Source organism: Bacillus sp. FSL K6-0042, assembly GCF_038006685.1.
Taxonomy (GTDB): Bacteria; Bacillota; Bacilli; order Bacillales; family Bacillaceae_G; genus Bacillus_A; species Bacillus_A pseudomycoides.
In genome coordinates, this window is the sequence record NZ_JBBOVS010000001.1 from 3,719,043 (window position 1) to 3,775,370 (window position 56,328).

The 56,328-nt window shown below is 36.7% G+C and carries 65 protein-coding genes and 1 pseudogene (1 of these 66 cut by a window edge); 33 read left to right on the top strand and 33 right to left on the bottom strand.

Annotated elements, in window-relative coordinates; all coding sequences use genetic code 11:
• Nucleotides 1-421: the 5' portion of a M23 family metallopeptidase gene (locus tag MHH45_RS18970; protein WP_003208964.1), read on the bottom strand. The gene continues 578 nt to the left of window position 1, outside the view; only the first 421 of its 999 coding nucleotides appear in the window; it begins with the start codon at nt 419-421; its stop codon lies off the left edge, out of view.
• 190 nt (nt 422-611) lie between these two features.
• Here MHH45_RS18970 and lipA point away from each other — a divergent pair, with 190 nt between their 5' ends.
• Nucleotides 612-1,508 carry a lipoyl synthase gene (gene lipA, locus MHH45_RS18975; RefSeq protein ID WP_003201659.1) on the top strand — a complete coding sequence of 299 codons (897 nt, stop codon included), beginning with the start codon at nt 612-614 and terminating at the stop codon, nt 1,506-1,508.
• 108 nt (nt 1,509-1,616) lie between these two features.
• Here lipA and MHH45_RS18980 read toward each other — a convergent pair whose 3' ends face one another.
• From MHH45_RS18980 to MHH45_RS18995, 4 genes are all read right to left on the bottom strand, one after another.
• Nucleotides 1,617-2,093, bottom strand: coding sequence for a YbaK/EbsC family protein (locus MHH45_RS18980; RefSeq protein ID WP_016132179.1), 477 nt, complete (start codon nt 2,091-2,093; stop codon nt 1,617-1,619).
• 19 nt (nt 2,094-2,112) lie between these two features.
• Nucleotides 2,113-2,823: an N-acetyltransferase gene (locus MHH45_RS18985; RefSeq protein WP_088094273.1), complete on the bottom strand. Its 711-nt coding sequence runs from the start codon at nt 2,821-2,823 to the stop codon at nt 2,113-2,115.
• A gap of 28 nt (nt 2,824-2,851) precedes the next feature.
• Complete coding sequence (locus tag MHH45_RS18990; RefSeq protein ID WP_016132177.1) at nt 2,852-3,421, bottom strand: histidine phosphatase family protein; 570 nt, start codon at nt 3,419-3,421, stop codon at nt 2,852-2,854.
• Nucleotides 3,422-3,510: 89 nt separating this feature from the next.
• The gene (locus MHH45_RS18995; RefSeq protein WP_016132176.1) at nt 3,511-4,290 is read right to left on the bottom strand and encodes a YhfC family intramembrane metalloprotease; all 780 of its coding nucleotides are present in this window, start codon (nt 4,288-4,290) and stop codon (nt 3,511-3,513) included.
• A gap of 167 nt (nt 4,291-4,457) precedes the next feature.
• Between MHH45_RS18995 and MHH45_RS19000 the strand changes: the two genes are divergently transcribed.
• Nucleotides 4,458-5,192: a MerR family transcriptional regulator gene (locus tag MHH45_RS19000; protein ID WP_016112383.1), complete on the top strand. Its 735-nt coding sequence runs from the start codon at nt 4,458-4,460 to the stop codon at nt 5,190-5,192.
• A 39-nt stretch (nt 5,193-5,231) separates the two neighbouring features.
• On the opposite strand, the gene MHH45_RS19005 is transcribed toward MHH45_RS19000, so the two are convergent.
• Nucleotides 5,232-5,810, bottom strand: a complete 579-nt coding sequence (locus MHH45_RS19005; protein ID WP_016112382.1) for a YhcN/YlaJ family sporulation lipoprotein — start codon at nt 5,808-5,810, stop codon at nt 5,232-5,234.
• Between the two features lie 148 nt (nt 5,811-5,958).
• Here MHH45_RS19005 and MHH45_RS19010 point away from each other — a divergent pair, with 148 nt between their 5' ends.
• Nucleotides 5,959-6,231, top strand: a complete 273-nt coding sequence (locus tag MHH45_RS19010; protein WP_371388589.1) for a YutD family protein — start codon at nt 5,959-5,961, stop codon at nt 6,229-6,231.
• A gap of 112 nt (nt 6,232-6,343) precedes the next feature.
• On the opposite strand, the gene MHH45_RS19015 is transcribed toward MHH45_RS19010, so the two are convergent.
• The 3 genes from MHH45_RS19015 to glpX form a co-directional block, all read right to left on the bottom strand.
• Nucleotides 6,344-6,844, bottom strand: coding sequence for a hypothetical protein (locus MHH45_RS19015; RefSeq protein WP_016132175.1), 501 nt, complete (start codon nt 6,842-6,844; stop codon nt 6,344-6,346).
• Between the two features lie 375 nt (nt 6,845-7,219).
• Nucleotides 7,220-7,486: a DUF3055 domain-containing protein gene (locus MHH45_RS19020; protein WP_003208880.1), complete on the bottom strand. Its 267-nt coding sequence runs from the start codon at nt 7,484-7,486 to the stop codon at nt 7,220-7,222.
• Between the two features lie 18 nt (nt 7,487-7,504).
• Nucleotides 7,505-8,476 (bottom strand): class II fructose-bisphosphatase, encoded by a 972-nt coding sequence (gene glpX / locus MHH45_RS19025; RefSeq protein WP_016112379.1) that lies wholly within the window; start codon nt 8,474-8,476, stop codon nt 7,505-7,507.
• A gap of 147 nt (nt 8,477-8,623) precedes the next feature.
• Between glpX and MHH45_RS19030 the strand changes: the two genes are divergently transcribed.
• The 3 genes from MHH45_RS19030 (at nt 8,624) to MHH45_RS19040 (ending at nt 10,674) form a co-directional block, all read left to right on the top strand.
• The gene (locus MHH45_RS19030) at nt 8,624-9,064 is read left to right on the top strand and encodes a DUF86 domain-containing protein (protein ID WP_003201498.1); all 441 of its coding nucleotides are present in this window, start codon (nt 8,624-8,626) and stop codon (nt 9,062-9,064) included.
• A gap of 81 nt (nt 9,065-9,145) precedes the next feature.
• A complete protein-coding gene (locus tag MHH45_RS19035) occupies nt 9,146-9,811 on the top strand; it encodes a helix-turn-helix transcriptional regulator (protein WP_088094270.1) in 666 nt (221 codons plus the stop codon).
• A 98-nt stretch (nt 9,812-9,909) separates the two neighbouring features.
• Nucleotides 9,910-10,674, top strand: coding sequence for a TIGR01457 family HAD-type hydrolase (locus tag MHH45_RS19040; RefSeq protein ID WP_003208886.1), 765 nt, complete (start codon nt 9,910-9,912; stop codon nt 10,672-10,674).
• 602 nt (nt 10,675-11,276) lie between these two features.
• On the opposite strand, the pseudogene MHH45_RS19045 reads toward MHH45_RS19040, so the two are convergent.
• A pseudogene (locus MHH45_RS19045) lies at nt 11,277-11,363 on the bottom strand (NAD(P)H-dependent oxidoreductase); the annotation flags it as partial.
• 259 nt (nt 11,364-11,622) lie between these two features.
• Here MHH45_RS19045 and MHH45_RS19050 point away from each other — a divergent pair.
• The 4 genes from MHH45_RS19050 to MHH45_RS19065 all read left to right on the top strand — a co-directional run bounded on the left by MHH45_RS19050 (nt 11,623) and on the right by MHH45_RS19065 (nt 15,961).
• Nucleotides 11,623-12,411, top strand: coding sequence for an ABC transporter ATP-binding protein (locus MHH45_RS19050; RefSeq protein WP_016132172.1), 789 nt, complete (start codon nt 11,623-11,625; stop codon nt 12,409-12,411).
• On the top strand, nt 12,395-14,968 hold the full coding sequence (locus MHH45_RS19055; RefSeq protein WP_016132171.1) for an FtsX-like permease family protein: 2,574 nt from the start codon (nt 12,395-12,397) through the stop codon (nt 14,966-14,968). Before MHH45_RS19050 ends, MHH45_RS19055 begins: the two co-directional genes overlap by 17 nt.
• A gap of 165 nt (nt 14,969-15,133) precedes the next feature.
• The gene (locus MHH45_RS19060; RefSeq protein WP_016132170.1) at nt 15,134-15,679 is read left to right on the top strand and encodes a hypothetical protein; all 546 of its coding nucleotides are present in this window, start codon (nt 15,134-15,136) and stop codon (nt 15,677-15,679) included.
• A gap of 18 nt (nt 15,680-15,697) precedes the next feature.
• Nucleotides 15,698-15,961, top strand: a complete 264-nt coding sequence (locus tag MHH45_RS19065; protein ID WP_016132169.1) for a response regulator transcription factor — start codon at nt 15,698-15,700, stop codon at nt 15,959-15,961.
• A 49-nt stretch (nt 15,962-16,010) separates the two neighbouring features.
• On the opposite strand, the gene MHH45_RS19070 is transcribed toward MHH45_RS19065, so the two are convergent.
• Genes MHH45_RS19070 through MHH45_RS19100 form a run of 7 tightly spaced genes read right to left on the bottom strand, consistent with a single transcriptional unit; the run spans nt 16,011 to nt 23,754 of the window.
• Complete coding sequence (locus MHH45_RS19070; RefSeq protein ID WP_088094269.1) at nt 16,011-17,306, bottom strand: helix-turn-helix domain-containing protein; 1,296 nt, start codon at nt 17,304-17,306, stop codon at nt 16,011-16,013.
• The gene (locus tag MHH45_RS19075; RefSeq protein WP_016132167.1) at nt 17,303-17,971 is read right to left on the bottom strand and encodes a vWA domain-containing protein; all 669 of its coding nucleotides are present in this window, start codon (nt 17,969-17,971) and stop codon (nt 17,303-17,305) included. The genes MHH45_RS19070 and MHH45_RS19075 overlap by 4 nt, the downstream gene beginning before the upstream one ends.
• A 60-nt stretch (nt 17,972-18,031) precedes the next feature.
• Nucleotides 18,032-18,844 (bottom strand): HAD family hydrolase, encoded by an 813-nt coding sequence (locus MHH45_RS19080; RefSeq protein WP_016132166.1) that lies wholly within the window; start codon nt 18,842-18,844, stop codon nt 18,032-18,034.
• A complete protein-coding gene (locus MHH45_RS19085) occupies nt 18,841-19,959 on the bottom strand; it encodes a cysteine protease StiP family protein (RefSeq protein WP_088094268.1) in 1,119 nt (372 codons plus the stop codon). The genes MHH45_RS19080 and MHH45_RS19085 overlap by 4 nt, the downstream gene beginning before the upstream one ends.
• Entirely contained in the window at nt 19,956-21,344 is a 1,389-nt protein-coding gene (locus MHH45_RS19090; RefSeq protein WP_033670850.1) for a phosphoribosyltransferase family protein, read from the bottom strand. Before MHH45_RS19090 ends, MHH45_RS19085 begins: the two co-directional genes overlap by 4 nt.
• Nucleotides 21,271-22,485 (bottom strand): HpcH/HpaI aldolase/citrate lyase family protein, encoded by a 1,215-nt coding sequence (locus tag MHH45_RS19095; protein ID WP_016112366.1) that lies wholly within the window; start codon nt 22,483-22,485, stop codon nt 21,271-21,273. The genes MHH45_RS19090 and MHH45_RS19095 overlap by 74 nt, the downstream gene beginning before the upstream one ends.
• Nucleotides 22,486-22,497: 12 nt before the next feature.
• Entirely contained in the window at nt 22,498-23,754 is a 1,257-nt protein-coding gene (locus tag MHH45_RS19100; protein ID WP_016112365.1) for a TerD family protein, read from the bottom strand.
• 165 nt (nt 23,755-23,919) lie between these two features.
• Here MHH45_RS19100 and MHH45_RS19105 point away from each other — a divergent pair, with 165 nt between their 5' ends.
• A complete protein-coding gene (locus MHH45_RS19105; RefSeq protein WP_016112364.1) occupies nt 23,920-24,405 on the top strand; it encodes a GNAT family N-acetyltransferase in 486 nt (161 codons plus the stop codon).
• Nucleotides 24,406-24,562: 157 nt separating this feature from the next.
• On the opposite strand, the gene MHH45_RS19110 is transcribed toward MHH45_RS19105, so the two are convergent.
• Nucleotides 24,563-24,838, bottom strand: a complete 276-nt coding sequence (locus tag MHH45_RS19110) for a stage V sporulation protein S (RefSeq protein ID WP_003201532.1) — start codon at nt 24,836-24,838, stop codon at nt 24,563-24,565.
• 296 nt (nt 24,839-25,134) lie between these two features.
• Nucleotides 25,135-25,626 (bottom strand): phosphatidylglycerophosphatase A family protein, encoded by a 492-nt coding sequence (locus tag MHH45_RS19115; RefSeq protein WP_016112363.1) that lies wholly within the window; start codon nt 25,624-25,626, stop codon nt 25,135-25,137.
• 119 nt (nt 25,627-25,745) lie between these two features.
• Between MHH45_RS19115 and yutH the strand changes: the two genes are divergently transcribed.
• The gene (yutH, locus tag MHH45_RS19120; RefSeq protein WP_033670849.1) at nt 25,746-26,747 is read left to right on the top strand and encodes a spore coat putative kinase YutH; all 1,002 of its coding nucleotides are present in this window, start codon (nt 25,746-25,748) and stop codon (nt 26,745-26,747) included.
• A gap of 91 nt (nt 26,748-26,838) precedes the next feature.
• Here yutH and MHH45_RS19125 read toward each other — a convergent pair whose 3' ends face one another.
• Complete coding sequence (locus tag MHH45_RS19125) at nt 26,839-27,075, bottom strand: NifU family protein (RefSeq protein ID WP_000431179.1); 237 nt, start codon at nt 27,073-27,075, stop codon at nt 26,839-26,841.
• Between the two features lie 208 nt (nt 27,076-27,283).
• Here MHH45_RS19125 and MHH45_RS19130 point away from each other — a divergent pair, with 208 nt between their 5' ends.
• Complete coding sequence (locus MHH45_RS19130) at nt 27,284-27,592, top strand: YuzD family protein (protein ID WP_016112361.1); 309 nt, start codon at nt 27,284-27,286, stop codon at nt 27,590-27,592.
• A gap of 87 nt (nt 27,593-27,679) precedes the next feature.
• Complete coding sequence (locus tag MHH45_RS19135; protein ID WP_077295368.1) at nt 27,680-28,486, top strand: nucleotidyltransferase domain-containing protein; 807 nt, start codon at nt 27,680-27,682, stop codon at nt 28,484-28,486.
• 93 nt (nt 28,487-28,579) lie between these two features.
• On the opposite strand, the gene MHH45_RS19140 is transcribed toward MHH45_RS19135, so the two are convergent.
• Nucleotides 28,580-28,738 carry a YqbF domain-containing protein gene (locus MHH45_RS19140; RefSeq protein WP_016112359.1) on the bottom strand — a complete coding sequence of 53 codons (159 nt, stop codon included), beginning with the start codon at nt 28,736-28,738 and terminating at the stop codon, nt 28,580-28,582.
• A 354-nt stretch (nt 28,739-29,092) separates the two neighbouring features.
• Nucleotides 29,093-30,163: an NAD(P)/FAD-dependent oxidoreductase gene (locus MHH45_RS19145; protein ID WP_016112358.1), complete on the bottom strand. Its 1,071-nt coding sequence runs from the start codon at nt 30,161-30,163 to the stop codon at nt 29,093-29,095.
• Between the two features lie 505 nt (nt 30,164-30,668).
• Between MHH45_RS19145 and MHH45_RS19150 the strand changes: the two genes are divergently transcribed.
• The 6 genes from MHH45_RS19150 to MHH45_RS19175 all read left to right on the top strand — a co-directional run bounded on the left by MHH45_RS19150 (nt 30,669) and on the right by MHH45_RS19175 (nt 34,695).
• The gene (locus MHH45_RS19150) at nt 30,669-30,908 is read left to right on the top strand and encodes a YuzB family protein (RefSeq protein ID WP_000595023.1); all 240 of its coding nucleotides are present in this window, start codon (nt 30,669-30,671) and stop codon (nt 30,906-30,908) included.
• Between the two features lie 155 nt (nt 30,909-31,063).
• Nucleotides 31,064-32,290 (top strand): NupC/NupG family nucleoside CNT transporter, encoded by a 1,227-nt coding sequence (locus MHH45_RS19155; protein WP_016112357.1) that lies wholly within the window; start codon nt 31,064-31,066, stop codon nt 32,288-32,290.
• A 178-nt stretch (nt 32,291-32,468) separates the two neighbouring features.
• Nucleotides 32,469-33,335 (top strand): diaminopimelate epimerase, encoded by an 867-nt coding sequence (gene dapF / locus MHH45_RS19160; protein WP_016132163.1) that lies wholly within the window; start codon nt 32,469-32,471, stop codon nt 33,333-33,335.
• A 41-nt stretch (nt 33,336-33,376) separates the two neighbouring features.
• Nucleotides 33,377-33,730 (top strand): HesB/IscA family protein, encoded by a 354-nt coding sequence (locus MHH45_RS19165; RefSeq protein ID WP_016112355.1) that lies wholly within the window; start codon nt 33,377-33,379, stop codon nt 33,728-33,730.
• 264 nt (nt 33,731-33,994) lie between these two features.
• Complete coding sequence (locus tag MHH45_RS19170; RefSeq protein WP_077295370.1) at nt 33,995-34,150, top strand: FbpB family small basic protein; 156 nt, start codon at nt 33,995-33,997, stop codon at nt 34,148-34,150.
• 191 nt (nt 34,151-34,341) lie between these two features.
• Nucleotides 34,342-34,695 carry a YxeA family protein gene (locus MHH45_RS19175; RefSeq protein ID WP_016112353.1) on the top strand — a complete coding sequence of 118 codons (354 nt, stop codon included), beginning with the start codon at nt 34,342-34,344 and terminating at the stop codon, nt 34,693-34,695.
• 32 nt (nt 34,696-34,727) lie between these two features.
• Here the strand turns inward: MHH45_RS19175 and MHH45_RS19180 are convergent, their stop codons facing one another.
• Nucleotides 34,728-35,180, bottom strand: coding sequence for a DUF523 domain-containing protein (locus MHH45_RS19180; RefSeq protein ID WP_016132162.1), 453 nt, complete (start codon nt 35,178-35,180; stop codon nt 34,728-34,730).
• Nucleotides 35,181-35,388: 208 nt separating this feature from the next.
• On the opposite strand from MHH45_RS19180, the gene MHH45_RS19185 reads away from it, so the two are divergent.
• The 3 genes from MHH45_RS19185 (at nt 35,389) to MHH45_RS19195 (ending at nt 37,917) form a co-directional block, all read left to right on the top strand.
• Nucleotides 35,389-35,640, top strand: coding sequence for a hypothetical protein (locus tag MHH45_RS19185; RefSeq protein WP_229170364.1), 252 nt, complete (start codon nt 35,389-35,391; stop codon nt 35,638-35,640).
• Nucleotides 35,641-35,948: 308 nt separating this feature from the next.
• Entirely contained in the window at nt 35,949-36,881 is a 933-nt protein-coding gene (locus MHH45_RS19190; protein WP_016112350.1) for an N-acetylmuramoyl-L-alanine amidase family protein, read from the top strand.
• Nucleotides 36,882-37,026: 145 nt separating this feature from the next.
• Nucleotides 37,027-37,917 carry a helix-turn-helix domain-containing protein gene (locus MHH45_RS19195; protein ID WP_033670847.1) on the top strand — a complete coding sequence of 297 codons (891 nt, stop codon included), beginning with the start codon at nt 37,027-37,029 and terminating at the stop codon, nt 37,915-37,917.
• A 17-nt stretch (nt 37,918-37,934) separates the two neighbouring features.
• Here the strand turns inward: MHH45_RS19195 and MHH45_RS19200 are convergent, their stop codons facing one another.
• From MHH45_RS19200 to MHH45_RS19215, 4 genes are all read right to left on the bottom strand, one after another.
• Nucleotides 37,935-39,182 carry an MFS transporter gene (locus tag MHH45_RS19200; RefSeq protein ID WP_016132159.1) on the bottom strand — a complete coding sequence of 416 codons (1,248 nt, stop codon included), beginning with the start codon at nt 39,180-39,182 and terminating at the stop codon, nt 37,935-37,937.
• Between the two features lie 182 nt (nt 39,183-39,364).
• On the bottom strand, nt 39,365-39,844 hold the full coding sequence (locus tag MHH45_RS19205) for a GyrI-like domain-containing protein (RefSeq protein WP_016132158.1): 480 nt from the start codon (nt 39,842-39,844) through the stop codon (nt 39,365-39,367).
• A gap of 89 nt (nt 39,845-39,933) precedes the next feature.
• Entirely contained in the window at nt 39,934-40,200 is a 267-nt protein-coding gene (locus MHH45_RS19210) for a hypothetical protein (RefSeq protein ID WP_016132157.1), read from the bottom strand.
• Between the two features lie 188 nt (nt 40,201-40,388).
• Nucleotides 40,389-41,378 carry an NAD(P)/FAD-dependent oxidoreductase gene (locus tag MHH45_RS19215; RefSeq protein ID WP_088094266.1) on the bottom strand — a complete coding sequence of 330 codons (990 nt, stop codon included), beginning with the start codon at nt 41,376-41,378 and terminating at the stop codon, nt 40,389-40,391.
• A gap of 468 nt (nt 41,379-41,846) precedes the next feature.
• On the opposite strand from MHH45_RS19215, the gene MHH45_RS19220 reads away from it, so the two are divergent.
• Complete coding sequence (locus tag MHH45_RS19220) at nt 41,847-43,055, top strand: NAD(P)/FAD-dependent oxidoreductase (RefSeq protein ID WP_016132155.1); 1,209 nt, start codon at nt 41,847-41,849, stop codon at nt 43,053-43,055.
• A 143-nt stretch (nt 43,056-43,198) separates the two neighbouring features.
• On the opposite strand, the gene MHH45_RS19225 is transcribed toward MHH45_RS19220, so the two are convergent.
• Nucleotides 43,199-43,534: a DUF5391 family protein gene (locus MHH45_RS19225; RefSeq protein ID WP_229161394.1), complete on the bottom strand. Its 336-nt coding sequence runs from the start codon at nt 43,532-43,534 to the stop codon at nt 43,199-43,201.
• A gap of 152 nt (nt 43,535-43,686) precedes the next feature.
• Between MHH45_RS19225 and MHH45_RS19230 the strand changes: the two genes are divergently transcribed.
• From MHH45_RS19230 to MHH45_RS19250, 5 genes are all read left to right on the top strand, one after another.
• A complete protein-coding gene (locus MHH45_RS19230; RefSeq protein WP_016112342.1) occupies nt 43,687-44,193 on the top strand; it encodes an NUDIX domain-containing protein in 507 nt (168 codons plus the stop codon).
• Entirely contained in the window at nt 44,190-44,507 is a 318-nt protein-coding gene (locus tag MHH45_RS19235; RefSeq protein WP_016112341.1) for a YuiB family protein, read from the top strand. Before MHH45_RS19230 ends, MHH45_RS19235 begins: the two co-directional genes overlap by 4 nt.
• Nucleotides 44,508-44,592: 85 nt before the next feature.
• On the top strand, nt 44,593-45,219 hold the full coding sequence (locus MHH45_RS19240; RefSeq protein WP_016112340.1) for a 3D domain-containing protein: 627 nt from the start codon (nt 44,593-44,595) through the stop codon (nt 45,217-45,219).
• 69 nt (nt 45,220-45,288) lie between these two features.
• Nucleotides 45,289-45,663, top strand: coding sequence for a DUF309 domain-containing protein (locus MHH45_RS19245; RefSeq protein ID WP_016112339.1), 375 nt, complete (start codon nt 45,289-45,291; stop codon nt 45,661-45,663).
• Nucleotides 45,664-45,738: 75 nt separating this feature from the next.
• A complete protein-coding gene (locus MHH45_RS19250) occupies nt 45,739-47,223 on the top strand; it encodes a leucyl aminopeptidase (RefSeq protein WP_016132154.1) in 1,485 nt (494 codons plus the stop codon).
• 38 nt (nt 47,224-47,261) lie between these two features.
• On the opposite strand, the gene cdaS is transcribed toward MHH45_RS19250, so the two are convergent.
• Nucleotides 47,262-47,867 (bottom strand): sporulation-specific diadenylate cyclase CdaS, encoded by a 606-nt coding sequence (gene cdaS / locus MHH45_RS19255; RefSeq protein WP_016132153.1) that lies wholly within the window; start codon nt 47,865-47,867, stop codon nt 47,262-47,264.
• A 143-nt stretch (nt 47,868-48,010) separates the two neighbouring features.
• Between cdaS and MHH45_RS19260 the strand changes: the two genes are divergently transcribed.
• Complete coding sequence (locus MHH45_RS19260) at nt 48,011-49,735, top strand: phospho-sugar mutase (RefSeq protein WP_016132152.1); 1,725 nt, start codon at nt 48,011-48,013, stop codon at nt 49,733-49,735.
• 191 nt (nt 49,736-49,926) lie between these two features.
• Entirely contained in the window at nt 49,927-50,814 is an 888-nt protein-coding gene (gene galU / locus MHH45_RS19265; protein WP_016112335.1) for a UTP--glucose-1-phosphate uridylyltransferase GalU, read from the top strand.
• A 47-nt stretch (nt 50,815-50,861) separates the two neighbouring features.
• Here the strand turns inward: galU and MHH45_RS19270 are convergent, their stop codons facing one another.
• On the bottom strand, nt 50,862-51,452 hold the full coding sequence (locus tag MHH45_RS19270; RefSeq protein ID WP_016132151.1) for a biotin transporter BioY: 591 nt from the start codon (nt 51,450-51,452) through the stop codon (nt 50,862-50,864).
• Between the two features lie 50 nt (nt 51,453-51,502).
• Nucleotides 51,503-52,246, bottom strand: a complete 744-nt coding sequence (locus tag MHH45_RS19275) for a DUF3298 and DUF4163 domain-containing protein (protein WP_016112333.1) — start codon at nt 52,244-52,246, stop codon at nt 51,503-51,505.
• A gap of 93 nt (nt 52,247-52,339) precedes the next feature.
• Between MHH45_RS19275 and MHH45_RS19280 the strand changes: the two genes are divergently transcribed.
• On the top strand, nt 52,340-52,723 hold the full coding sequence (locus tag MHH45_RS19280; RefSeq protein WP_016112332.1) for a hotdog fold thioesterase: 384 nt from the start codon (nt 52,340-52,342) through the stop codon (nt 52,721-52,723).
• Nucleotides 52,724-52,754: 31 nt separating this feature from the next.
• Here MHH45_RS19280 and MHH45_RS19285 read toward each other — a convergent pair whose 3' ends face one another.
• Nucleotides 52,755-54,131 (bottom strand): glycine--tRNA ligase, encoded by a 1,377-nt coding sequence (locus MHH45_RS19285; RefSeq protein ID WP_016112331.1) that lies wholly within the window; start codon nt 54,129-54,131, stop codon nt 52,755-52,757.
• 882 nt (nt 54,132-55,013) lie between these two features.
• Nucleotides 55,014-55,706, bottom strand: coding sequence for a DNA alkylation repair protein (locus MHH45_RS19290; protein WP_016132150.1), 693 nt, complete (start codon nt 55,704-55,706; stop codon nt 55,014-55,016).
• Between the two features lie 98 nt (nt 55,707-55,804).
• On the opposite strand from MHH45_RS19290, the gene MHH45_RS19295 reads away from it, so the two are divergent.
• The gene (locus MHH45_RS19295; RefSeq protein ID WP_003208937.1) at nt 55,805-56,266 is read left to right on the top strand and encodes a hypothetical protein; all 462 of its coding nucleotides are present in this window, start codon (nt 55,805-55,807) and stop codon (nt 56,264-56,266) included.
• The last annotated feature ends 62 nt before the right edge of the window (nt 56,267-56,328 follow it).

A 56,328-nucleotide genomic window follows, 5' to 3' on the forward strand; every position in this document is an offset into this window, starting at 1 on the left:
CTTCTGAAGTCCCTTGCTTTTTTATAATAGTTGCCATTGTATGCAAAAGATCTCGGTCGTTATTTGCATTTGCAATTCCGTCTTTATCGCCATCTAAACCAATCCCTCCAAACAGAGAAATCGTATGGGGAAGAGTATCGTTAGTAGAACCATTGGCAGGTCCAGCCCACATTTCTGGTTTAAAGTAAATTGATATGATAGCATCGGGCTTTTTCGGAATATCTTTTCTTACGCTCCGTATATTGCGTTCATATTGATCAATTGCGGCTAAATAATACCATGGAATATTAGCATCTTTTTCAGTTTCTTTATATAGTGTCATGCGCTTTTCGTATATTTGATTTTGATTCACTTCACCATAGGCAATGCCTTGCCCAAGAAGAAAACAAATAGAAAGCAATAAGGCAATCTTTCGAAGCATAAAAATAAACTCCTTTCACAACATCACTCTTTTTAGTGTGGGATATACGAGATATTTCATTATAGTAAATCATTGGTAAAAATTCTTGGAATCTTCATTTGAGCAAATCGCTTTCATACGTTAGAATAGATATGTTACATTGAAAGAAGCGAACACGGTAAACTATTTCATATTGTGCGGAGTTGATAACATGACAAAACAAACAGAATATAAGCGCAAGCCCGAATGGTTGAAAATTAAGTTAAATACAAATGAAAACTATACAGGCTTAAAGAAAATGATGCGTTCTAAGCAGTTACATACCGTTTGTGAAGAGGCGAAATGTCCGAACATTCACGAATGCTGGGCTGTAAGAAAAACAGCAACGTTTATGATTTTAGGTGCGGTTTGTACACGTGCTTGTCGTTTTTGTGCGGTTAAAACAGGCTTACCAACGGAGCTTGATTTACAAGAGCCAGAACGCGTAGCAGATTCTGTAGTACACATGGGCTTAAAACACGTTGTTATAACAGCGGTTGCACGTGATGATTTGAAAGATGGCGGAGCTGCTGTTTTTGCTGAAACAGTGCGCGCTGTTCGTCGCAAAAATCCATTCACGTCTATTGAAGTACTGCCATCTGATATGGGCGGGGTAGAAGAAAATTTAAAAATGTTAATGGATGCAAAACCGGATATTTTAAACCATAACATTGAAACAGTACGTCGATTATCTGACCGAGTTCGCGCTAGAGCAAAATATGATCGTTCATTAGAGTTTTTACGTCGTGCAAAAGAAATGCAACCTGATATTCCAACTAAATCTAGCATTATGGTGGGACTGGGTGAAACAAGAGAAGATTTAATTGAAGCAATGGACGACTTACGTGCGAACAATGTGGATATTTTAACACTTGGACAATACCTACAACCATCTAAAAAGCATTTACCAGTTATTAAATACTACACACCAGCTGAATTTGCAGAGTTAAAAGAAATTGCTCTTAGCAAAGGATTTAGCCACTGTGAAGCTGGCCCGCTTGTTCGTTCTTCTTACCATGCAGATGAGCAAGTACGTTCTGCAAAAGAAAATACAGCACAAGCAAAATAATAGTAAAAAATCCTTCTTAGCGTGAAAACTAAGAAGGATTTTTTACTTCAAACACAACTAAATAGGAAAGAATAAAGTAAACAATGAAGGAAGTTTTACCGCGGTTTTTCAATTTGTTTTTCTATATTCTAAAACGGTATTTTGACATATGGATAAAATCTTTTTCAATTCTTCTGTGGATAATTCAATTGTAAATTCCGGAACACCCGGTGTAATTAAAATTTTGTCATAGGCATAGACGGAACTATCCACAATAATTGTTACATTCTGTGAATAACCAAAAGGAGCGACGCATCCCGGAATACATCCTGTTTGTTCTCTTAGTTCATCAGGTGAACAAATTGATAAGCGCTGCCCCGTGATTTCCTTCATTTCGTTTTTCTCGAGACGAGTTCCTTCCAATGTGAAGAAAACGTAATAGGATCCAGATTTTGATTTTAAAAATAAGCTTTTACTTGGAGCACCCTGCAAGCCAAGGCGTTCACGAACAACACGATCTGTTTCATAATCGAGAACTGGTTCGTGTTCAAATTTTTCATAAGAAACATTTGTCTTATGTAATAAAGAGATTACTTCTTCGTACATATTTTTGTAATGCCCCTTTCTATATTTGTTGCATGTTCAACATGACTTTTTCAAATTTTTTTGCACTTAAAATTTCATGTGTTAAAAATTCTCCGTTATAAAAAGCTCCGTATGTCGTGAAGGCACAAGGAGCATGTTGCGCATCTTCTCGCGATGTCAACTGAATGCATTCGAAAGGGATATGATATTGCTGAGTGATATTGGCTAATTCTTGATGAATGTAATAATCAGTATAAGGACACTGATTTGTATAATAGACAACCAAGCCGTTTTGATTCGGAGTCTTCATGTCTTTGGCGCTTGCTGTGAAATGTGGTGAAGGAGCATTTGGATCAAGTTTGTATACAAGTAATTCAAAATAAGGCGGTGCTGTATCACATACTTGAAACCCTTTTTTCTTTAAGTAGCTGCCATCTGATAAATAGGGGCGTTTTTTCTTGCTTGAAATAACAACGATTCCATGCTTTCCTTTCGCTTTAGAATCTTGCATACATTCTTCTAAGAGCTGTGCACCATAGCCTTTCCCTTTAAAACGCCCCGATACCCAAAAGCAATTGATGAATGTGTATCCTGGTGCAGAGATAGGCACCCATGCATACTCAGCTGGAATGTGTTCAATGAACACCTTTCCTTTTACATCTAGCTTTTTAAACATAAGTCCTTCTTCAAATCGATCTTTTAGCCACTCTTTTTTTAGCTCGACACCACGTTTCACTTTTTTGTCTGACATTGCACAGCAGATATGTTCTTGTTCAATATTATCTCGTGTAACAATTTTCAACGGTCTTCCCCCACAATCTGTGGATTGTCGTTTGTTCATCAAGTGTAATTTCGTAAATATCAGGATTGCTTAAGTTTTTCCATTCTAGAAAACCAATCCGATTATCAAAGTACTTTAAAATGAGCGTTAATAAATTTCCATGTGTAACAAGTAATGTTACTTGGTGTTCTTGTTGTAAAATGTCTTGAATAAGCGATGCGACGCGGTCCATCGCTTGTTTTGTTGACTCTCCGCCTAAAAAGGCAATATCTATATTTGTAAAAGTATATTCTAGTTTTTGTAGCCAATCTTCCATTGGATTATTGCTTAATATGCGTTCCTCTAGGCGCTCATCTTCGCCTACGGGTAGATTGGTTCGTAATGCAAATGGTGCAATGGATTGAATGGCTCGAGTAAAAGGGCTTGAAATAATGGACTCTATTTGCAGGTTATTCTGTATGAGAAAATTAGCAAGAAAGTGTGCTTGTTTTTCCCCTGCAATTGTTAGTGCTGCATCTCGTTCTTGTCCAGTTGCTGAACAGTGACGTACTACGATAAGTTTTTTCAAAATCCATCCCTCATTTTTCAAGTTGACCATACATACTTCGACAAATAGGAAAAAAATCCTCTATAGAAAAAAGCTAAGCTCACGTGGGCTTAGCTTTTTTCTGATTCAATTGTTAATTTGTCTTTCATTTTACGAATAAGAATGAAAGCGCAAATTGTAAAAATAAGCGTGATTCCTTCTGCAACAAATATGTTGATAACTTGCTTTTGATAAAGAGCTGCAAAGAAGTCTATAAATGCATGGAACAAGCCGGCATATATAACAAAAATATATTTCTTATGTTTTACGCCGTATAATACAAGCATTGAGAAGGCGATTTGTAAGACCAAAGCTAAGATTCTTTCTAAGCTACCAAGTAGGTAGAGATAGGAAGGAGTGCTAAGTAATAAATCTTGCACTTGACTGAGCTGAGGGGCTTTTTCAATAAGTTTTGAAAAACTTCCATTATTGATTGAAATAGCAAAGTATAGAGTTTGAAGACTAGCTAGAGCCCCAATTGAAATAGATTCAATCCCTCCGTGTCCAATTCCATATGCTAAACCATCTTTATATTCTTGATATTTCTTAAGTAAATAGAAGAAGGCTATGAATCGACCTGCTTCTTCAAAGATAGCGGCAGTAAGTCCACCATAGATGGCATAAAGAAATGGGTTTTTCAATATTTCCGATGTTGTTGGATTGCCCAGCATAAATACGTGAAAAGGTGTTTCGAGAATTTGTGAAAATCCAATAAAGATAAGAACCCCAACACCAACAACTTTCCAGTTTATATGATATTTTTTTCGAAAATAAACAAGTACAATAATTGGAACTAGAACCGAAATCGCTAGTTGCACAATCATACTGGTAATTACAGCATTTGAAACCATATTTTTCACCGCTTTCTAATATATGTACATATATATTATGCCTGAATTTTAAGGGAATGTGGAGTGGAGGAGCTTTTAGTCATAAAAAACACATAATTTAATAATCATTTTTTATTGACTCTCACGTTACGTAATATTTTATTGTATGTATTAAGGGAGGCGAAACAATGACAATGAGGGTAAAAGAAGTAGCTGATTTAGTTGGTATTAGTGTGCGCACACTGCATCATTATGATGAAATTGGGTTGTTAACCCCAGATGAGACGACAGAGTCAGGGTATCGTCTGTATTCCAATGAAAATTTAGAGACATTGCAGCAAATTTTATTTTTTAAAGAGCTTGGCTTCCCTTTAAAGAAGATTAAGGAAATTATCATGAGTCCTTCATTTGACCGGGAAGAAGCGCTTCAATTGCATAAGAAAATGCTGCTCGAGAAGCGAGCTAGACTGGATAAGGTGATTGCGACAATTGATAAGACAATTAAGCATACAAAAGGAGAGATTCAAATGACGAATAAAGAAAAATTTGAAGGATTTGATTTCAGTCAAAACCCATATGAGCAAGAAGCACGTGAGAGATGGGGAGACGAAGCTGTGGATAAAGCGAATAAGACAGCAGCTGGCATGCCTAAAGAAAAGCAAGAAGAGTTTAATGGTATTTATAGAAAGCTGGCTACACTTCGAAATGGCGCGCCTGATTCTAAAGAAGCACAAGAAGCAATTCAAGAATGGTACGATTACTTGCAAAACTTCGGTCAATATTCATTAGAGGCATTCAAAGGATTAGGTCAAATGTATGTAGATGATGAACGTTTTACAAAAAATATTGACCAATTTGGAGAAGGTTTAGCACAGTTTATGTGCGATGCAATGGCGGTATACGCAGATAACCGTAAAAAATAAAAAGATGGGGCTGTCTCAAGTGGGCAGCCGCCATCTTTTTTATTTTTTAAGCATGTCATTTAATGTTTGATTCTGCGTATTATTCAAATGCGGATTTTTCCCCATTTCACGTTTTAGCATATCAAGGCTTTGTTCATATTCTTTATTGTTTAATGTACCAGATTGCAGGCCTTGAATTTGCGTGATCAATTTTTGGTCTGTTGATACATATGCTTTATAATAACGGGGAACGATGGATAAAGCCGTTTTATATACTTGATCTGTTACAAGAGCAGGATCGTTTGTTTTTGCTTTGTATACAACAAATACTTCGTCATCGGTCACAAGTGTAGCAGCATTTGTGACATCCGGAAGATTTACTGTCATACTTGTAATCATTTCAGCTACCTTCTCGCGGTTAATGGCACCCACTTGTTTGTTAGATACTTCATGTTTTTGTTTAGAGGAGTATCCGACTCTTGTAAGCTTTGTATTTGTATTTTCTGTATGATACATGTCGTTTTTATTGGAGACAAGAACGCGGCTGCCTTTTTCATGTTCCATTTCCGCTTTATTTGTCGAGTAGCAACCTACAAATAAAGAGAGCGTGAGAAGAGAGAGTATCATTTGTTTTTTCAAGATGTATCACCTCCTTCTCCATAGCATTTACTACTTTTCAATTTTTTGTATTTGAAATTGTTGGTTGTTAGGCTTTGTGATACGATAAAAAGAAGAATGCTTAGAAAGGAAGTTAATGATGGAGCAAAAGCAGGAGATTCATGCTACAATGAGCATTAATAATGTTCAATACGAAGTAATTAAAGACTATCGTAACGGTTTTCGTGAAGAAGCATTTAAAGAACGCTATGCAGAAATTTTAAATAAATATGATTATATCGTTGGTGACTGGGGGTACGATCAACTCAGATTGCGCGGCTTCTTTGATGATAGTAACCAACGTGCGACATATGATACGAAAATTAGTACACTATCGGAGTACTTATACGAGTACTGTAATTTTGGTTGTGCACACTTTGTATTACGAAAAGTGAAGAAGTAAAAAGAATTCCTCTTACGATAGGCGTAAGAGGAATTTTTTTTACTCAAGTATAGGGCTTTGGTTTACTTGAAAAATAAAACAGCGCCGCGGCAAATATAATCATTTATCCCCTTTACAAGCAAATTGAAATAAGATCACCTTCTGAAAGGGTTGTATTTGGTTTCATCTGTTGTCCGTTCAACTGAATGTGTCCGTTTTTCATTCTGTCTACAATCGTGGTGCGGCTCCAATCTGAAATATACGCAGCGAGTGCTTTATCCATGCGATGAGAGCCCAAAACTGTTTCTAATACAATGGTTAATTCTGTAGTGCCAGCTTCTTTATATTGCATAATCGAGATAGTAGTGATCATCTCACCTTGTTCTTTTTGAAACACATCGATCGTTTCAACATGATCAGAAAAAGACTTATAAATGTGAAGTTTCTTGTTCCACGTATGTCCTTTTGAGCATTTATAAATGGCAAAGCGGTAAATGTTCTTTCCATTTGCGTTATGCCTACGAACGTTTATGTCAGTAAAAAGGGTGGTATGCCCGCAATTTTTACAATGTTTTTCGACTGTCGTTTCAAATTCATTTTCATATAAATTCCAAGAAAGTTGTACTTTCTGCATTTTCCTTCACCTCGTATATATTGGGTAAAGGAACGTAATACAGCTATTTGGATGTCTTGCAGTATGAATAGGGAAGAAATAGACAAAAATAAAAGGAGGGTCCCTTAAGAGGAACCTCCGTAAACATCATACTACAGATGCGTTACGTTCCTTTGTAATGGGAAATGAACAGACTACTCCCTTGATAAAGCACACAGCTTTTTTGAGAGTAATGCTATTCAATTGCTGATCCATTACAAAGTAAATGTTGGCATACGTAGTAGACGTCCTTTCTTCCAAATAGATTTGCTCATAAGTATAACATAAAAGATTGAAAATTCGAAAATTTGTTATGTATAAAAAACACCAGCTATCGAGGTAGCTGGTGCCATAATATTATATAAGTTCAAATAAGAATGAGCGAAGTTCTTCTGCAATCTCTTCAGAGACAGAAAAAGCGTGCTCTAAGTAGCCGGGTTCGTTTAAATCGTCAGTGCCGATGATTGCAAATTTATTACGCTGCATATCAAGGACAATTGTTTTACCGTAATGGCGATCGGAATATAAAAGCGCTAAATCGTGGCGCTCATTTTCTCCCATAAAGCTAACGAAACGCGTTTTTGTATCGACTGTATCGTCGTAAAGAAAGAAACGTTCTTCCATACTACACAGGCTCCTTTTTTAAATATCTAAGTTTAAGTGAGGCTTATGATCTAAATGGTGATGCGTTTTAATAAAGCGTACCGTTCTTGTTTTGTAGCGCATAACGATAGAATATGTTTCTGCTAAGTCTCCGCCAAGGAATTTCACACCATCTAATAACTCGCCAGCAGATACGCCTGTTGCTGAGAAGATTGCGTCGTCACCAGATACTAAGTCATCTAACATAAGAAGTTGACGAGGATCTTCTAATCCCATTTTACGGCAACGTGCTTCTTCTTCTTCGTTCATTGGAACTAAGCGTGCTTGCATTTCGCCTTCAAGACATTTTAGTGCTGCTGCAGAGATAACGCCTTCTGGAGCGCCGCCAATACCAACGAATAAGTCAATACCTGTTCCTGGAAGAGCTGTTGCGATTGACGCACCAACATCTCCATCACCGAATAGTTTTACACGTGCACCTTTTGCGCGAACACGGTTAATAATATCTTGATGACGTTCACGTTCTTGGACGATAACCGTTAAGTCACGAATTTTCTTATTGTTTGCTTCTGCTACAATATCAATTGTTTTTTCAATTGGATCATCTAAGCTAATTTTACCAGCTGCTTTTGGACCAACCGCGATTTTTTCCATGTACATATCCGGAGCATGAAGAAGGTTTCCTTTATCTGCGACTGCAATAACTGCCATTGCATTTGCAAGACCTTTTGCAACGATGTTTGTCCCTTCTAATGGATCAACGGCGATATCTACTTCTGGACCGTTACCTGTTCCTAGTTCCTCACCAATATATAACATTGGTGCTTCATCAAGTTCTCCTTCACCAATTACAACAGTACCTGCCATGTTTACTGAATCAAACATATCACGCATAGCGGTAGTTGCTGCATCATCTGCTTCGTTTTTCTTTCCGCGGCCCATCCATTGTGCGGATGCTAAGGCTGCTGCTTCTGTTACACGGACAATTTCTAATGCGAGTTCACGTTCCAAGGTAACATTCCTCCAATTTCAAAAATCATACAGTTATAACTATAACAAATAACGCGTGAAAGGTGAATTCGAAAAATTGTCGATTTTTTCAGAAGAAACGGTTACAATTAAAATGTAAATGCTTTAATTTCCAGGTAGGTGACATTCATGTACTTTGTAGACAGAAAAAAAATAGAGCAAATGTTAGCATGTTTAGAACAAGTAGTAGATACATTTCAAGAGAAGCAAGAATATGAAACGGATTTTGAATATTACGCATTAGAGCGTATGTCGCATCTCATCATTGATTGCATACTAGATGTTGGAAATGCAATGATTGATGGATTTATTATGCGTGATCCAGGGAGTTATGAAGATATTATTGATATTTTAATGGACGAAAAAGTCATAAGTGAGGAAGAAGGAAAAGGGATAAAAGAAGTGATTGTTCTTCGGAAAATGCTTATGCAAGATTATATTCAAATGAACCATGAAGAATTATATACAACGATTCAAAAACAAATTGCCGTGGTACAAAAATACCCTGCGAATATTCGCCGTTACTTAGAAAAGGAATTAGGGCCTGTATCTGCATTTGTAGCAGAATAAGCGCATGGATAAGATCCCCATTAACCTTTTTGGGGGTCTTTTTTGTCTATGGGAACGGCTCAAAAGAGAGAAGGATGAGAAATGGGGGAAGCACGTACAACGAAGGAAGAAATTGTACAGCTTTTAAAAATAAATGGTGAACAAACAGTTGCATCGTTAGCTGAATCTTTAGAGATTACGGAGATGGCAGTACGTCGTCATTTAAGTAAGCTTGAGAAAGAAGAAATCATTCAGTCGAAAATGGTGCGTCAACATGTGGGAAGGCCAACATATTTATACGGCCTAAGTCAAAAAGGAGAAGATTCGTTTCCGAAAGATTATAAGCAATTTGCTTTAGAAGTGTTAGAGGATTTAGAGTCAATCGGTGATGAAACACTTGTTAATGCTATTTTAAAGGCGAGAACGAATCGGATGGAGGAGCAATTACAAAAGCGAATGAGCAGCCAAGATAATGTATTACAAAAGCGAATGAGCAGCCAAGATAATGTATTACAAAAGCTCCGGGAAGTTGCCGCTATTCAAGAGAAAAACGGATATATGGTACAGGTGAAGCAAGAGGGAGAAAACTCATACATATTACAAAAACAAAATTGTCCATTAAAGGCTGTTGCTGAAAAATATCCACAGCTTTGTTTGGAGGAAGAAAACATGTATAAGCGGTTGTTTTCTGATAAAAATGTGAAAGTGTTATCAAATATGTGCAATGGTGACTGTCACTGTTCGTATCACATACAAGAGAAAAAATGAACGTTATGGGACGCTTTTAGACGAAGCGTTTTTTTCTTTGGAAAAAGCGGTTAATATAAGAAGGGTATGAACGCTAGACAAAAAGGAGAGACAGATGGATGTATAAAGGCTATTTAATCGACTTAGATGGTACAATGTATCGCGGTGAAGAACAAATTGAAGAAGCAAGCGACTTTGTAAAAGCACTACAGGAGCGCGGCATTCCCTATTTGTTTGTAACGAATAACTCAACGCGTAAGCCAGAGCAAGTGGCAGAAAAGCTTGTTCGTTTCGATATTCCAGCTAAACCAGAGCAAGTATTTACAACAAGCATGGCAACAGCAAACTTTATTTATGAGCGTAAACAAGATGCGTCTGTGTATATGATTGGTGAAGAAGGATTGCATGACGCACTTGTAGAAAAAGGATTCAAGCTTGTGGATGAAAATCCTGACTTTGTCGTTGTTGGATTAGATCGCGAAATTACATATGAAAAGCTAGCGAAAGCATGTCTTGCAGTACGTAATGGTGCGACATTTATTTCAACAAATGGAGATATTGCCATTCCAACTGAGCGTGGTTTATTACCTGGAAACGGTTCCTTAACATCTGTTGTTACAGTATCAACAGGTGTAGAGCCAATCTTTATCGGAAAACCAGAATCCATTATTATGGAACAAGCACTAAAAGTACTTGGCATGGCGAAAGAAGAAGCGCTAATGGTTGGGGATAACTATGATACTGACATTTTAGCGGGGATAAATGCTGGTATGCATACACTTCTTGTCCACACTGGAGTCACAACTGTGGAGAAGTTAACAGAGTATGACGTGCAGCCAACACAAGTTGTGCATAACTTGACAGAGTGGATTGAGAAGATGTAATAGTGGACAGGCAATCTTTTAGATTGCCTGTTTTTTGCTGAATGAAGGCTGTAATTCGATTTAAGTAGGGATGGGCGTAAGTGTATATTAAAATTACATTCATTGTTTAAATTATAGAAAAAGACCTGCTCACTCATCGTTAATCAACATACAGTAATGTAAATCCGTCAAAATATCCACAGCTTACTGTTTTGAGCACTTACTAAAGTAGGGATTATACAGCTGTTGGGAAGGTGGATTTAGCTGCTAAAAAACACTCACTTGAGTGTCTTTTTACTTTAATAATATTTTTTATAAATGGATTTGCGAGAAGGGGAAGGGATATGGATCATACGATTACATTCAATTTTGGAATATCCATAGTAATTATTCTATTCGTTTTGTTTGTACTAGCTATATGCGGATGTTAAAAAGACACCCTTTCGAGTGTCTTTTTTTGACTTGAAAACCACATATGTATTAGGACTCTCATCCTATTTACTATTTTACCATGTTCGGTCATATCCGTTATTGAGAAAATTAAATCAGCATGTCACTCTGCGTTAACCTCACTGATGGAAGTTTTCATTTTACCCTAATAAACGATTCACTACTTCTTTTACTTCTTCAAGTTCACTTTTTACCGTTTCTAAAATCGCATGATTGAAGCTTTGTGGATTTGGGTGTGCATAAACGATTAGATGCTTCATCATTGTTCCTCCTATTTGTGGATATGTTGATAGCTTTTTCTTAAAAAGAAAACATTATTGTAACTATTATGGTTACGAATTGAGGGGGAGTCAAGAAATTCAAATTCTTATTAGAAAATGTAAGATGTGCTATTTTGCGAAGTGTGTTTCAAAATATATTTATATTACAATAAAAGTACAGTGTGATAGGAAGCTTGGTCTCGCAGCAGAATATATATTTAATATAAAGATAATTAAATAAAAAAAAGGGGTATAAAAAATGAATATCATTGAAATTGAAGGGGTAGAAAAGTCATTTGATATTGGTGATAGTAAGGTAAAGATATTAAAGGGGATTAATCTTCAAATCCAAAAAGGTGATTTCGTTTGTATTATGGGAGCGAGTGGGTCGGGGAAAACCACTCTTTTACAGTTGCTTGGAGGATTAGATATTCCGACGACGGGAAGCATTCGAGTAGGCTGTACTGAAATTTCATCATTAAAAGAAAAAGAACTCGCGTTGTTTCGGAGGCATAAAATAGGTTTTATTTTTCAGCAGTTTAATTTAATACCAGTATTTAATGCGGAAGAAAATGTGGGATTACCGTTACTGTTAGATAATGTCCCGCAGAAGAAGGCGACAACAGCAGCAAAGCGTTTATTAGAGCTTGTTGGTTTAAAAGGGAAAGAACAGCACTTACCATCGCAATTATCAGGTGGCCAGCAGCAAAGGGTTGCCATTGCGAGAGCATTTGCCAATGAACCAGCTATTATATTAGCAGATGAACCGACAGGAGCGTTGGATTCTGAAAATAGCAAAAATATCATTGCGGCTCTTCGTAATGCTTGTGATGAATTAGGGCAAACGGCAGTTGTTGTAACGCATGACCCGTTTGTAGCCGCTCATGCAGATAAAGTTGTTTTCTTACTAGATGGTGAAGTAATTCATGAACATGCCGAAAGTAAAGGATGGAAATTCCGGCATATTCCGCAGCAAGTTACGCACATTCAAGAGGTTATGAATCGGCACTTTAAGGTAGGTGATAAGAACGATGTCTTGGATAATTAAATATGCGGCCAAGTCTATTAGACAGAATTGGCTAAGGAACATGTTAATCGCTCTTGGGGCTGCTTTAGGTGTCATGTTAGCAACAATGTTACTACTAGGAAATCAGTCTGTAGAACAACGTGTTAAAGAGCAGGTTGTGAGTCGTTATGGTGATTATGATTTGCAATTTGGTTATATTAAAAATGATGTGTATTTAAAAGATGAAAAATTAAAAGAACTGAACGGTCTTGAAAGTGCGGAAAAAATATCAAAAGTACTTATTCCTTATCCGTTACCAAATTATAAAGAGCTTTCTGGCAAACCATCGTATTGGGGCGTGGAACAAGATTCTCCCGATATGCGTTCTTATAAAATTACAGAAGGGCGATATCCGAAAGAAGGGGCGGAAGTAGCACTTACGAAAGGGTATACAGATCGAGAAAATATAAAAGTAGGAGATATGATTCGTCTGCCTTTTCCACCGCACGGTGAAAAAAATTTGAGAGTTGTAGGGATTTTGAATCCACCATTGATGGCAGCAATGGGACATAGCGCATATTTTCCAATTACTTGGATGCAACAGGAATTAAACTTACAAGGTCAATTTAACCTTGTTCAAGTGAAAACATCTGATGTCAATGTGAAGAGAATGATTGCTATTGATGCGAATAAAAAATTTGAAAATATTAAAATAGATCAGCGTACATATGTAGATAAAGCATTAGAAAGATTAAATGTGATGAAGCCATTAGTCTTTAGTTTAGGCGGAATTGCTTTATTTGTTGTAGCGCTTTTAATTATGGGAAGCTTCTTCTTATCTGTAAGAAGTCGCTTTAAACAATGGGCTTTATTACGTGCGATTGGTAGTAATCCAAATCAAGTAATTTTCGTTGTTTTATTAGAAGCATTATGTATTGGAACGATTGGTTCGTTAGTAGGAGTTGTACTTGGTGCTAGCACACATCAGCTCGCAGCTTCTTTTATTAACAAGTGGGTGAATGTAGAAAGTACAGGGCAAGAATCATTTTCTATTTCAGTTGAGATTTTATTCATTACATTTTTACTAGGGATTATCATGTCAGTAATAGGCGCGATTATACCAGCATTTATGGTAAGAAAAATTCCTCCTGTTGAAGCATTAAGACCAGGAGTTCTAAGCAATCAAAAGAAAGAACGGAAATGGAGCATTTTCAGTCTCGTTATTTTAATAGTGGGTGCTGTAATTGGTTTAAGTGGTGTGTTTGCTGAGAGGTATATTGGTTTTAATCCAAGTGCGATAGGAGCACTGTTATTTGCAGTAGGTTTGTTGTTTGCAATTCCGTTATGTATTCGTGTTATTACCCCAGTTATTGTAAAACCATTTCAAATGATATTTCGCATTGAGACAACAATTAGTAGCCGAAATGTCATTCGTTATCGTAAAAAGGCAGCTGTTTCAGTCGCAATTCTAGCATTTGGATTTATGTTATCGCTAGTTGGAACGATGTATGTGAATGCGATGTATGAAGGAATGAAGCAAGGATTACAAAAGAATTTACCAGCAGATTTAGTCATTCGTGTTTCAATGGAGTCACAAGGAATTGAAAATATCCCATTTAATTGGCTAGGAAAGATACAAGACGTTGAAGGGATAAAAGAAATTGTCGGAGCAGCCTCTGATTCCACATCTAAACTCGTAAATTATGACTTTAAAGAAGCAAATCAAGAATGGTACGAATTTATGAAGAAAAATAAATATAATTATGATGCGATGGAAGTTGTGGGTACTGATATTACAGCGTTTCAAAAGGTGACCAAGATGAAAGTTATTTCTGGTCAAAACTTGAGTACTCCATTAAAAGATGGAGAAGGAGTAATTACAAAAGAAACAGCAAAAAATTTAGGGATTAAGCTACATGATACGATTGAAGTGCAAGGGAAAGGGAAGCAAAAACAGTCTATTAAAGTCGTTTCTATTATCGAGAAAAACTTGAGAATGCAAAGTACTTACGTCTTCGTAAATGAACAATGGGCGCGAAATATGTTTCATGTACAAGGATATGAATCGATTCAAATTATGACGGACTCTAAGGTACCTTTTGAAACAATTAAGAAGAAAGTAACAAAGATAACAAATGGTAAAAATAATATAGAGGTTATAAATAGTACCGATTTGTTAAAAGAGCAAGAGCAGCTATTATCTCAAATGGTTATGTTAATTCGTTTATTGGTAGTCATTATTTTTGTTATTTCAGGTATTGGCTTAATGAACGCGATTGTTGCAAGCTTACATGAAAGACGTGCTGAGATTAGTATGATTCGTGCCATAGGAGCTATCCCTAAGCAAATGCGAAGAATTGTGTGGTTAGAAGGTACATTACTTGGTGCGATAGCTGGAATCATAGGTATTGGAGGCGGAGTGATTTTCAGTTATATTGTCTTATCAAGTTTAGAATTAACGCTTATTACAATTCCGTATAATCAAGTGCTATTACTAGCTGCAGCGAGTGTTATACTCGGAACAAGTGCAGCAATGATCGCTTCATTCCAGTTAAGGGATTTTAAATTAAGTGATACGCTTAAAGAGTTGTCAGCGTAAGGAAGGCCGTTTTTATAACGGTCTTTTTCTTTTGAATATGGTTAACTTTTTTTAGTAAATGATAAAAAATCCTCTCTGTTTTTTCGTTATTGTTAACTACTATAAATTAACTAACCTCGCGTTATAAAGTAATAGTAAGGACTTGAAAGTGGAGGTGATCCATTCATGATTCATAACGAATTATTCATTAGAAACGAACAGACGGTTAGATTGTATCAGCGTATTATTTCAGACAAACTTTTTTCATTGCATGATAAAGGTGATGGAAAGGTATTGAATGTCCATATTAATATTTTGGCTCAGTTGTTGTATGAAGCATTTAAAGAAATCGATTTAACCAATTCTCCTGTTGTTCCCGTTCTTATTATTTCTAACCCTGTAGCAGTTCAAAGTATTTATGTTCCAGGGATATATACAATGAATTTTGTTTGTGATGAGTTCATGTATATTTGTGATGTTGATCGTCTTCAAAATGAGGTTGCAACATTAGCAATCGGCTATACAATCCAGCATAGTAGACTTGAGCGATTATTAGATGAAGAGGTAGAAAAAGTGCTTATGTATATGGTTAAGAGAATAAATAAATTTTTGGATATTCACGGTGAGTTAACATGTTCTTTTGAAATTGCTGTTAAGGAAGATGTTTTATTATATGAGAACAATCTATCTCCCGTTTTTTTATGTCAATGGATTGTAAATCGAGAGGAATAGAGGAAGGAGAATGAAAAAATGAGTGTCAGATTAAGTGCAAAAGAAAAAGAAGTAGCCATTCTTGTATCAAAAGGAATGAAAGATAAAGAAATTGCTCAAACGCTGTATATTAGTCGGCGCAGGGTAGGAGAGCTAGTTGCTTCAATTAAGGAAAAGTGGAACATTCATCATCGTGTAGAAATTGGAATCCGGGCCTATTATTATGGGTTAATTACGGTAGAAATAGCTCCTAGGGAAGAGAATTGTTTGCAGAGGGTGAAACAGAAGAGTGTTGTTTTTTAATTATAATTTTCGCCCTCTTTGATTGTATGCAAAGAGGGGAATTGTCATTTTAGAAGTTGTTTTGAAAATCTTCTATATCAAGGTCGCATTGTAAGGCGATTTTAAAATATTTTGCTCCTAATTTATAAGCACGCAATCCATAAAAATGATCCCCTAATTCAGTAGCTAGTTTTTTTACCTGTATATATTGTCTATTATCCATTCCAAAATCAATAATTCTTTGCATTTCTTTCTCGTAGCTATAAGAGTCACCTTGAATTTTATAGAGATGCGCTTTATATACATGAATTTCGATGTACACAGAAGGCATATCGTAAGCTTCTAAGATTTTGATGGCTTCCGGCATGACTTTATTGATTTGCTCCCATTCTTTTAAGTGTAAGTAAATTTCAATGAGACTTCGCAATGCGTAAATATTTGACTCTTGCTGATTGATTGCTACATTTATTTTCAAGGAACGGTTGAGGTGTTGAATTGCTGTATCGAATTTTTCTAATCCTTGATACACTCTTCCGTAATTGTAATAAATCATTGCAAAATACATAGCAGGATTGTGAAGTTCTTTTACATATCCTTCAGCTTCTTTTAAGTATTGTAAGGATTCTTCGTATCTTTCATCGAGATGGTATTGTACAGCAATTGTAATAAGCGTACTTGATATGAAAACTTTGTTATTTAACTTGCTATATATTTCATATGCTTTTTTTGAATACTTCCGGCTCACACTCTGGTTTTTAATGAGACGTTGTTTAACTAGGCTCATATTATAGTATAAATTAGCCCTTTGTAAGTTCTCTTCCATAGTTAATAATTGATTTGCCTGCTCGTAGTATTCATTTGTTTTAATAAAATCTTGTTTCATATAAAAATAATTACCACATGCTATATAATAATAGGAAAAATCTTCAGCAAATAATTGATTTGGCCGATTAGGTATTAAATTTATTGCTTGTTGATAAATGGAATCACCTTTTTTTGGTGAGCTAGTACGAGCGTAATAATGGAGTAGTACACCGAAAATCTGTAAAAGAATTGGGAGTGGATGCATTTCCCGAGTATGTAACTCTAAAAAAGAGATTTCACTTTCAGTTAATACATTCGCTTTTTTATATTTGGTAGTAATTGTTGTTATATCTTTCTCAAAATTAGTGCTATTTTGCTCCATGAGATAATCAAGGCTCATATTAAGTTTGGCTGAAACCTTCTCTAAAAAAGAATGAGAAGGTTTTGCCGTTCCATTTTCAACTCGACTTAAATATGGAATAGAACAAATTCCATTTACTAATTCCCCTTGTGTCATTTCGCGATGTATCCGGATTTGACGTATCTTTTCTCCTATTTTCAAAGTATCACCTTTTTCTCCTTCGCTTCTTTTATCCACATCGGAAGTTCATTCAACAAATTGTTATACAACGTTTCATCTGTTGTTTTTTCGATATCGCGAATGTAGAAGAAGTTTGCATTATCAATGAAACGCCCTTCCATTTCGTCTAGCTTTCTAAGAACGTCGAATTTGCCGTTTCCAATTCCAACAAACTGCCAAAAAATCGGTTGGTTAGAAGAGAATACAACCGGTTTTTGGATTCCTTTTTTACAGCCTCCATCGTTAATAAAAATAATAAAGGCAGGCTCTGCGCTTTTTTCTTCAACCGTATATTTTTTTATGATATCTTCCATTACTTGTGGCTCATCATTTCGGCCAAATTTATGAATGGAAGTGTTATTTAAAATATGTTTTTCAACATAACCAGCAAAATCTTTTTCGGTAACGGCTGGTAATCTTGAAAACTCATTATCGTACACCCAAATATCTAATGAATCATCATCATCGAATTGGCTTGCTACAGCAAGAACACGTTCAACAACTTCTTGGACAGTACCGTTTTTATAAAGTGTTCGCATAGACCCAGAAATGTCTAATACGAGCGCAACTTTTGCGACAACGCCTGTTAATTTCTTTTTCTCTAATACAACGCGTACTGCTTCTTTTCTTAAAGTAATTGTACTCAAGTATAATCGCTCCTTTTTTTATCATGTAACAAAGATGCCGGTTCTTGAAGTATGTATAGATTACGCAGTAGGAAGAGAACTATGGACCATTTGAAGTGCTTTACTGACAATTTCCTCCGCTGCATATATACCAATTTCATTTGTTCTTACAATATGGGGTAATAAACTCCCTTGTTTTGTTTCAAGTTCACCATGAAGAGGTGCGATTGCATGATTTGCTCCTTCAAGCATGCATAAATCAAGCAAGGAGTCTCCTGCTGTAATGATGGTTGTTGCCTGGACTTTTTCTTGTACATACTGAACAGCATCCCATTTGTTCACAGGCTTTGGCACAAAATATAATTTTCTGCCTTGCAATGAATGAGTCCATCCTTGTTTATCGAGCCAAGTGGTGAATGAGTGTAATTCGTCGTATGGAATATTGTCACGCTTAATGATGCAGTAGTGAAATAAATCATCAGCTGTTTTTTGTGAAATGACCCATTCTTCATGAGAAATATTTTGAAATTCTGTTAGAACATCTTCTTTTTCCATGCATGCTACTAAGCGCTTTGTTTGTATGTTTTTCCAAGTGCTATCTTGTTTGCCATTGTGAAGAATATTGCCGCCGTTGCTCGTAATCGCATATTCCGGAATGACTTCTGTTTGAAATAACGTAATACGCTGAAACTGCTCAATGGTTCGTGTTGTAACTGGGACGAATTTTGCTTGTAATTGTAGTTCTTTTAATAAAGAGATGGTTTTGTGTGTAATAAAAGAGATCTCTTTCCCATCTAACGTCTCGATAAGCTGAATGTGTTCATCGTCTATAGAAGCGCGAAATGATTTCCGAGAATAAATGAGCGTTTGATCAAGATCACTTGCAAAAATCATGAAGTTTTCCTCCCGAGGGGTTTGATGAGTCCGCAGCACGAATACGTCATATCTTTATAGATTTCTACTGGAACATTTTTTTCTTTTGCTAAAAGTAAAATGTGCTTTAAATCTGGATTGTTTTCACCCTGGATTAAAATTTTCCATGGTACTCGTCTTAGTAAAACACGCGTTGTTTCTCCAACTCCTGGTTTAATTAAGTTTATATTTTCTATTCCAAAATGCTTTTGAATAGAGGCGATGTCTTGCATACCTTGCCAAGATGGTTCTGTATAGGTAGCAATAATGTGTTCTAGTTGCGTTGTTACGTCAGCGCTAATGGAAGGGAATAACGCTGTGATTTTTTCAATAAAGAAGTTAGATAAATCTTCTGTTTCTAGTTCTCGATAATATTTGGCGCCGTGGAAATCATTTGGACCAATATAAGTTTCATTTAAAACAGTGCGGCTGATTAACCCTGATACGGTCGCGTTTAAACAAGCGCTTGGAATGAGAAAATCTTCTCGTGTTCCATATATAGAAGTACAATGGCCCGGATCAGCAAGAACTGCCATGCAGTCTGAAATATATTCATGATTCTTTTCATTAAATGTATGCACAGATTGGCGTAGTTCTTTTTTTATCGCACCTTTTCCAGTCCAGCCATCAATGAACTGAATCGTTTGATTTGGATGGTGCTTCAAAATATAATGAAGGGCATTTTCATCAATGCCGCGCCCCCGAATAATAGAAACGCAATAATGCGGCAAGTCAAGATTATATTGATAACGAATATATCGTTTTATTAAAACACCTATTGGTGTACCGGCCCTCGCTAGTGAAACAAGAACAAGATTCTTTCCTTTCGTTTTTATAATTTGCTCGGCTACTACACCGGCCGCAATGGCTAGCTTACGTTTGTATTGCTCGAGTGAAGCGAAAAATAAATCCATATAAGGTTTAGATGGTTTATATTCAATTGGAAGCATTTCAGAGTAATGTGTGCCCGATTGAATTGCTCGTTCTCTTTCTTCTGTTACGCTTTCTTCTATGACATCACTAATATCTTTTAATAGAAAAATAGCATCCTCTTTCGCATAACTACCGATAAGCTGTAATATTTTGGGCTCGGTCATATTTCTTCACCCTCACTTTCTACTAAACCTTTAAATGAAACGATATGAATGAGCGGAATAACTGTTTGTAATTGTGTAAGAAGGGGATGGAAAGCATCTTCCTGTAAATCACGCTCTATAAAAAGAAAGACTTCATCGTAGTCCCCAGGCTGGATATTATAAAAATAACTTGTAACTGCTTTATCTTCAGGGCTTTCATAGGGAAAATGACTGTGAATAGCGTATTGTACATCACCCGCGTAAGGATGAATAGGACTTCGTGTTGTTGATTGATAGGAAATGTTTTCTCCCATTTCAGCTGCGATTCGCATTGGAAGATACATAAACTCGCCAGTTCCTAAGCAGAGTGTCTGTTGACCTTTTCGATTTTTCTTTAAATCATGACCAATCTTTTTAGCAAAAGAGTGGATACACTTTTGATCATCGGATGAAATGCCAAAACGTCCTGTGTAGTTTATGTAACTGACATCATGGTTTATAGATGTATAAGGTAAAATAGGACATGAAATCATATGTTTTTCTATCTTAGACTCTATTGATTTATAGGATGTTTCATCATGTGAAGAAGAAGTAGTAACAGGACTACCAATTACGTCGATTGAACCGCTTAATAGAGAAATCACATGAATCGTAATATCAAGTTCTTGCTCGAGTTCTGTAAATTGTTTTCGATGCGCATCTGAGCGCCAATCTAATAAAGAAGCAATAATATATTCTTTTCTTGGAAACTTTTCTTGAATAGATCGAATGATATTAAGTGCGGTTTTTCCTGTTGTCATTTCATCATCCACAAGGACGATGGGCTGTTCATTTTGAAAATAGCTTTTGTCCACATAGCAACGATGTGATGTTGCGTGAGAATGTTCCTCTTCGAATGTAATGATAGGATCGATTTGTGAGATCATCTCCCTTGTTGTATGAACATATTTTGCATTTTGAAAACATTGAAACATCGAGTGGCCTAATGCGGTAGCTGTTTCTGCAAATCCGATAAATAATACTTCTTTTTCTAGAGGGAATTGATACTGGAGAATTGCCTCTAGCTCATTATTGGTACTGTCTTTAGAAGAAATCAGGTTAAGAATTTCTTTTTGATATGGATGATTTGTACGATGTAGCACTTCCATATATCTTGCGGCAAGAGCACAGCCTCCAGCTAAAGAGATTGCAGGTAGAACAGGAAGATGTTTTCCTAAAATGGTACTCACAAATAAAAAGCCGCGGTTCCTATTCATTCTTGCGGCCATTTGAAACAGTTGATCTGGCGATAATAAATATGGATTATGTAGCACATCTATATAAACTGTTATTTTATTTAAAATGTGGTACGTGTACGTTTTGTTTTGACTTTTCGGTAAGGAGATCGAAGAAAGTTTGTTGTTCATGTAGCACCCCATAAATATTAGATTTCAGAAGTGTTTTACGCGCCCAATTATAATGTGGCTTCACTTCATTCATTTTGTTAGAAAAGCTGCTTTTCATAACGCCGTTATACGTCTGAGCACCTTCGAAAATAGCTTTTGCATCTAAATAATCTTCTAGTGTTACAACGTGCAAGGCTTGTACGAGTTTAATGTGAGAAGGATGAATCACCGTTTTTCCAATTAATCCATTTGCTTGATCGAGCAATACTTCATGAATGAGCCCGTCCTCATAACGATGAAGCATTTCCTCACGCATTGTTACTCCAGCGCTTCCGAATGATTTACGGAACGGTGTTTGCCGAAGCTGTGGTTTTAGTACGCGCTGCTTGTTTCCGAAGTACTCCCACACAGGACCAGATATAACGTATTCATCTGCCTTTCTAGAAAAAATATTGATAATATCAGAAATACAATCACGAATAACAGCAATATCATAGATTGTCGTATCTTTATTTCGGCGAATGCCAAATATGCCAGAAAAGTCGGTGGCACCAATTCGTACGTTCAAAATGAAAGTGCGATAAGAATCTAGGATTGCTTTAATTGCTAGTAACGTATCAATACGAGTTTCTTTATAAATAATTTCAGGAGACTCTAAAATAGGCATCCCGTAAAGTGAAAGTGAATATGTTTCGTTTATATCCTGTAGTTCATGAATGTAAGACATTCCGTTCGCAGGTGTGAATTTAGGAAAGACAAAACCGCTCATACAATGAACGGCGCTACCTAGTTCATGAATGAGTGAACGCATCTGTTTCGGTTCACGAATCCGGATAAAGAGAAGTGGCACGTCTGATGGAAGAAGCCTGTTTGCATCAATCATATGAGCCAGTAGTTGCATTTGTATGACGACATTTTGCTCGGCAAGTTTCACATCTCCATCACTAATGGAATCTTCTAAACAAAGTACGATTGATGTAGCACCTTCGTGCTTTTTCGCGGCAATATCCACTGCAATTGTATTCTTTGTACCAGGTGTGTATAGAGTAGCACCTAATGCGTAAGCCAATTGTTCTTTTGTGATATCTTTGGAAAAGCTTATTGGCTCTTGATAGAAAAGTTTTTTCTTTTCTTCAGAAGACAGATAGGAAAAATGCTTCAAGTTGTCACCACCTTATTTTGAACCTGCGACCCAGTTCATGTTCCATTTGTAATGCCGATCCATTTCTAGGTGCCCTCTAAAATATTTCACAAGCTTTTGTACTTTGAATGTCTCATCATTTACATTTTCGAGCATTGCAATTGCACATGTGTTGAAACCGTTACGGTGCTCATCCATTTTTACAATAATATCTGGGCCGTTTTCCTGTTTTAATGTGACAATACCATCAACCTGTGACCAGTTAGCTACACCTTCATAAATATAAGAGAAAATTAATATTCTTTTTATTTCATGAATCATGTCTCCGTTAATACGTAAATTTTCTCCTTTATTTGAAGCACCAGTGCGATCGTCTTGATCTAAGTGAATGTAAGGCTCGTTATAAAATGAACCAAATATATTTCCAAGTGGTTGTACAACGCCTTTCCAACCGTCTTTAAATTCAAACAAACAGCCTAAATCTAAATCTATTTGAGGGGAGCTATTTGCAGTTAAGGATGAAAAAAATCCTTTTTGTTTTGGTGTACTTTGTTTACCCCAGTTTAAGTTCACTGCAATTTCGCCAAGAGGCTTGTCCGTTTTTTGTAAGTTGATCGTATCTCCAGACTTCTTTAATTCAATTTTAGAAAGGTTAATACTTTTTGAAATAGGAGAAGGTGCAGCGGTTGCCTTTGCAAAAAAATCAGGTGGTGTATGGGATAAACCAAATTGTTTAGAAAGTTCGATAAGCCCGCCTTGCACACCGCGACCGATGGCATCAAATTTCCATTCTCCTTTGTAACGATAGACTTCACAGGCGATTAGTGCAGTTTCGGATGAGAATTGTTCTTCCAGATTATAGCGGAACATTTCGTCATTGTTTGCGGAGTTTAGAATGCGGACGTAAGAGTGAGCTATTTGTCCAAATGTTTGCAGACGAGTTTGTGCTTCGTGAATCGTAATAGTGAAAATAATACGTTCAATATGAGATGGAAGTTTGGAAAGGGAGATGGAAATTTCCTCGTCATCGCCAGATCCAGCTCCTGTACGATTGTCTGATGAAAGTGTAATCGCATCTTGTAAAGCAGATTGCTGTTTATAAAATATAATATGGTCTGTTGTTGTTAAGCGTCCATTTGCATCTAATAAAAAAGCAGCCGCATCTAAATCGAATGCATGTGAATTTGAATTTGTAGGAAGATTCCAGCCGAGACCTATTTTTATATGAGTTAATGTAGGATTTGTTTTTGTTAAATCTACCTTTTGTCCTTTACATAACTGTAGGGGCATTTTGATTTCACCTCATTTAGAATAGTTAATCCAATCGTAACATGCTAAGAAAAGTTTTCCAATTTAGTATTTTAAAAAATTACAAACTTTTCAAAAACAAAGTGAGATAATAAGATAAATGTAGAAATTTGTTAGGAAATTGTTTTTTTGAAAGGAAGAAGAAAAATGAATATACACAAACTAACAGAGGCAGAAGCAAAAGAAATCAATACATGGCAGTATGAGGAACTATATTCGTTATACAGCTTTTCAGGCAGTGAAGAGACAATAGAAGAACTATTAGATGGTACATATTATGGCTGTTGTAATGAACATGGAGAATTAATAGGTTATTTTTGTTTTGGTGAAAACGCACAAGTGCCAGGGGGAAGAGATGCGGAGTTATACGTGGGAGAAGATACTGTAGATATTGGGCTTGGAATGAAGCCAGAGCTAACGGGGCGGGGGCTGGGGAAAGCCTTTTTGCAAGCTGGAATAAATTTGGCGGAAGAGCAAATCCAACCGGATAGACTTCGTTTAAGTGTTGCAGGTTTTAATAAACGTGCAATAAGGTTATATCAACAGGTAGGTTTTGTAGCAGAAAAAACTTTTGATGATAGAGGAAGAGAGTTTATTTTGATGACATATTCCTGTAGGAAGAAGAGAAACTGAAGAATTGATACAATAGGAAAAAGACTGATTGTTATCAGTCTTTTCATATATCATTTAACAATTGGTATTTATGAATCTAATAAAAGAATGCAGTTGAGTGGGGATGTTCTTTCATAATTTTTGTATGGATGGTTTGAATGATAAGCTATTATTTTTTCTACGATCTAATTTTTCTAGGGCCGACAATTAATTTGATTGCTGTACTTTTCTCGTTATTGATGGTGATATCTGTAAATGCTGGAATGAGAACAAGGTCAATGCCGCTAGGAGCTACGAATCCTCTTGCAATAGCAACGGCTTTAACCGCCTGATTTAAAGCACCAGCTCCAACTACTTGAATTTCTGTACTACCTTTTTCTCTTAATACACCGGCAATGGCACCTGCAACCGAATTGGGATTGGATTTTGATGATACTTTTAAAATATTATCCATATAAGTTGCTCCTCCTGTTATTGAATCATTTTTTTTATTACTGAAAGGAATGTAATTCGCATATCTTTAACTAATATTCAGATCCCAATCAAACAGAACCATTAAGTTTATTCATTCGCTACTTTTTAGACTATTCCTGTTTATTCGTGTAAATAAAAAAATAATAGGTGTATGAAAAAATCTTGAAAAGAAAGAAAAACATAACGGACCATGATTTTTTCACATGGTCCGTTATGCTTTCTATAACATTTTCAGCTGAAAGTATTACGTAAAATTATGCTGACTATTGTTTTACTTTATTCCCCATGCTCCGCACGATGTGCCAAACGACTAGAAGCGGCAGCGGCAATACCGCCAACAATGTCATCAAGGAATGTATGGATTTTCCCAGTTGATTTATCATTTAAGTATTCTAAAATACCTGGTTTTAATTTATCGATATATCCAAAGTTTGTGAAGCCGATAGAGCCATACACGTTTACGATAGAAAGTGCGATGACTTCATCAATTCCGTACAATCCTTCATCCCGTTTTACGATATCTTGTAATGGTTCACTTAACATTCCTTTTTCGGCAAGGACATCTAATTCAATTCCTGTAATGAGTGCATTTTGTACTTCGCGTTTGGATAATACACGTTCTACGTTGTAACGACATTCTGACATCTCTAAATTTGGATGGTATTTCTTTTGAAGAAAATGAACAAGCTCCGCAATATCATCGATTGTTACACCACGTTCTTGTAGAAGTTGTAATGCTCTTTCTTGTAGTTGATTTGATTCTTTCATGTTATCACCTTTTTTTCTTTTTATTATTTGTATACGTTTTACTGCTTTATCATGTGCATAGGAATGAAAGGCGAGCACAAGCTCATATATATAAAGAAAAACCATAGGTGGCGACTATGATGATTCAGCATATTTATGAGCATTATCAAATGCATGTCAAAGAATTAATCCCCCTTGGCCCCTATAAAAGCTTTTGGATTCGCAATAAAATTTATGTACTTCTTCCGATTGGAAATATGGAGGAAGATGTACTTGTTGAAATGAAAAAATTAAGCGATTATATGAACCAGCAAGGGGATATTACTGTTGCGACTTTCGTCCCGACGGTGCACGGTTACTATGTAAGTGAGATAGAAGAAAAAAATTACTGTTTATTAAAAGGTATGCGTTTGCTTGAACGACATGCTACTTCGTTAGGTAGTGAGCTTTCCTTATTCCATAAACGAGGCGCTTTTTTTCCAGAAGAAATAGAACAATTAAGTCGCATTGGTGAATGGAAGTCGTTGTGGGAAAAAAGGCTCGATCAATTAGAGCGATTTTGGCAATCACAACTTATGAATCAGCCATCAGATGTATTTGATCAACTATTTATTGAGTCTTTCCCATACTATTTAGGCATTGCTGAAAATGCCATTCAATATGTTGTTGATACAGAAATAGATGATACACCTCAGCTTGCCGATGCAGCAACAATCTGTCAAGAACGCTGTACCCCTTTATTATGGCAGCAAACTAATAAATTAAAAATCCCCATCGATTGGGTATATGATCATCCAAGTAGAGATTTGGCGGAATGGATTCGATATGTATCGATGGAAAAGAAGAAAGATTGGGAACAAACAATTTTTCAGTTTGTAACGGATTATGAGAAAAATTATGCACTTTCTTCTTTTGGCTGGCGTCTATTATTTGCGCGTCTTCTCTTTCCACTTCGCTACTTTGAAACGGTAGAACAGTACTATCTGACGGGAAATGAAGAACAAAAAAGTATGTATCGAGATCGCTTAGAAGACATTTTACACGATGTGAACCGTTCAGAGCAATTTATGAAGCATTTTTATGAATTTCTTCGCTTGCCTGTTGATAAGCTCGGAATTCGAAAGTTGGATTGGTTATCTTAATACGAATTTACAAAAAAGAGACCATAGTGGTCTCTTTTTTTGTAAATTATCCAGTGGAAGCAATTCTAAGCGAGCCGCTACCGCTTTAAATTTAAAATACTTGTTCTACTTCGATAACGCCTGGTACTTCTTCAAGTAGTGCGCGTTCGATACCAGCTTTTAATGTGATTGTAGAACTTGGGCAGCTACCGCATGCACCCATAAGGCGTAGTTTTACAATACCTTCTTCAATATCTACTAATTCAACGTCACCGCCATCACGAAGTAAGAACGGACGTAATTTATCTAATACTTCTAGTACTTGTTCTTGCATATTTGGGTTTTCCATTTTTATCGACTCCTTTCATCCATTTTATTATAATCAAGATACAGGGGAAAATCTATTTTTTCTGTTTTTGTTTTATTGTCGAAATATTGTATCATGTTTACAATGTGTTTTTTCAGTATAGAGGACAAGAATTAAGCTTGTAAAGAGATGTGCTTATGAGGAAAGTCACCGAATCGTACTGTTAGAACAGAGAAGTGGGGGAGAAATAATGGTAAATGTTCAAGTATATGGGGCAAAAGTAATTTGTGCGAGCTGCGTTGGAATGCCGTCTTCGACTGAAACATTTGAATGGCTACAAGCGGCAATTGGTCGTAAATATGAAGGTCAAGATGATAAATTTAAGTTTGAATACGTTGATATTCAAGAAGAGCAAGAAGATGCAGAAAAGCAAGCTTTCGTAGAGCGTGTAATTGAAGAGGATTTATTTTATCCAGTTGTTCTTGTAAACGGTGAAATCGTTGGAGAAGGGAATCCTCGTTTGAAGGACGTATATGAAGAAATCGAGAAATATTTATAATACAAAAAAGTCTTTGCGGTAGCAAAGGCTTCTCTTATATGTTTATGTGGAAAAAATAACCTTTATAGGTAATCTTATCAAGGGGGTATGCGTGTGAAAGGGGTAGTGAAACATAGACTTCCAGAAGAAGTAAAGGTCTTAATGGAGCGATATGTGATTGGATTACAAGATATTTTTTTAAACGAACAATTAATTGGAGTATATGTATATGGTTCAATTGCATTAGGAGCATTTCATTTAGAAACGAGTGACGTTGATTTTGTTACAGTAACGAGAGAGTCGGTCAGTGAAACCCAGAACATACAAATAATTGAGTTACACAAAAAATTGAGTAAAAGCATGTTAGGAAGACGAATGGACGGTATGTATATTCCACTTGCTGATTTAGGGAAATACAATGAGGAAATGCTGCAGTATGTCTATTGTGCAGATGGAAAAGCTCACACAGGACATTGGGATGTGAATGCTGTAACGTGGTGGACGTTAAAAAATCAAGGGATTACTGTAATTGGGGAGGAAGCAAGTAAGCTTCCGTTTCAGACGCCATGGAGTGATGTGGTAGAAACGATGAAATATAATGTAGAACAGTACTGGAGTAAAAAAGCATCACGGCCATATTTATTTTTAATTGAAGAATGGGTAGAATCAGCTGTTGTAACGATGGGACGCATTTTGTATACATTAGAGCATAAAATAATTGTTTCAAAAGATGAGGGATTACAATATATGATGAGGGCGTCTAGTGAAAAATGGATGCCTTTGTTACAAGAGGTAGAGCGGATGCGTCATAATAAGAGAGCAAAACGAATGATTTCCATTTGGAAGCGGGCAGATATGACGAAGAAGTATTTGCTTAGTGGGATAGAGGAGTGCCGGAGGAAATGGGAAGGATAAAAAAGCAGTCATACTACAAATAGTATGGCTGCTCAGTTTGTAGATAAAGGGATTTGTTAGTGCTTAACGTACACACTACTTAGCTACTCATTATTATGCTGTGGAAGTATTCTCGTCTTTACGTACTTCGAAAAACTCATTTTTGCACAGGTATTTAAAAATTCTTTGTGTAACTTGTTCTTCTTGATCTAGCAAGAAGCGATGATCAAAAGCATAGAAGGATTGTCCCTGAATTAGTTTAACATAATACATAACCGATACCTCCATTATAGAACGATACAAATCTAAAGATTTATTACTATAATATCCTTAAATTGGATTAATATACCAGGTGTGTTAATCAGGGATTCTATATAAACCCATCTTGATTTTCCAACATATAAAACGCGGCTATGGAAACAAAAGCGGATCTCCACTCGTTTACTCCCTTTGTTTTAACATGGCATGGGGCAGGGAAAGGCCCTAACCGCTTCTATGCATGGCTAGATGCTCTCTCCCATCTAAAGATTAGGTTTTATTCCGGTTTTTCAATTTGTACTTACATATTCATATCGTATCAAAAAAGGAGAAAAATAGAAAAAAACAAGAGCGATAAGCTCTTGTTTTTTAACCATTATGATATTTATACATCCAAAGGATACCCGACTTGAGAAGTCTAGGAACTCGTCCCATTAATGGTTGATTTGCTAATAATCCGAATCCGTGTTTCTTACCGAGAGAACCGAGAACACCTTTTAATTTAATAACAGGTAGTTCATCAGGAAGGGGCTCATTGTTCCAACGTTTTAATAATATTTGGACAATTTGTTCACCTTGGCCCTCAGCAAGCTGTGCAGATGGGGCATGTGGAAGAGAAGCGCAATCTCCTACAACATAAACATGCTCATCATTTGGAATATTATGATATTTTGTTAATACAATCCGACCACTACTATCTTGTTCAACTGGAAGGTTTCGAACAACTTCGTTTGCTTGAATACCAGCTGTCCATACGATTGCATCACATTGAAGCGGTTCGTCATGGTTGTACACAACGTTTGGTTCTACTTTCGTAATGTTAGAGTTTCGTATAATTGTAACATTATGCTTTACGAACCACTCTTCTACGTATCTACTTAATTTTTCTGGGAACGGGAATAAAATGCGATCTTTTCGATCAAATAAGTAGATCTTTAAATCAGAACGGCTTTCACGAAGTTCACTTGCAACTTCAACACCGCTTAAACCAGCACCGACAACAGCGACCGTTGCGTTTGGTTCTAAACTATTTAATTGTTCATACGTTTTACGAGTTTGTTCAATTGATTGAAGGCTATGTGTATATTCCTTCGCCCCCGGAACATTATGATACTTGTCTTCGCAGCCAAGACCGATAATTAAGTCATCATATTCGACAACTTCACCGCCATCGAGATGAACGGCTTTGTTTTCAATGTCAACATTCGTTACAGTGCCATATTGAATGTTGAGACGCGGGTGTTCTGGAAACGGAATGCGAATATGTGTTTCTGAAATTGTACCCGCTACTAATGCGTAATATTCTGTTTTAAAACAGTGGTATGGTACTTTGTCGATTAATGTCACTTGGACATCATCTGGGAGTTGATTGTTTGGAAGAAGCCGTTGTAGAATTCTCATTCCACCGTAGCCGCCACCCAGTAATACGAGGTGTTTCATGATGGATTACCCCTTTTCTGTTGAAATATCCCCTAATCATACAATTATATATTGAAAAAATATTTTGACTTTACTCACTCAAATTATATCGAATTTGTGAACAAATAACAATGCATGAATGTGTACTCTGTTGTACAATAAGAAGAAAAGTGGACAAACTGTTTTAATTTGTATGCTGGAAAATCAATATGTAGATAAAAAAACGATAGAAACCCTTTCTTTTAGGTTGGAGAGAGCGTCCGCCGATGGATAGAAGCGGTCAGTGCCTTTGTTGGCCCCATGCGGTGTGAAACCAGAAGGAGGAAATGAGTGGAGATCTTTTTTTGTTTTCATAGCAGTGAACTGTATGTTGGGAAATCAACATGGATTTATATAGAGAAGATCTTTTGATTCGAAATGAAACAGTAAAGTAGCTAAATATTTTATTAGGTGTAATTAAAACAACAAGAAACAGCTTAGTTTTCATATTATAGATTTATTTTTTGGAGATACAGGGGGGATTGTTTTGATTAAGCCATTAATCGAATTTTGTGTAGGTAATCTTGCGAGTGGCTCACAAGCAGCGCTAGAAAAATTTGAAAAAGATCCAAATTTAGATGTTATGGAGTACGGTTGTCTGGGATATTGTGGCATTTGTTTTGAAGGGCCTTTTGCACTTGTAAACGGGGAAGTCGTACAAGGTGCAACGGTAGAAGAGCTTGTGAAAAATGTATACGATTATTTAGATGAAAACCCAATGTTTTAAGGCGTTGCATATAAGCAACGTCTTTTTTATCATTTTAACCGAGAAGACTCCCTCCTCTAAACGAAGTGAAGGTGGGGGAGTTCAATTGTTTCACCAGAGTAAAAATTCTTTTAGAGGAAATGCTAACAAAGAATTTGAACTTTAGAGGTGACAGAATGAATATTATTTGGGGATTCGGTGGAATAATCGTTATTCTTTTAATTGGTTATTTACTTTCAAATAATAAAAGAGCAATCTCGCCGCGTACTGTATTTGGTGGACTCGCAATTCAGTTATTATTTGGCTTTATCGTATTAGAGTGGGATGTAGGGCGAATGGTTTTAGAGAAGGTAACGCAGTTTGTGCAAAAGATTATGGATTTTGCGAATGCTGGTATTTTATTTTTATTCGGTAGTTTAGGGGACCCAACGAAAACAACTGGATTCGTATTTGCGTTTCGGGTACTGCCAATTTTAATTTTCTTATCATCGGTTATTGCTGTTTTATATTATTTAGGAATTATGCAATGGATTGTTCGAATTGTCGGTGGTGCACTAGCAAAGCTACTAGGGACTAGTCAATCCGAATCGTTATCTGCAACAGCGAATATCTTTTTAGGACAGACAGAAGCTCCGCTTGTGATTCGACCATACATGCCACGCCTGACAAAGTCAGAGCTGTTTGCGGTGATGGTGGGAGGATTAGCATCTGTATCAGGCTCAACGCTTTTTGGATATGCTGCGCTTGGCGTGCCGCTTAAGTTTTTATTAGCGGCAAGCGTTATGGCGGCACCTGCTGGACTTGTTATGGCAAAATTATTGTTTCCAGAAACAGATAAGCCAGAAGTACATAATAAGCATGAAGACGATGATAAAGATGGTGACAAAAAACCAGCAAACGTCATCGATGCCGCAGCGCGCGGAGCAGCTGATGGATTATCACTTGCTTTAAATGTTGGGGCAATGTTAATTGCTTTTATTGCCATCATCGCTCTTTTGAATGGAATTGTTGGTGGGATTGGTGGTCTTTTCGGTTATCCAGATCTATCACTACAACTTATATTAGGATATATTTTTTCACCGCTTGCGTTTGTCATTGGTGTACCGTGGGCAGAAGCCATTACAGCTGGAAGTTTTATTGGAGAAAAGTTAATTTTAAATGAGTTTGTAGCGTTTACTGATTTTGCTCCTTATATGGGGAAACTTTCAGAGAAAACAATGGCAATGATTACCTTTGCACTTTGCGGATTTGCGAATCTATCTTCTGTTGCCATTTTACTTGGGGGACTTGGGGGAATGGCGCCAACCCGTCGTAGTGATATTGCGAAATTTGGAATAAAGTCAATTGTAGCTGGAACACTTGCTAACTTATTGAGCGCTGCAATTGCAGGAATGTTTGTGTGAAATAAAAAAAGGCCCTTTCCGAGAAGGGCTTTTTTCTTACACAATTTGTGTAAGAACGGCTCTTATATAAAAGCCATCAAAACGTTGTCAAATATGAGAAACGGGGGACGTTCTTATTGTGTTCCAAAAGCATGCATTTTATACTTAAAACAACAAATTTTTTTTGGAGTGAATGAGGATGAACAAATTTTCTTTTACAAAAATGCATGGTCTTGGGAATAGCTATATATATGTAAATATGTTTGAAGAGCAAATTCCAGAAGAGGAACTATCTCTTGTAGCGGAAAAAGTGTCGAATATCAACACTGGAATTGGCGCAGATGGAATGATTTTAATTTGTCCGTCTGAAGTAGCACCAGTAAAAATGCGCATGTTTAATAATGATGGGTCAGAAGGAAAAAGCTGTGGGAATGGACTGCGTTGCGTAGCGAAATATGCGTATGAGCATAAACTAGTAGAAGAGACCGTTTTTACAATAGAAACAATGGCTGGAATTGTAACGGCTGAAGTGACAGTAGAAGACGGTATCGTTACATTAGCTAAAATTGATATGGGAGCACCTCGTGTAACTCGTGCAGAGTTACCGATGCTTGGCGAGGGAGAAACACCGTTTATTCGTGAAGACTTCCTATACAATAATCATCGCTATGCGTTTACTGCTGTTTCAATGGGAAATCCGCATGCGGTCATTTTTGTTGATGATGTGGAAGAAGCTCCGCTTACAACATTAGGACCGGTACTTGAGACACATGAAATGTTCCCGGAACGCGTAAATGTTGAATTTATTGAAATTGTGAATGACAATGAAATGAACTTCCGCGTTTGGGAACGCGGATCAGGTGTAACGCAGGCGTGTGGAACAGGAGCATGCGCAGCAGTTGTGGCAGCAGTGTTAAATGAAAAAATGAAGCGTGGTGAAGAAATTACGGTTCATTTAGCAGGTGGCGATTTAATGATTGCTTGGACAGAAGAAGGAAACGTTTTGATGAAAGGTCCAGCAGAAGTAATTTGCCGCGGAGTGTATGAGTACAAGATAGAAGCGTAAAGATGTATAATAGAAAGATAGAAGAAAGGAAGGTGGATTTCATGATTGATGTAACAAAACAAGCAGCATTTCAAATTAAAGATATGTTAAAAGATGCTGAAGATGGGGAGAAATACGTTCGCCTTGCTGTGCATGGCGGTGGATGTAGCGGTCTTTCTTACGGTCTAGGATTTGAAAGAGAACCAAATGAAGACGACACAGTTCTTGAGTTTTTCGGTGTTGAATTTGTTATTGATAAAGAAAGTGCTCCGATTGTAAAAGGAGTAAAAATTGATTACAAGCAATCTATGCTTGGCGGCGGGTTCACAATCGATAACCCGAATGCAATCGCATCATGCGGATGTGGATCATCTTTCCGTACGGCGTCGAATGCTGGTAAGCCGGAAGAGTGCTAATGTAATGCTTTTCGTATCGAGATATGATTGAGTTTTGCAGACTTAATCAAACGCTTATTTAATTCGCTATAAAGGAAAAGAGTGTCCGAAGACGGACGCTCTTTTTTTATTAAATTCACAAAATGTTCAAACAAATAGGTCTAAAAACTCGGAAGTTATAGTATTCTTGAATTAAGAATAATTTTTCGACAAATAAAGACAAAAAATTTATGGTGATTGGAAAATTTTATTTTATATCTGTGATTGCACAGACAATAAGGAGAAATGATTATGGCGAACAAACATTGTAAATTACTTCATAAATCGTTTAAAGAATTGGTACAAGAAAATAAACAAAAGATATTGAATGATAAACAAGAGATGGAAAAAATTGAACAACGTATTGAACAACGTTATACAATTAATAAATCGGCTTCCTAATTAGGATACGAAAACTTTGTTGATATACAAAAAAGAAGATAATCGACTAGTTGCAGTAGTTGATTATCTTTTTTGTTTTTTCAGTGCTTAATCTTACAAAAGTGTAATATTCATGTCATGTTTTTGAATTTCTCCTCAAGCAAAAAGAGATTATGATAACAACATAATAAAAAACACATGAGGTGAATGACGTGAAAAGATATATTGCACTTTTTAGTATTTTAGTTGTATTTGCTAGCCTTCTAGTTGGTTGCGATTTGAACCGTATGGGAAAAGATGAGTACTACGTTCAAATTACAGTTGATGGAACGGAAAAGACAGGTAAAGCTGATGATGGTCGCACATACAAATCATTTGAGTATAAATTACCTGCATTCGATAAAGAAGGTAAAGAAAAAGAAATGGAATTTACAGCTAATAAGAACCTTCGTAAAGAAGCATTTTTACGCGTATATTATTCTGATAAAAAAGGTGTAACAGCTTGGGAAGAAGTAAAGAAAGACGAGCTTCCTGCAAAAGTGAAAGGAAAATTAGGCGTGAAATAATGAAGAAGGATTTGACCTCTAGGTCAAATCCTTTATTTGTTTTCAAAATCTTCTTCTGAAATTACTGTAAAGCCATGTCGTCTAAACAATGCTGTTGTCACACCGTACCCCTCTTGTTTATTTCCGTTAAATTCTCCTGTATAAATAGTAGAACTACCACAAGACGGACTTCGCTCTTTTAAAATGATATATTCGGGATTTAAATCTTTTATTTTTTCCAAAGCTTGATAAGCTCCTTGAACAAAAAATTTTGTTACATCGTTCCCGTCTTTATCCATCACCTTTGCTTTACCATCTAGTACATCGTCCCCATTGCCGCCGATGATTTCTGCTGATGGACGGGGGGTAGGTAAACCTCCCAATACTTCTGGGCAAACAAGGACGGTTTCCTCTTTCTGTAATAGCTCTTCTATTGCTGAGATTAGGTTGTCATTTCCGTCATAACGACAAGCAATGCCAGCTAAGCATGCACTAATTATAATCATGTTTTTCACCTCAGATCATTAGGGGATCTCTTATATATAATTTAACGGAAACATATGGTGAATTTCAAAGTAAAGAAAGATGTAATATATATTTCGTAATAATCTTACAATTCAATCATATATATGGACCTTTAAAAAACATTTAATTTAATAGATTTACTTGGCAAAATGGTACAGAATATATTTTTTTTGGAAAAAAATGAAAAAGATGATTATTACATCTTTACTTTCTACTGCGCTATTCATTCTAGTTATTGCTCATGCAGAAGAAAACAAGGCGATTCAACATGCTACTGCTTCTAAAATTACGGATGTAAGTAATGCCAGCCAAGCTAAAGGCTGGGTACAACAAAATGGAAGCTGGTATCACCTCGACTTTTATGGGAAAATGGTAACAGGTGAAAAATTTATTGATAACAACTGGTACTATTTTAATGATAACGGTGTTTGGATTTGTTAATTATAAGTAATAGTCTTTATCGATAAGTAAAGCAGGCCGCGGGATTAAATACGACCTGCTTTGTTTTTTATGCTTTCAAAGCATCAAAAATGAGAGATTTCTATCATTTCATGAAAACATATAGCGCATTTTAGAACGCTATCAAACTTGTATAATTTTAAAAAATTATCTAGTAATTTGTTTATAACAATCTATAGCTCATAACCATCTGTTGATTTATTTGTATATATATTACAAAAAAACATTTAATTTGTTAGATAAAATTGGTAAAATAATATAAACTATCTATTTTGAAAAGGGGAAAGAGAATGAAAAAGGGAAATAAAATGAAAAAGATGATTGCTACTTCTGTACTTTCTACTGCACTATTAATTCCAGCTATTGCTCATGCAGAAGAAAACAAGACGATTCAAAATTCTACTGCTACTCCTAAAGTTGCAAGTGTAAGTAAGGCTACTCAAGCTCAAGGGTGGGTAAAACAACAGGGTAAATGGTACTACTATAAAAATGGGAAAAAGGTAACAGGTTGGTCATCTATTGGTGGTAAATGGTACTACTTTAGCTCTTATGGAACTATGCAAACAGGCTGGGTTTCCATTCAAGATAAAAAAACAGGGAAATATACATATTACTATCTAAATGAAAGCACGGGAGCAATGCACACAGGTTGGACGAAAGTTAATGGCTCTTGGTATTTCTTAAATAATAATGGAGTAAAACAAACAGGCTGGCTATCTACTGGCGGAAAATGGTATTACCTTGGCAGTTACGGAATTATGGAGACAGGCTGGATTTCATTCAAAGATAACAAAACAGGAAAATATACGTATTACTATCTTGATACAAACACTGGTGCTATGAAAACAGGTTGGGCGCAAATTAATGGCTCTTGGTATTTCTTAAATAATAATGGGGTAAAACAAACAGGCTGGCTATCTACTGGCGGAAAATGGTATTACCTTGACTCATACGGCGGAGAAATGAAAACTGGAAGAGTTTCTATAAACAAGGTATATTACCACTTCGATAACACTGGTGCTATGCAAACCGGTTGGCAAAAATCGGGCAATTACTGGTACTACTTTAACCAAAATGGATCAGAACACAGAGGTTGGTTAAAACTTGGTGGAAGCTGGTACTACCTCGATGCTTCTTTTGGTGATATGAGAACAGGCCCGGTATTTATTGATAACAAATGGCACAAGTTCAATAGTAACGGTGTTTGGGTTGGTTATTGGTAAGAAATAGTCCTTATTGATAAACAAGACAGGTCGCATAATTGAATGCGGCCTGTTTTTTTGTTTTACGTCTCCAGTTCATCAAGAATTTTAAAAATAAATCGCCCATTCTGCTTTATCGCACCTATTTATATATGGGGTGATAAAAATGGGAACTTTCTATCATTTAATGAAAACATATAGCGAATTTCAAAGTAAAGAAGAGTTTAATACATACCAGCAGCAAATTTTAATCTGTTATCAAGCAAACATAAATAAAACGGACTTTTTAGTGATTCGTTTTTTAGGGAGATATGCGATTAATGAAAAGCAAAAAACAGTTGGAGTTGCTTGTCCGTTAATGGCAACAATTGCGACCAAAATAGGAAAAAGTATTCGTACGGTGCGTCGCTCTGTTGCCAAACTGGAGGAACTCGGGATTATTGAGCGGATTCCTACGAAAGAAAGATATAAGCGCGGGGGATATAGTGCGAACTTATATGTATTTCGTAAAGCAGCTGTTGACCGTATGGATGACCGTATGGATGACCGTATGAAAATGACCGCATGTGAAAAGAGCGTACATGTAGAGGGGCGTAAGAAGGAAGAGGTGTCAGAAAAGGAGGAAACTATTCTTTTTAAAAACTTTTCTCAAGTACAAAAGAAAAGAGAAACGTATGAACTTGATGAAACATATTGTCGTCATGATATTCCAATTGCATTTGTAGATGCAATTGTTCCGATGTCGAGAAATCCACAAACGATTAATTTGCTTTGGAGTAAGGTGGAACTTGCTTATAAAAAGAGTGGTTTATTAGAACAAGGGGTATTTTTTGAGCAATTGATTACGGATGAGGAGACTTGTACGCAACTTATCTGTCGTACGAAAAGTGTGGTAAGAGCGTATAAATGTGGAGAGATTCGTAAAGATGTTAGAGCACTCTTGTATAGTACGATGCGAGCTCTATTTTTAGATGTTGGGTTAGAATGGGGGGCGGCTATAAGAAGGAGCAGGAAGGTGACCTTATTTGATCCATTCAAAAAAGAGTCATGCATATGACACATGACTCCCCTTGATTAATCGAATTTTCGTACAACAGGAACGCGAATCGCAATAAATAATACAAAGACAATCACTGCGATTGCGCCGCTTTTCATAATCGTCACAATCGGAATACCAGCTGCAAGTGCGAGTGATGTGAATGCATAGGAAAGCGGGATGAAGCCCATAGATGATAGCATCAGCAAGCTCATGACGCGCCCCATCATTTCTTCTTTGACAGTAGATTGAATCATCGCCATTAACGGAACGATAGCCATGGCAATTGTAATGCCGTAAAATACGCCTGCTAATAATGCTTGCCAAAGTGCTGTGCTGAAGTTAATGGATAAGAAGAAAACGCCAGATAACAGCATCATAATGATGCAAAACAAGCCGCGTCTACGATTAATGTTTTTAAGGCCAACAATGACAGCACCAATTGCCATTCCGCCTCCAACAGCTGCTTCTAAATAACTAAATTGAAGCGAGTCACCATGCAGTACATTTTTGATAAATAACGGGAAGCCAACTTGCATTGGGCCGATTAAAAATAGATTTAAAAAGGCGCTACAGGTAAGAAATGTTGAAAGAAAAGGCGATTCCTTTACGTACAAAATGCCTTCTTTAATGGAGGTAAACATTCCTTTGTCTATATCCGTTTTTTCTTGCAATGTAAATTGGATTTTTTGGACGAGTATAGCAGCAATAATGAGAAGCAGAATAGTAATAGTAAAAATGGTCTCATAGTTACTAAACTTGATGAGAATGCCACCGAGTACAGGTCCTAAAATTACGGATGCTTGGTTCGTCATTTGGGTAAGTGAATTCGCCTGTGTTAAACGATGTTTTTCTACAAGTTCAGGGAGAATGGAACCGTCTGCTGACCAAAAGAAGGCGTCCGCTAATCCGAAAAACAAAGCAAACAAAGCAAACGTATATAACGTTACATGACCAACGATAAACCAGATTAGAATTGTTGCGACAAGAAGTGCACGAATGATATTTGAGTAAAACATAATATTTTTTTTCGGAAATTTATCTGCGACAGCTCCGCCGACAATCATAAAGATAAGTCTTGGGACGCTAAGTGCAACAAAGACAACACCTAGTGAAGCTTCGAGATTTAATGTTTTCGCTATGTACCATGTTTGGGAAAAGGTAAAAAAAGCTAAAGCAAAGCTTGAAAATAGAGTAGCTGCCCAGAGAAATAGGAAGTTTGTATTTTGTAGTAAAGGTGTTCCGCCTTCTGTTGGAGCAGATTTGTTTTTTTGTAGTTCCTCCATATTGCTTCCTTTCTATGTAACAATTTTGAGTGGATATAAAATCCTGTTAACACTCGTTTTATACAGTTTCTAATATTTCTATACTGCACTTTTTCATTGTAGACAATAATAGCACATTTGCCCAGTGGATTTTTTAAGGCAAAAAAATAAGAAGATGCGAAAGCACCTTCTTATTATATGGTTTAGGCTAATGCAATATAGATATCAACTTGCGCATCATTTGGATCCATCGCTCGTTCATCATACAATTCAAAGTCTGTTGTGAAAGCACGTTTGTTTTCTTTCGACCACTTCCAAATGTCTTGCCATGTTTCTACGGTGACTTCTGATACTGGGCCTTTGCGAGTCGTAAATACCGCATATGTCTGAGCAGGTATTGTGAGAGATGTCATATTTTCAGGGATGGTGTCTAATGAAGAGACTGGCATACCGATTGTATATGTATAGGCTCCAGTTTCATCGGACTCATAGTTTGAATACAATGCAAGTGTTTCGCTTTGCTTACTTTTGTTAGGAATTTGATCTGTTATTTGACCTTGGCAGTAGTCGGTCCATAGCTTGGGGATCTTTCCTTCAGTGGACATTTCAATTTCATTTTTTGTTGTAGCGGAGATGCCAATCGCTTGGAAAGCTTCTTTTTTAATAAACTTTGGTTGACTCATGTTTTATACTCCTCCTTTTTCAGTGAGAACAAACGTTCTTTTGATTGTACCATAATTATACAGATAAGGGGAGGATTAAGAGGTGCCCTTTAGACGTTTTTTTGCTCTGCACTGGTCAAAGTGGTTACCCAGACTTTATAAATGAATGAATCTTTTATTACACATGTTTCTGTGTGAACGATGAAGTTAGGAACTGAAGCTAAGAAAAATGAAAGGGCATAAGCTACTTTATAGTCAGGGGTTATATACCCATCAATCGTTCTTCCATATATTTCGTTTGCTATCGAGTCCGCCCATACTTCAGATTCTCTTAGTGTGTCAAAAATAATCTCTTCACTTTTCCATCTAATGTCCATGTCAAAAACCGCCTTTCTAAAAAGATGACTTTCCTATAATGATTTGAACTTTATCGCTGGCTTATGAAACAGTAAAAGGATTTATCGTTTTAACCGAGTAGTCCCCCCTCCCCTAAACGAAATGAAGGTGGGGGCAGTTTAATAGAAAAGACCCCATTCATACGAAAGGAGTCCGTTTCATTTATCAATTAAAACATACTAGAACTATGCATTGGTTGCAGTTTTGCATTTGGATCAAAGTAAGCTTTTGCATTGTTTACTGCTGTTGGTGCTTCACCGAAGCCACATGCAATCAGCTTTACTTTTCCTTCATATGTACAAATGTCACCAGCTGCGTAAATACCAGGGATGTTCGTTTCCATTTTAGAGTTTACAACGATGCTGTTCTTTTGAATGTCTAAGCCCCAGTTCTTAATTGGACCAAGAGAAGAGACGAAGCCGTAGTTTACGATGACATCATCAACGTCAATAACAACTTTTTCTTCTGTTTTCACATGTTGCAGAACAACTTGTTCAATCTTGTCTTCACCAATTAATTCAACTGGAACGTAAGGTGTTTTTACGTCTGCACGAGAGTTCATTAAGTTTTCTACGCTGTGCTCATGAGCACGGAATTTATCACGGCGATGAACGATTGTTACTTGTTTAGCGATTGGTTCTAACATCATTGTCCAGTCCACTGCAGAGTCGCCGCCGCCAAATACAACGACGCGTTTTCCAGCGAATTTATTCATATCATCAACGAAGTAGTGTAAGTTTTTCTTTTCAAGCTTCTCTATACTATCTAGTTCTAATCGGCGTGGTTGGAAGGCACCATTACCAGCTGTAATAATGACAGATTTAGAATAGTGTGTTTCTTTATTTGTTACAAGCTTAAATACGCCATCAGCTTGCTTTTCAAGTGTATCAACTGCTTCTTCTAAGCAAACAGTCGGTTCAAACTTTTTCATTTGTTCTTTTAAATTATCGACAAGTTCTTGCGCGCGTACTTTCGGGAATCCCGCTACGTCATAAATATATTTTTCAGGGTATAGTGCGGATAATTGTCCTCCAAGCTGCGGTAAGCTTTCAATAATTTTTACACTTGCCTGTCTCATTCCGCCATAAAACGCTGTGAATAATCCTGTTGGACCTCCACCGATAATCGTTATGTCGTAAACTTTTTGAATTTCTGTCACTATTTATTCCCCCTATAGATGGAATTTCGATATTGATTCCATATATTGTTCATATGTATACGGAAATCCTGCAAATAAGATTGCACTTTACAATAAAAATGATACCATATTTCAGTTTAGAATACTGCAAGAAATGACTGAATTATATGTAAGCTTGTGCATAGATAGGATGAAAATGTATAAAGTATACCAAGTAGGAAAATACATGAAAAAAAGGCTGAAAAACCCTTGAAAACGCTATGTTATTTTAAAATATTGATAATTCTCTAGGTGCTTGAATTCTGAAATAAAACCGACTAATATAGGAAAGTATTATGTTAATTTTTTATGACAAATTTCGTAAGATTTTTTGAATACGTTTTGTTATGGTTAAGAATGTGAGGAATTCTACATTCTTGACAAAATAAGTGTTTAATACTTTGGTCTTATGCTTATTTACTATTATATAAAGAAAAGGGTTGTGATTTAGTGAAAACTCCAAAAATCGTAGTTTTGGGTGCAGGTTATGGTGGGATGATTACGACTGTTCGTCTACAAAAAACATTATCTGTAAGTGAAGCTGAAATTACGTTAGTAAACAACAACAGCTATCACTACCAAGCAACTTGGTTACATGAAAGTGCAGCTGGCACATTACATCATGATAAAATCCGTCTCGACATTCAAGACGTTATTGATACAAATAAAGTAAACTTTGTACAAGATACAGTTGTAGAAATTAAAGCAGCTGAAAAACGCGTTATCTTAAAAAACGCTGAGTTAGAGTATGATTACTTAGTAATCGGTCTTGGTTTCGAATCTGAAACATTTGGCATTAAAGGATTGAAAGAGCATGCATTCTCTATTACTAATATTAATGCAACTCGTCAAATTCGTGATCATATGGAATACAAGTTCTCTCAATATGCGACTGAAAAGCGCGATGAGTTAGTGACAATCGTTGTTGGTGGTGCAGGATTTACAGGTATCGAGTATGTAGGGGAACTTGCAAACCGTATTCCTGAACTTTGCAAAGAGTATGATGTTCCACGTGAAAAAGCACGTATTATTTGTGTGGAAGCTGCTCCGTCGGCACTTCCTGGTTTCGATCCAGAATTAGTTGAGTACGCTGTAAAACAGTTAGAGAAAAAAGGTGTAGAATTCCGCATCGGTACGGCAATTAAAGAAGCAACTGAAGAAGGTATTCTAGTTGCGAACGGTGACGATGTAGAATTACTTAAATCTGAAACGGTTGTTTGGGCTGCGGGTGTTCGTGGTAACGGTATTGTGGAAGAGTCTGGCTTTGAAGCAATGCGCGGACGTATTAAAGTTGATGAGTATATGCACGCTCCGGGTCATGAAGATGTATTCATGGTTGGTGACGCAGCGTTAATCATTAATGAAGAAATTAATCGTCCATATCCACCAACAGCACAAATTGCAATTCAACAAGGTTACAACATTGCGCATAACTTATCTGTGTTAATTCGCGGTAAAGGCGAAATGAAGAAATTCGTATTTGATAACAAAGGATCTGTGTGTTCATTAGGACATGACGATGCAATGGGCGTTGTTATGGGTAAAAAGTTAACGGGATGGAAAGCTTCCTTCATGAAGAAAGTAATCGACAACCGTTACTTATTCTTACTTGGTGGACCTTTATTAGTTCTTAAAAAAGGTAAATTAAAGTTCTTTTAATATATAGTAGAAAAAAGCAGAAACGGCTATGAGTCGTTTCTGCTTTTTTCATGTAATACAAATTTTTCTTAAAGTTCTGTTTCAACGAACATTCAGTGTATAAGTAGACATTTTGTTTGACCGAAAAGCAACAAAAAACCAAATTATATTTGTGAGTGATACCGTCGCGCAAAAATGATGACTCCTAAGACGGAAGAAAGGCTATAGTCATTTACGCGCATTATAATAAATACGGATGCAAGTATCACAAGATTTATGCATAGTCCCATACCGCAAAGAACTGCCATGATGAATCTCATTGCCTTTATTCCTGCTATATAAAGAAGTAGAGGTACGATATAAAATAGTAAAATCGTGCTGATTGATTTCTCATTTTTCTTTTTACTCCTTTCGCAATGAATAGGTGTGATGTAATATTCAAGGAAGAATTTTGAAGTAATTCGAGACCTTTCTATAGGGAAATAATACCTGACATTCACATTACATCAAAAATATGGGAAATTTAGAGAGGTAGAAAAAAGCGTAGTAACTGAGGAATAGGGAAGATTATATTATTCTTACTGAAAAATATAGTATAATACATAGAAAAGAATGAATATTCTGTTCGTTTAATCGGAAGGGGTTTTACATCATGGGGAAGCGTGGGAATGTTTGGCTAGCTGTAAGTGGGCTTGTAGCTACAAAAGATGGTCGTTGGCTCTTCGTTAAGAAAAAATACGGAGGCTTAAAGGGGAAATGGTCATTGCCCGCTGGTTTCGTAAATGAGGGCGAAACGATTGACCAAGCTGTTAAGCGTGAAATTTTAGAAGAGACAGGCATTGTTACACATGTAAAAGGAGTGATTGGCATTCGTTCTGGTGTCATTCGTGATGAGATTAGCGATAATATGATTATTTTTTTACTGGAACCAGAAGGAGAAGAGGTTACCGTTCAAGAAGAGGAATTGTCGGAAGTAGCATTTTTAGATCCGAAAGATATTGCAGATGATCAAGATACTTCTATATTAGTTCGATATTTATTAGAAGGGAATGCAGGACCAATTCTTGAGATGGATACGACACTAAATCCAGGAGAGCAATTTGGATATACAGCGTATCATGTGTTTACGGCGGGAGAGAAGGAGATGGGGAACAAGTGAGTATACCGGTACTACTTATTTCAATGATGTTGTTTTTTATTTTGTTTTTTGGAATTGGATTTTTGCTCAATATGATTTTACGTGCTACGTGGGTGATGGTTATTGTCTATCCAATTGTTTGCATACTAATCATTAATAAAGCGAGTGTTTGGGACTATTTTTCAAAACCAAAAGAAACATTTTCTTCATTTGGGACAAGTGTATCGCATCTTGGACAAGCCGATCTTTTTATTTTATCAACTGGATTAATCGGGGCAATTTTGTCTGGTATTGTAATAAAAAAATTGCGCCAAAGCGGATATCAAATGTTTTAATCCCCAGTTTTCTGGGGATTATTTTTTTGCATATTTCTACATCGTATGGGGAATGACTAACGATGAAGGAGTGTGGAATATTAAAATGTTAAAACGATATGGTATTCGCATTATGATGACTTGTTTACTTGTAGCAGCATTATGCGTGACATGGCAAGCGTTCACAGGAGTCTCTCTACTAGAGATTGTAAAAACATATCAAGAAGGCAATGTAAAAGAAGTACATGCAGCAGAAAGAGGGCAACAAGTTGTTCCGAGTAAAGAAGTGATAAATGCTTTAGAGCAGGGAAAAGACTGGTCTAAATATCGTGTAATGGAAATGACAGCAACCGGTTATACGTCAGGGATAGAATCAACCGGTAAAAGACCTGGACACCCAGAGTATGGCATTACATATTCTGGCGTGAAGGCAAAAAGGGATATATATTCTACAATCGCAGCTGACTTACGTGTGTTTCCGGTTGGAACCATTCTTTTTGTACCAGGCTATGGCTATGGTGTGGTAGCAGATAAAGGCGGGGCCATAAAAGGAAATAGACTCGATTTATATTATGAAACCGTTCAAGATGTATATAGTGAGTGGGGCAAGAAAAAAGTAAATGTATATGTAGTGAAAATGGGGAACGGTAAGTTAACAGAAGATGAGTTAACGATGCTCAATCAAGATGAAACGCTGCAAGTATTCCGCGGTCAATATTTGAAACAGAAATAGTCTAGTGAGATTGACACTAGACTTTTTTATTTGTCTTCATTCACAATATAAGAAAAACGAGGTGCGGAAGTGGAAGACTATCCTTTGGCATATTATGAGTTTTTCGTGAAATATAATGAAGGAGATTATTATACGTGCCACGATTTGCTCGAGGAAATGTGGCTGGAAGAGCGAAGTAATTTATTTTTGAAAGGTTTATTACAAATGGTAGTTGCTCAGTATCATTACAGCTATGGAAATATAAAAGGAGCGCGGCTTATGATGGAAGTGGCGGAGCAATATTTGACACCGTACTGTCCTTTGTATTGGAATTTAGATGTGAACGAAGTCGTGGCATTTATTCAAAGTTTCCGGAAAATCATACCTGAAAAGGTAGAGAAAGTCCCATATGAACAAGTACATGATTTGCCGTCATTACCGGAGCTCATTATATATATGAAGTGAAAGAGAAGTTAGAATTATCGCATTTTAGGGAAAATGCAGTTATAATGAAAATAGAGAAATCTAGGGGGTCTGAACATGTTTCAAGTACAAAAAGAATTAGTAAGTCATGAAGCAGTCATCGTTGCTTTATTTGAGGAAGAAAATACGAGTAATTTTGTACAGGAATTAGACAAAGCATTTGAGGGACAATTAAAAGTTTTACTAGAAGAAAAAGAGCTTTCTGCAAAGAAAAAAGCTATTTCAAAAGTACATAGCCTAGGAAAAACAACTGTAAAACGTTATTATTTTGTCGGTCTGGGCAAAAAAGAATCATACTCAACAGAAACGTTACGTGCTTCGCTCAGTAAAGCATTTAAAGCATTAAAAACTGCGAAGGTAAAAGATGCAGCAATTTTACTTGATTCTTTTGTAACAGATAAGTTAGACGCAATTGATGTTGCACATATTGCCAATGAAGTATATTGCCTTGGTACATATGATTTACAAACATATAAAACGGACAAAAAAGAAAGTGTAGAGTTGGAAAACTTTACGGTTATTACAGCAGAAGATGCAAAAGAAATCGAGGCTGCATTAACAGTAGGGTATATGCATGGACGTGCGACAAATTCAGCTCGTACACTTGTAAATATGCCGCCAAACGTATTAACAGCAACAAAACTTGCAGAGTATGCAGTTGAATTAGCTGAGAAATATGATATGGATTATAAAGTACTTGAGAAAGAAGAGATGGAAGATCTTGGTATGGGTGCATTACTTGCAGTAAACCAAGGTTCTACAGAGCCACCAAAAATGATCGCTCTTATTTATAAAGGAAAAGAAGAGTGGACGGATGTTATCGGATTTGTAGGAAAAGGGATCACATATGATACAGGGGGCTACTCTTTAAAACCACGTGAAGGCATGGTTGGCATGAAAGGTGATATGGGCGGCGCTGCAGCTGTTCTTGGGGCAATGGAAATTATCGGAGAACTTCGCCCAGAACAAAACGTAGTTGCTGTTATCCCATCGACTGATAACGTTGTGAGTGGTACAGCATTTAAACCAGATGATGTGATTACATCTATGAGCGGAAAAACAATTGAAGTATTAAATACAGATGCAGAAGGACGTTTAGCATTAGCTGATGGTATTACGTATGCGAAGAAACTTGGTGCAAACTATCTTGTTGATGTTGCAACGTTAACAGGCGGTGTCATTGTTGCGCTTGGAAACCATACAACGGGTGCAATGACAAACAATGAAGCATTGTTTGAACAAGTGTTAGAAGCATCGATGGAAACAGATGAGCCGATTTGGCAATTACCGATTTTCGAGCGCGATAAAGAGCGTGTTCGTAACAGTAAATTCGCAGATTTAAATAACTCACCAGGCCGTGAAGGTCATGCAGTAATGGCGGGAACATTCCTCGGTGAGTTTGCAGAAGAAACGCCATGGGTACATTTAGATATCGCTGGAACTTCTGATACAACGAGTGCACATGATTTGGGACCAGCAGGAGCAACAGGTGCAATGGTTCGTACACTTGCGACACTGGTTGACCGTTTTGGAGAAGAATAAGAAGTTTTAGAAAAGGCAGCGGATTACGCTGCCTTTTCTTATAAAGAAATGGTATATAACGTTCCGTTTAACGCAAAAGATGTGCGACCTGTTTCTTCAGAGACAACTAATATGAGTGCATCGCTTTTTTCGGATAAACCTATTGCAGCTCGGTGGCGTGTTCCAAGTTTTGAGTCAATCTCTGTATTTTTTGTTAGAGGGAGAATGTTCGCTGCTGAAACAATATGGTTACTTCTAATGAGAATAGCTCCGTCATGAAGAGGATTTCCTGGATAAAAGATAGATTCCAGTAGTGGAACGGTTAAATATGCTTCAAGTCTTGTTCCAGTTTGAATAAGGGAATCAAGTGAATCATTTCTTTCTACAACAATTAATGCACCATGTTTCCTATCACCTAAATGCTGAATTGCTGTTGTAAGGGGAGCATAACCTGATGTAAATGGTGATAAATATGCCTTTAAATAATAAGAAGCTGCTAGGGTTTGAACATTGCTTAGTAGATGGTGAATTTCTTCCATTTTACATAAAATGCACTCACCGTCTTGTTCAACCGTTTGTTTCATGCTCTGTAATTCCGCTTCTACAACCTCAATCATTTGTTTCGTTTTTATTTTTAACTCGTCTGATAATCCCCATTCTTCCATTTTTCTCACCTTTTTGTTTGAATTATATAGCATTAGTGTGTGCAAATCACAATAGTAAAATCCTGCTATACTTTAAAATATATTGAGATACTTGTCGTTTTTTTCATATAATGTAGTTATGACATGCGAGAGGAGATAAGATAATGGATTGGAAACAAGAATATAGTCGCTGGCTTTCCTATGTAAACTTAGATGCAGAACTAAAAGAACAGCTAGAAAATATGAAGCAGGATGAAAAGAAAATAGAAGATAGCTTCTATAAAAACTTAGAATTCGGTACAGGTGGTATGCGCGGAGAACTTGGTGCTGGTACGAACCGTTTGAACGTATATACAGTTCGAAAAGCAACAAAAGGATTGGCGCACTTTATTGAAAAATTAGGTGAAGAAGCGAAGAAACGTGGCGTTGTTGTTGCGTATGATTCTCGTCATAAATCACCTGAATTTGCAATGGAAGTAGCAGCTACCCTTGGTGCTCATGGCATTACAACATATGTATTTGAAAGTTTACGCCCAACGCCAGTACTTTCTTTTGCAGTGCGTTATTTACATACAGTAAGTGGAATTGTTCTTACGGCAAGTCATAATCCACCTGAATATAACGGTTATAAAGTATATGGAGAAGATGGTGGACAATTGCCTCCGAAAGAAGCAGACGAGTTAATTAGCTACGTAAATGAAGTAGAAGATGAATTAACAGTAGAAGTTGCTGATGTGGAGCAATTGAAAGCGGATGGCTTATTACATATCATTGGACAAGAAGTAGATGATGCATATTTAGAACAGTTAAAAACAGTCATCATCAATAAAGAAATGGTACAAGAAGTTGGAAAAGATTTAAAAATCGTCTTTACACCACTACATGGAACATCCAATATTCCAGCGCGTCGTGGTTTAGAAGCAGTTGGATTTACAGACGTAACAGTTGTAAAAGAACAGGAGTTACCAGATTCAAACTTCTCAACAGTAAAATCCCCAAACCCAGAAGAGCACGCAGCGTTTGAACTTGCGATTCGTGACGGAGAGAAAGTGGGAGCGGATGTGCTAATCGCAACAGATCCAGATGCAGATCGTCTTGGCGTAGCTGCTCGTAATCACGCTGGTGAGTACCAAGTGTTAACAGGAAACCAAACGGGTGCGTTAATGCTTGATTACTTATTATCACAAAAGAAACAAAACGATACACTTCCAGAAAACGGTGTTGTGTTAAAAACAATCGTAACTTCTGAAATTGGTCGTACAATTGCGAAAGCGTATGGTTTAGATACAGTAGATACATTAACTGGATTTAAATTTATCGGTGAGAAGATTAAGCAGTATGAAGAAAGTGGACAATATGAATTTCAATTTGGCTATGAAGAAAGTTATGGTTATTTAATTCGTCCATTCTGCCGTGATAAAGATGCAGTACAATCTGTTTTATTTGCATGTGAAGTTGCAGCATATTATAAATCACAAGGCAAAACGTTATACAATGGTTTATTAGAAGTGTTTGCGAAATACGGTTTCTTCCGTGAAGACCTTGTATCGTTAACGCTAAAAGGAAAAGATGGTGCAGAGAAAATTCAAGAGATGATGGCATCATTCCGTGAAAATCCACCAAAAGAAGTGGCTGGCTTAACAGTGAATTCTGTAGAAGATTATAAAGCAAGCATCATTACATCTCTAGAAGATGGAAGTAAGGAAGAGATTCACTTACCGAAATCAAATGTGTTAAAATATCAATTAGCGGATGGTTCTTGGTTCTGCCTACGTCCATCTGGAACAGAGCCAAAAATCAAGTTTTATTTTGGTGTGAAAGATGATTCCTTACAAAATAGTGAACAAAAGTTACTTGCTATTAAAGAAGATATCATGAATCGTTTATAATGAGATAGAGTGTTACTTCCATTAATGGAGGAAGAAAGAGGAGAACGTAGAACGGCCTCCTCTTTTCTTGCATGTGGAAAAAATTCGCTTGCTGAAGGTGGATGAAAGGTTCACTGTATAGAAAATAGAGAATCACACGATACAATAAGAAAAGGTATTTGACGATTAGAACAGAAAAGAGGGTATTTGTTATGAAAAAAGTAAGAAAAGCGATTATTCCCGCTGCGGGATTAGGAACGCGTTTTTTACCGGCAACAAAAGCGATGCCGAAAGAAATGCTTCCAATTGTAGATAAGCCAACGATTCAATACATTGTAGAAGAAGCTGTGGCATCTGGAATTGAAGATATTATTATCGTTACTGGTAAAGGAAAACGCTCTATTGAAGATCATTTCGATAATGCGTTCGAATTAGAACAAAACTTATTAGAGAAGAAAAAATATGAGTTACTTGAAAAAGTACAAGCTTCTTCTAAAATGGTTGATATTCATTATATCCGTCAAAAAGAGCCAAAAGGATTAGGGCATGCGGTTTGGTGTGCACGTAAGTTTATTGGTGATGAACCATTTGCTGTTCTATTAGGTGATGATATTGTTCAAGCTGAAAAACCATGTTTACGTCAATTAATTGACGAATATGATAAAACACTTTCTTCTGTTATTGGTGTGCAAACAGTTTCAGAAGCAGAAACACATCGTTATGGAATTATTGATCCACTAGAACAAGAAGGTCGTCGTTATCAAGTTCGAAAGTTTGTTGAGAAGCCAGCGCAAGGTACAGCACCTTCAAACTTAGCGATTATGGGACGCTACATCTTAACACCTGAAATCTTTATGTTCTTAGAAAACCAGAATGTTGGTGCAGGTGGTGAAATTCAATTAACAGATGCAATCCAAAGTTTAAATGAAATTCAACGTGTATTTGCTTATGACTTTGAAGGAAAGCGTTACGATGTTGGAGAAAAATTAGGCTTTGTTCAAACGACAATTGAAATGGCACTTCAGCATGAAGAATTAAGAGATGACATGCTTGTTATGATGAAGAAAATTTTAGAAGAACAAATGAAGCAAGAATCATAATATAAAAAAAGAGTTACTCCATACGTTGGAGTAACTCTTTTTCATTGTCATAGTGTTGAATGAGAATGCTGATAAGCAGAACGACGAACTGCATAGTATATTCGAGGTGCAATCATAGCACCGATAATTGTAAAGATCATATCCTTAACCGCGAACCACATCATAATTGTCCAGGCCGCTTTGTAACTCATATTTCCGCCCATCCAGAAGTTTACAGCCGCATACATATAAGTAGTACCAATGATATAGGTTAAAATAATTCCTGTAAAAGACGCGATTGCAAAGGTACTGAATTGTGGTTTTTCTCTTGGTTCTACTAGTTTTCCTGATACGTAAGCAACGATAATGAATGCGATAATAAAACCACCAGTAGGATCTAAAAGTGCGCCAAATCCAGCTTTGAACTGCGCGAAAATTGGTGCTCCTGCAACACCAACAAGCATATAAACAGTCATAGATAAGGCCCCAAGTCTGCTTCCAAGAAGAAGACCTGCTAAAATTGCGAAAAATGGTTGCATGGAAAGTGGAATACCAGCCACTTGTAAAAACGGTGCCCAGGATACGATATTCGCACCGATTGCCATGAGCGCAACAAACATAGCAGCTAGTGCTAAATCTAAAGCACGTAATCGTCTCATATTGTTAACCTCCAGTTGTTGTTTGGTTAACAATATAGTAGCGAATCCATTTATCCGTTGTCAATTAAAATGTTTTGATAGTTAGGCTTTAGTGCTTTTCTAAGTAAAGTGTATGGAATGCGAAATTGTGGAATACCGCTTGAGTAAGGAGCTATTTCATATAATGAGAAATAGATGACAAGATGATCGGGTTCTAAATAATAGTTAAATTTCTTTGTACTCATGACTTTTTCAGTTGCATCTGGAAAATAGATGCTTTCATTTTGCTTAATTTGTCTAACGATTTCTGTGCGGATGATATCTTGATACGTACTGTCTTTTTGAAATAAGTCGTCCAAATTAAGTAATCTTTTTTCATTTAAATCAAATGTATTCGCCTTCCATGTATATAGTCCGTGTGCTCCACCTGTATACTGATAATAATTTACATAGAGACTGAGTAAGGGAGATTTTTGCAATGTTACTTTATAGTCAACATTTGCAACATATGGATGAAAAGGAGCATTTGATTCCTGAGCCTCTGTATAATATTTTTTTGCTTCTTTCGCTAATGTTGTTTTAAAACGATCAGTAGTTGTTTTATAGTATGTATTCAACTTTTTTTGAAATTTTGTATCGTAAAAATTACTAAAATAAGGTCTGCTAATTTGATATTCAAGATAAGGTTTCTTACCTTTTTGTGTGACAGGCTTAATATCGATTGTCAGGTTAGAAGGGTGGGCTGCATTCGTATAATTTGGTACAATAATGAGCAAGGAGACTAAGAGTAATAGAATATAGAATTTGTTTTTCATGTAGATAGAACCTCCTTATATAAGTGCTATAGGTAGTTTGAAAATAAATAGGGAAAATTATACATTTTTAAACAAGAAAAAGGAGGAAGTAGTATGCCGAAAACATTAATGGATGCACTTGGGATTGAGCTGTTAGAAATGACGGAAGAAAAAGTAGTAGCAACTATGCCAGTAGATGGACGCACACATCAACCTTTTGGTTTTTTACACGGTGGCGCATCAGTTGCATTAGCAGAAACTGTAGCGAGCGTAGGCTCCTATAATTTAATTGATCAAGAAAAGTGTATTTGTTTTGGTCTTGAAATAAATGCGAATCATATTCGCTCGAAACGCGATGGAATCGTAACAGCAATCGGTACGCCAATCCATAAAGGACAAACAACAATGGTTTGGGATGTGCGAATCATTGATGAAAATGATGATTTACTTTGCATTTCAAGATGTACAGTTGCAATTAAAGAGAAGCGTGAGCAATAAAAAAGGCTGCCCAGAGGCAGCCTTTCTATCATTAGAACTGGATTTTCTTCTCTAAGAAGCCTTTTAGTTCGCTAATTGGCATACGAACTTGCTCCATTGTGTCACGGTCACGTACTGTAACAGCTTTGTCTTCAACTGAGTCGAAGTCATAAGTGATACAGAATGGTGTACCGATTTCGTCTTGACGACGGTAACGTTTACCGATAGAACCAGTTTCGTCAAAGTCTACCACGAAGTCTTTTGCTAGTTCTGCGAACACTTCCCCAGCGCCTTCAGATAACTTTTTAGATAGTGGTAAGATTGCTGCTTTGTATGGTGCTAAAGCAGGGTGGAAACGAAGAACTGTACGAGAGTCGTTTTCTAATTGTTCTTCTTCGTATGCATCACATAAGAATGCTAATGTTACGCGGTCTGCGCCAAGAGATGGCTCGATGCAGTATGGTACGTAACGTTCGTTCGTTTGTGGATCGATATAGTTAAAGTCTTCGTTAGAGTGTTCCATGTGACGTTTTAAGTCGAAGTCTGTACGAGATGCAACGCCCCAAAGTTCGCCCCAGCCGAATGGGAATTTAAATTCGATATCTGTTGTTGCGTTACTGTAGTGAGATAACTCTTCCTCACCGTGGTCACGAAGACGCATGCTCTCTTCGTGCATACCAAGTGATAGTAACCAGTTTTTACAAGTGTTACGCCAGAATGTGAACCACTCTAAATCTTCACCAGGTTTACAGAAGAATTCAAGCTCCATTTGTTCGAATTCACGTGTACGGAATGTGAAGTTACCAGGTGTAATTTCGTTACGGAAACTTTTACCGATTTGGCCAATACCAAATGGAAGTTTTTTACGCATAGAGCGTTGTACGTTTTTGAAGTTTACGAAAATACCTTGTGCTGTTTCAGGGCGAAGGAAGATTTCGTTTGTGCTAGATTCAGTAACACCTTGGAATGTTTTAAACATTAAGTTGAACTGACGGATTTCAGTGAAGTCTTCGCTACCGCAATCTGGGCATTTTACTTCATGTTCTTTCATTAATCCAGCCATTTGATCGAAAGTAAGACCATCAACGACCATTTCGATGCCTTTTGCATCTAAAGCATCTTCAATTAATTTATCAGCACGGTGACGCGCTTTACATTTTTTACAGTCAATCATTGGATCGTTAAAGTTACCAACATGACCAGAAGCTACCCAAGTTTTTGGGTTCATTAAAATTGCTGCGTCTAAACCAACATTGTATGGAGATTCTTGAATGAATTTTTTCCACCAAGCTTTTTTAACGTTATTTTTTAATTCGATACCAAGTGGACCGTAATCCCAGGTGTTTGCAAGACCACCATAAATTTCAGAACCAGGGAAAACAAAACCGCGATGCTTCGCTAAGTTTACAACTTGTTCCATTGAATACATAATAAAATCCTCCTTTTAAAAGTTAACGTATTAGGGCGATGACTGGATGTACTTGTTGAATGGCAATTTCTCGAGCAAGCCGCTTGCGCTTTTCGGTGAGATCTAGCTCCAGCGGCTAGAATGTTCGGTGGCTTCGCTGCTTCCGCTTTTAAATAAAAAAAGCTCGTCTCTAGGCATTTTTGCCTAGGGACGAGCTTGTATACCCGCGGTTCCACCCTAGTTGATGTGTGTGTAAACACACAACCACTTTATCACGTATTGCTCGAGACTGCCGTTTCCTCGCTTTTTCAGGCTTTCACTATCCCTGAATCGCTTTTTGTGCAAGTACTTATAAGTCTGTCATCGCTACTATATTTTATAATAATGACCATATTCTATCATGTTCCTTTTTAAATCACAATAGAGGAACGATTGTATCTATATAAATACAAATTGAAAAAAGGATAGAACACCTTTCTTTTTTAGATGGGAGAGAGCGTCCGCCGATGGTTAGAAGCGGACAGTGCCATTTTTAGCCCCATGCCAAGTGAAAACAGAAGGAGAAAACGAGTGGATATCTTCTTTTGTTTTCATAGCTGTGATTTGTATGATGGAAAGCATTTGTGTATAAATACAAATTGAAAAAAGGATAGAAAACCTTTCTTTTTTAGATGGGAGAGAGCGTCCGCCGATGGCTAGAAGTGGACAGTGCCATTTTTAGCCCCGTGCCAAGTGAAAACAAAAGGAAAAAATGAGACCATCGCTTCTTTTGTTTTCATGGCAGGGACTGATATGTTGGAAAATCAAGATGGATATATATGATAGAGTTTCGCCTATTTTACTATTCTTTATCATTTTAATCGAGAAGACCCCCCTCCTCTAAATGAAGTGAAGGGGGAGAGTTCAATCTGAAGAGGTGCTCATAGTAGAGCGAATATGTTTAATTGCTTCACGTTTGCTTAGAGGAGCAAGTTCATGATTTTGAACATATTCCCATACAGCATCTGGGCTTGTTTTTGCGTATTCACGAAGTACCCAGCCGATTGCTTTTTGGATGAAAAATTCTTTTGAAGATTTGAGTTGTCCAATGATTGAGAAGAGAAGTTTTTCATCCATTTGTTCTTTATATTTTAGTTGAAATAAGATTGCGGAGCGCTGTAACCATATATTTTCTGAAGCAATCCATTTCGGGATGTATGTTTGAATGGCTTCTGGATGTTTCAAAAAAATGCTTCCTAGGGAGGTAGGAACAATGCCATCAACGGAATCCCACCATGATTTCGTTATAATGAGTTCTTCTAAGAACGGGATGTGAGTTTTATCAAGATGCTTTTTATATTTCTGTAATAGATCGAGAGCGGCGGCTTGGAATTCGCGTTCTGGTAAATCCCAAAGTTCACGGATGACGGTTTGAAAGTCCTCTTTGTCTGGAAGTTTATGTACTTGTATGACTTCACGTAATAGCTTTCTTCTTTCCGGTGTTTGAATACCGAGAAATGGGAAATGATTTTTCATATAACGAGCCATTGGTTCTGCTTTTTCAGGATTTTGATGTGCGATAAACTGTTGCTGTAAGGCTTTTACAAATGGGTGCATAAAATTGTTCTCCTTTCATGGTCTTTGTTCATATTATATAAAGAAGTGATATGAAATGGATATAAGAAATCCGATGAGAGTAGAAAGGAGAGGGAGCGATGGAAGATCAAAGTATATTAGCAGGTTTTTTTGCTCTTAGTTTTGTTGCTATTGTTATTATTTTAATATGGGCATTTATTGCGTATTTGTTAACTGCATTTGCACTCTATACAATGGCAAAAAATGATGGTGCTGAAGATGGCATTCTTGCTTTTATTCCATTTTTAAATAGTAAAGTATGGGGGGATTTGGCAAGGGAGAAGTTACCTGATTTTTTGAAAGAAGGAGCTGGATGGAAAGTATTCGGTATATACGTTGCTTGTTTTATTTTGAACTTCATTCCAATCATAAGCCTTTTAGCAAGTGTTGTAGTACTCGTTCTGTCGATTTACTTAGTATACGCCATTTTGGAGCGTTATGGTACGAACGCAATATTATTTACAGTCATCCATGTGATAACATGTTCTATTTTTCTTCCGATTCACCTGTTTTTGATTCGAAATGAACCAACGAAATATTAGAATTTATTATGAATAATCATGTTGCATATTGTCGAACGGTCGATATGTTGTTCCGAACCGCC

Excerpts from the sequence above, each read along its gene's own strand:
- MHH45_RS19030 (WP_003201498.1), top strand. The coding sequence starts at position 8,624 with ATGTACTTTGTAGACAGAAAAAAAATAGAGCAAATGTTAGCATGTTTA.
- MHH45_RS19055 (WP_016132171.1), top strand. The coding sequence starts at position 12,395 with ATGTCTTGGATAATTAAATATGCGGCCAAGTCTATTAGACAGAATTGG.
- MHH45_RS19140 (WP_016112359.1), bottom strand. The coding sequence starts at position 28,738 with ATGTATTATGTTAAACTAATTCAGGGACAATCCTTCTATGCTTTTGAT.
- MHH45_RS19065 (WP_016132169.1), top strand. The coding sequence starts at position 15,698 with ATGAGTGTCAGATTAAGTGCAAAAGAAAAAGAAGTAGCCATTCTTGTA.
- MHH45_RS19165 (WP_016112355.1), top strand. The coding sequence starts at position 33,377 with ATGATTGATGTAACAAAACAAGCAGCATTTCAAATTAAAGATATGTTA.
- MHH45_RS19200 (WP_016132159.1), bottom strand. The coding sequence starts at position 39,182 with ATGGAGGAACTACAAAAAAACAAATCTGCTCCAACAGAAGGCGGAACA.
- galU (WP_016112335.1), top strand. The coding sequence starts at position 49,927 with ATGAAAAAAGTAAGAAAAGCGATTATTCCCGCTGCGGGATTAGGAACG.
- MHH45_RS19010 (WP_371388589.1), top strand. The coding sequence starts at position 5,959 with ATGAGCATTAATAATGTTCAATACGAAGTAATTAAAGACTATCGTAAC.
- MHH45_RS19205 (WP_016132158.1), bottom strand. The coding sequence starts at position 39,844 with ATGAGTCAACCAAAGTTTATTAAAAAAGAAGCTTTCCAAGCGATTGGC.
- MHH45_RS19275 (WP_016112333.1), bottom strand. The coding sequence starts at position 52,246 with ATGAAAAACAAATTCTATATTCTATTACTCTTAGTCTCCTTGCTCATT.
- MHH45_RS19180 (WP_016132162.1), bottom strand. The coding sequence starts at position 35,180 with ATGATTATAATTAGTGCATGCTTAGCTGGCATTGCTTGTCGTTATGAC.
- MHH45_RS19230 (WP_016112342.1), top strand. The coding sequence starts at position 43,687 with ATGGGGAAGCGTGGGAATGTTTGGCTAGCTGTAAGTGGGCTTGTAGCT.
- lipA (WP_003201659.1), top strand. The coding sequence starts at position 612 with ATGACAAAACAAACAGAATATAAGCGCAAGCCCGAATGGTTGAAAATT.
- MHH45_RS19000 (WP_016112383.1), top strand. The coding sequence starts at position 4,458 with ATGACAATGAGGGTAAAAGAAGTAGCTGATTTAGTTGGTATTAGTGTG.
- MHH45_RS19295 (WP_003208937.1), top strand. The coding sequence starts at position 55,805 with ATGGAAGATCAAAGTATATTAGCAGGTTTTTTTGCTCTTAGTTTTGTT.
- yutH (WP_033670849.1), top strand. The coding sequence starts at position 25,746 with ATGATTCAGCATATTTATGAGCATTATCAAATGCATGTCAAAGAATTA.
- MHH45_RS19135 (WP_077295368.1), top strand. The coding sequence starts at position 27,680 with ATGCGTGTGAAAGGGGTAGTGAAACATAGACTTCCAGAAGAAGTAAAG.
- dapF (WP_016132163.1), top strand. The coding sequence starts at position 32,469 with ATGAACAAATTTTCTTTTACAAAAATGCATGGTCTTGGGAATAGCTAT.
- MHH45_RS19060 (WP_016132170.1), top strand. The coding sequence starts at position 15,134 with ATGATTCATAACGAATTATTCATTAGAAACGAACAGACGGTTAGATTG.
- MHH45_RS19195 (WP_033670847.1), top strand. The coding sequence starts at position 37,027 with ATGGGAACTTTCTATCATTTAATGAAAACATATAGCGAATTTCAAAGT.
- MHH45_RS19285 (WP_016112331.1), bottom strand. The coding sequence starts at position 54,131 with ATGTATTCAATGGAACAAGTTGTAAACTTAGCGAAGCATCGCGGTTTT.
- MHH45_RS19035 (WP_088094270.1), top strand. The coding sequence starts at position 9,146 with ATGGGGGAAGCACGTACAACGAAGGAAGAAATTGTACAGCTTTTAAAA.
- MHH45_RS18980 (WP_016132179.1), bottom strand. The coding sequence starts at position 2,093 with ATGTACGAAGAAGTAATCTCTTTATTACATAAGACAAATGTTTCTTAT.
- MHH45_RS19145 (WP_016112358.1), bottom strand. The coding sequence starts at position 30,163 with ATGAAACACCTCGTATTACTGGGTGGCGGCTACGGTGGAATGAGAATT.
- MHH45_RS19090 (WP_033670850.1), bottom strand. The coding sequence starts at position 21,344 with ATGAACAACAAACTTTCTTCGATCTCCTTACCGAAAAGTCAAAACAAA.
- MHH45_RS18985 (WP_088094273.1), bottom strand. The coding sequence starts at position 2,823 with ATGTCAGACAAAAAAGTGAAACGTGGTGTCGAGCTAAAAAAAGAGTGG.
- MHH45_RS19190 (WP_016112350.1), top strand. The coding sequence starts at position 35,949 with ATGAAAAAGGGAAATAAAATGAAAAAGATGATTGCTACTTCTGTACTT.
- MHH45_RS19240 (WP_016112340.1), top strand. The coding sequence starts at position 44,593 with ATGTTAAAACGATATGGTATTCGCATTATGATGACTTGTTTACTTGTA.
- MHH45_RS18995 (WP_016132176.1), bottom strand. The coding sequence starts at position 4,290 with ATGGTTTCAAATGCTGTAATTACCAGTATGATTGTGCAACTAGCGATT.
- MHH45_RS19040 (WP_003208886.1), top strand. The coding sequence starts at position 9,910 with ATGTATAAAGGCTATTTAATCGACTTAGATGGTACAATGTATCGCGGT.
- MHH45_RS19115 (WP_016112363.1), bottom strand. The coding sequence starts at position 25,626 with ATGAAAGAATCAAATCAACTACAAGAAAGAGCATTACAACTTCTACAA.
- MHH45_RS19280 (WP_016112332.1), top strand. The coding sequence starts at position 52,340 with ATGCCGAAAACATTAATGGATGCACTTGGGATTGAGCTGTTAGAAATG.
- MHH45_RS19050 (WP_016132172.1), top strand. The coding sequence starts at position 11,623 with ATGAATATCATTGAAATTGAAGGGGTAGAAAAGTCATTTGATATTGGT.
- MHH45_RS19210 (WP_016132157.1), bottom strand. The coding sequence starts at position 40,200 with ATGGACATTAGATGGAAAAGTGAAGAGATTATTTTTGACACACTAAGA.
- MHH45_RS19125 (WP_000431179.1), bottom strand. The coding sequence starts at position 27,075 with ATGGAAAACCCAAATATGCAAGAACAAGTACTAGAAGTATTAGATAAA.
- MHH45_RS19105 (WP_016112364.1), top strand. The coding sequence starts at position 23,920 with ATGAATATACACAAACTAACAGAGGCAGAAGCAAAAGAAATCAATACA.
- MHH45_RS19270 (WP_016132151.1), bottom strand. The coding sequence starts at position 51,452 with ATGAGACGATTACGTGCTTTAGATTTAGCACTAGCTGCTATGTTTGTT.
- MHH45_RS19170 (WP_077295370.1), top strand. The coding sequence starts at position 33,995 with ATGATTATGGCGAACAAACATTGTAAATTACTTCATAAATCGTTTAAA.
- MHH45_RS19185 (WP_229170364.1), top strand. The coding sequence starts at position 35,389 with ATGATTATTACATCTTTACTTTCTACTGCGCTATTCATTCTAGTTATT.
- MHH45_RS19155 (WP_016112357.1), top strand. The coding sequence starts at position 31,064 with ATGAATATTATTTGGGGATTCGGTGGAATAATCGTTATTCTTTTAATT.
- cdaS (WP_016132153.1), bottom strand. The coding sequence starts at position 47,867 with ATGGAAGAATGGGGATTATCAGACGAGTTAAAAATAAAAACGAAACAA.
- MHH45_RS19110 (WP_003201532.1), bottom strand. The coding sequence starts at position 24,838 with ATGGATAATATTTTAAAAGTATCATCAAAATCCAATCCCAATTCGGTT.
- MHH45_RS19085 (WP_088094268.1), bottom strand. The coding sequence starts at position 19,959 with ATGACCGAGCCCAAAATATTACAGCTTATCGGTAGTTATGCGAAAGAG.
- MHH45_RS19250 (WP_016132154.1), top strand. The coding sequence starts at position 45,739 with ATGTTTCAAGTACAAAAAGAATTAGTAAGTCATGAAGCAGTCATCGTT.
- MHH45_RS19130 (WP_016112361.1), top strand. The coding sequence starts at position 27,284 with ATGGTAAATGTTCAAGTATATGGGGCAAAAGTAATTTGTGCGAGCTGC.
- MHH45_RS19020 (WP_003208880.1), bottom strand. The coding sequence starts at position 7,486 with ATGGAAGAACGTTTCTTTCTTTACGACGATACAGTCGATACAAAAACG.
- MHH45_RS19100 (WP_016112365.1), bottom strand. The coding sequence starts at position 23,754 with ATGCCCCTACAGTTATGTAAAGGACAAAAGGTAGATTTAACAAAAACA.
- MHH45_RS19080 (WP_016132166.1), bottom strand. The coding sequence starts at position 18,844 with ATGATTTTTGCAAGTGATCTTGATCAAACGCTCATTTATTCTCGGAAA.
- MHH45_RS19260 (WP_016132152.1), top strand. The coding sequence starts at position 48,011 with ATGGATTGGAAACAAGAATATAGTCGCTGGCTTTCCTATGTAAACTTA.
- MHH45_RS19015 (WP_016132175.1), bottom strand. The coding sequence starts at position 6,844 with ATGCAGAAAGTACAACTTTCTTGGAATTTATATGAAAATGAATTTGAA.
- MHH45_RS19290 (WP_016132150.1), bottom strand. The coding sequence starts at position 55,706 with ATGCACCCATTTGTAAAAGCCTTACAGCAACAGTTTATCGCACATCAA.